Source organism: Mesorhizobium sp. M7A.F.Ca.US.006.01.1.1, assembly GCF_003997935.1.
Lineage (GTDB): Bacteria > Pseudomonadota > Alphaproteobacteria > Rhizobiales > Rhizobiaceae > Mesorhizobium.
This window is the reverse complement of sequence record NZ_RZQL01000026.1, coordinates 1-42,237: the sequence shown is the minus strand read 5'-3', so window position 1 is coordinate 42,237 and position 42,237 is coordinate 1. Positions and strand designations below refer to the sequence as shown.

The 42,237-nt window shown below is 57.2% G+C and carries 38 protein-coding genes and 1 pseudogene; 17 read left to right on the top strand and 22 right to left on the bottom strand.

The features are described from left to right. On the bottom strand, window positions 1–468 hold a 468-nt coding region (locus EN943_RS07520), incomplete at its 3' end, for a hypothetical protein (protein ID WP_164778115.1). Between the two features lie 8 nt (window positions 469–476). Then, a complete protein-coding gene (locus EN943_RS07515; protein ID WP_127412136.1) occupies window positions 477–2,762 on the bottom strand; it encodes an ATP-binding protein in 2,286 nt (761 codons plus the stop codon). A gap of 84 nt (window positions 2,763–2,846) precedes the next feature. Here EN943_RS07515 and EN943_RS07510 point away from each other — a divergent pair, with 84 nt between their 5' ends. From EN943_RS07510 to EN943_RS07500, 3 genes are all read left to right on the top strand, one after another. Continuing rightward, window positions 2,847–4,355 carry a hypothetical protein gene (locus EN943_RS07510; protein ID WP_127412135.1) on the top strand — a complete coding sequence of 503 codons (1,509 nt, stop codon included), beginning with the start codon at window positions 2,847–2,849 and terminating at the stop codon, window positions 4,353–4,355. A gap of 4 nt (window positions 4,356–4,359) precedes the next feature. Further along, window positions 4,360–4,791 (top strand): very short patch repair endonuclease, encoded by a 432-nt coding sequence (locus tag EN943_RS07505; RefSeq protein WP_127412134.1) that lies wholly within the window; start codon window positions 4,360–4,362, stop codon window positions 4,789–4,791. A gap of 436 nt (window positions 4,792–5,227) precedes the next feature. Beyond that, window positions 5,228–6,316: a hypothetical protein gene (locus EN943_RS07500; RefSeq protein ID WP_127412133.1), complete on the top strand. Its 1,089-nt coding sequence runs from the start codon at window positions 5,228–5,230 to the stop codon at window positions 6,314–6,316. 277 nt (window positions 6,317–6,593) lie between these two features. Here the strand turns inward: EN943_RS07500 and EN943_RS07495 are convergent, their stop codons facing one another. Next, complete coding sequence (locus EN943_RS07495) at window positions 6,594–8,036, bottom strand: hypothetical protein (RefSeq protein WP_127412132.1); 1,443 nt, start codon at window positions 8,034–8,036, stop codon at window positions 6,594–6,596. Between the two features lie 369 nt (window positions 8,037–8,405). Between EN943_RS07495 and EN943_RS07490 the strand changes: the two genes are divergently transcribed. Then, window positions 8,406–8,888 (top strand): hypothetical protein, encoded by a 483-nt coding sequence (locus EN943_RS07490; protein ID WP_127412131.1) that lies wholly within the window; start codon window positions 8,406–8,408, stop codon window positions 8,886–8,888. A 510-nt stretch (window positions 8,889–9,398) separates the two neighbouring features. Here EN943_RS07490 and EN943_RS07485 read toward each other — a convergent pair. The 3 genes from EN943_RS07485 to EN943_RS07475 form a co-directional block, all read right to left on the bottom strand. Continuing rightward, window positions 9,399–9,815, bottom strand: a complete 417-nt coding sequence (locus tag EN943_RS07485) for a hypothetical protein (RefSeq protein ID WP_127412130.1) — start codon at window positions 9,813–9,815, stop codon at window positions 9,399–9,401. 180 nt (window positions 9,816–9,995) lie between these two features. Next, complete coding sequence (locus EN943_RS07480; RefSeq protein WP_127412129.1) at window positions 9,996–10,418, bottom strand: superinfection immunity protein; 423 nt, start codon at window positions 10,416–10,418, stop codon at window positions 9,996–9,998. 50 nt (window positions 10,419–10,468) lie between these two features. Then, window positions 10,469–11,098 carry a DUF4339 domain-containing protein gene (locus EN943_RS07475; protein ID WP_127412128.1) on the bottom strand — a complete coding sequence of 210 codons (630 nt, stop codon included), beginning with the start codon at window positions 11,096–11,098 and terminating at the stop codon, window positions 10,469–10,471. 122 nt (window positions 11,099–11,220) lie between these two features. On the opposite strand from EN943_RS07475, the gene EN943_RS07470 reads away from it, so the two are divergent. Further along, window positions 11,221–11,451, top strand: a complete 231-nt coding sequence (locus tag EN943_RS07470; protein ID WP_127412137.1) for a helix-turn-helix transcriptional regulator — start codon at window positions 11,221–11,223, stop codon at window positions 11,449–11,451. Between the two features lie 92 nt (window positions 11,452–11,543). On the opposite strand, the gene EN943_RS07465 is transcribed toward EN943_RS07470, so the two are convergent. Then, window positions 11,544–11,801, bottom strand: coding sequence for a hypothetical protein (locus tag EN943_RS07465; protein WP_127412127.1), 258 nt, complete (start codon window positions 11,799–11,801; stop codon window positions 11,544–11,546). Between the two features lie 364 nt (window positions 11,802–12,165). On the opposite strand from EN943_RS07465, the gene EN943_RS07460 reads away from it, so the two are divergent. Continuing rightward, complete coding sequence (locus EN943_RS07460; protein ID WP_245475634.1) at window positions 12,166–12,618, top strand: MucR family transcriptional regulator; 453 nt, start codon at window positions 12,166–12,168, stop codon at window positions 12,616–12,618. Between the two features lie 66 nt (window positions 12,619–12,684). Here EN943_RS07460 and EN943_RS07455 read toward each other — a convergent pair whose 3' ends face one another. The 4 genes from EN943_RS07455 to EN943_RS07440 all read right to left on the bottom strand — a co-directional run bounded on the left by EN943_RS07455 (window position 12,685) and on the right by EN943_RS07440 (window position 16,570). Continuing rightward, the gene (locus EN943_RS07455) at window positions 12,685–13,203 is read right to left on the bottom strand and encodes a hypothetical protein (protein WP_127412125.1); all 519 of its coding nucleotides are present in this window, start codon (window positions 13,201–13,203) and stop codon (window positions 12,685–12,687) included. Between the two features lie 130 nt (window positions 13,204–13,333). Continuing rightward, window positions 13,334–14,773, bottom strand: coding sequence for a hypothetical protein (locus tag EN943_RS07450; RefSeq protein ID WP_127412124.1), 1,440 nt, complete (start codon window positions 14,771–14,773; stop codon window positions 13,334–13,336). Then, the gene (locus EN943_RS07445) at window positions 14,766–15,233 is read right to left on the bottom strand and encodes a DUF5681 domain-containing protein (RefSeq protein WP_127412123.1); all 468 of its coding nucleotides are present in this window, start codon (window positions 15,231–15,233) and stop codon (window positions 14,766–14,768) included. The genes EN943_RS07450 and EN943_RS07445 overlap by 8 nt, the downstream gene beginning before the upstream one ends. Next, entirely contained in the window at window positions 15,230–16,570 is a 1,341-nt protein-coding gene (locus tag EN943_RS07440) for a DNA methyltransferase (RefSeq protein WP_127412122.1), read from the bottom strand. The genes EN943_RS07445 and EN943_RS07440 overlap by 4 nt, the downstream gene beginning before the upstream one ends. Window positions 16,571–16,638: 68 nt before the next feature. Here EN943_RS07440 and EN943_RS07435 point away from each other — a divergent pair, with 68 nt between their 5' ends. The 3 genes and pseudogenes from EN943_RS07435 (at window position 16,639) to EN943_RS07420 (ending at window position 20,957) form a co-directional block, all read left to right on the top strand. Beyond that, window positions 16,639–16,818: a hypothetical protein gene (locus EN943_RS07435; protein WP_127412121.1), complete on the top strand. Its 180-nt coding sequence runs from the start codon at window positions 16,639–16,641 to the stop codon at window positions 16,816–16,818. Window positions 16,819–17,314: 496 nt separating this feature from the next. Beyond that, window positions 17,315–18,202: pseudogene (locus EN943_RS07430) on the top strand (IS630 family transposase). Between the two features lie 1,597 nt (window positions 18,203–19,799). Continuing rightward, entirely contained in the window at window positions 19,800–20,957 is a 1,158-nt protein-coding gene (locus tag EN943_RS07420; protein WP_127412120.1) for an alpha-hydroxy acid oxidase, read from the top strand. A gap of 233 nt (window positions 20,958–21,190) precedes the next feature. Here the strand turns inward: EN943_RS07420 and EN943_RS07415 are convergent, their stop codons facing one another. The 10 genes from EN943_RS07415 to EN943_RS07370 form a co-directional block, all read right to left on the bottom strand. Next, on the bottom strand, window positions 21,191–22,549 hold the full coding sequence (locus tag EN943_RS07415; protein WP_127412119.1) for an FAD-binding oxidoreductase: 1,359 nt from the start codon (window positions 22,547–22,549) through the stop codon (window positions 21,191–21,193). Continuing rightward, window positions 22,546–24,192: a 5-guanidino-2-oxopentanoate decarboxylase gene (locus EN943_RS07410; RefSeq protein ID WP_127412118.1), complete on the bottom strand. Its 1,647-nt coding sequence runs from the start codon at window positions 24,190–24,192 to the stop codon at window positions 22,546–22,548. The genes EN943_RS07415 and EN943_RS07410 overlap by 4 nt, the downstream gene beginning before the upstream one ends. A gap of 1 nt (window position 24,193) precedes the next feature. Beyond that, window positions 24,194–25,390, bottom strand: a complete 1,197-nt coding sequence (locus tag EN943_RS07405; protein WP_127412117.1) for a M20/M25/M40 family metallo-hydrolase — start codon at window positions 25,388–25,390, stop codon at window positions 24,194–24,196. A gap of 117 nt (window positions 25,391–25,507) precedes the next feature. Next, window positions 25,508–26,182 carry a GntR family transcriptional regulator gene (locus tag EN943_RS07400; RefSeq protein WP_127412116.1) on the bottom strand — a complete coding sequence of 225 codons (675 nt, stop codon included), beginning with the start codon at window positions 26,180–26,182 and terminating at the stop codon, window positions 25,508–25,510. 171 nt (window positions 26,183–26,353) lie between these two features. Continuing rightward, window positions 26,354–27,643, bottom strand: a complete 1,290-nt coding sequence (locus tag EN943_RS07395; protein ID WP_127412115.1) for an aspartate aminotransferase family protein — start codon at window positions 27,641–27,643, stop codon at window positions 26,354–26,356. A 21-nt stretch (window positions 27,644–27,664) separates the two neighbouring features. Next, complete coding sequence (locus tag EN943_RS07390; protein WP_127412114.1) at window positions 27,665–28,039, bottom strand: nuclear transport factor 2 family protein; 375 nt, start codon at window positions 28,037–28,039, stop codon at window positions 27,665–27,667. 35 nt (window positions 28,040–28,074) lie between these two features. After that, on the bottom strand, window positions 28,075–29,037 hold the full coding sequence (locus EN943_RS07385) for an agmatinase (protein ID WP_127412113.1): 963 nt from the start codon (window positions 29,035–29,037) through the stop codon (window positions 28,075–28,077). 57 nt (window positions 29,038–29,094) lie between these two features. Next, window positions 29,095–29,850 carry an ABC transporter ATP-binding protein gene (locus tag EN943_RS07380; RefSeq protein WP_127412112.1) on the bottom strand — a complete coding sequence of 252 codons (756 nt, stop codon included), beginning with the start codon at window positions 29,848–29,850 and terminating at the stop codon, window positions 29,095–29,097. 8 nt (window positions 29,851–29,858) lie between these two features. Next, entirely contained in the window at window positions 29,859–30,701 is an 843-nt protein-coding gene (locus EN943_RS07375; RefSeq protein ID WP_245475630.1) for an ABC transporter permease, read from the bottom strand. 37 nt (window positions 30,702–30,738) lie between these two features. Continuing rightward, window positions 30,739–31,830 (bottom strand): ABC transporter substrate-binding protein, encoded by a 1,092-nt coding sequence (locus EN943_RS07370; RefSeq protein WP_127412110.1) that lies wholly within the window; start codon window positions 31,828–31,830, stop codon window positions 30,739–30,741. 60 nt (window positions 31,831–31,890) lie between these two features. Here EN943_RS07370 and EN943_RS07365 point away from each other — a divergent pair, with 60 nt between their 5' ends. Then, window positions 31,891–32,823 carry a LysR family transcriptional regulator gene (locus tag EN943_RS07365; protein WP_127412109.1) on the top strand — a complete coding sequence of 311 codons (933 nt, stop codon included), beginning with the start codon at window positions 31,891–31,893 and terminating at the stop codon, window positions 32,821–32,823. Between the two features lie 6 nt (window positions 32,824–32,829). Here EN943_RS07365 and argE read toward each other — a convergent pair whose 3' ends face one another. Beyond that, on the bottom strand, window positions 32,830–33,987 hold the full coding sequence (argE, locus tag EN943_RS07360) for an acetylornithine deacetylase (RefSeq protein WP_164778114.1): 1,158 nt from the start codon (window positions 33,985–33,987) through the stop codon (window positions 32,830–32,832). Between the two features lie 476 nt (window positions 33,988–34,463). Here argE and EN943_RS07355 point away from each other — a divergent pair, with 476 nt between their 5' ends. From EN943_RS07355 to EN943_RS07325, 7 genes are all read left to right on the top strand, one after another. Beyond that, window positions 34,464–35,147 carry an ABC transporter permease subunit gene (locus tag EN943_RS07355; protein ID WP_127412107.1) on the top strand — a complete coding sequence of 228 codons (684 nt, stop codon included), beginning with the start codon at window positions 34,464–34,466 and terminating at the stop codon, window positions 35,145–35,147. Beyond that, complete coding sequence (locus tag EN943_RS07350) at window positions 35,144–35,830, top strand: ABC transporter permease subunit (protein WP_127412106.1); 687 nt, start codon at window positions 35,144–35,146, stop codon at window positions 35,828–35,830. The genes EN943_RS07355 and EN943_RS07350 overlap by 4 nt, the downstream gene beginning before the upstream one ends. Window positions 35,831–35,900: 70 nt before the next feature. Beyond that, the gene (locus EN943_RS07345; protein ID WP_127412105.1) at window positions 35,901–36,683 is read left to right on the top strand and encodes a transporter substrate-binding domain-containing protein; all 783 of its coding nucleotides are present in this window, start codon (window positions 35,901–35,903) and stop codon (window positions 36,681–36,683) included. A 17-nt stretch (window positions 36,684–36,700) separates the two neighbouring features. Then, complete coding sequence (locus EN943_RS07340) at window positions 36,701–37,459, top strand: amino acid ABC transporter ATP-binding protein (protein WP_031206014.1); 759 nt, start codon at window positions 36,701–36,703, stop codon at window positions 37,457–37,459. Between the two features lie 292 nt (window positions 37,460–37,751). Further along, window positions 37,752–39,227, top strand: a complete 1,476-nt coding sequence (locus EN943_RS07335) for an NAD-dependent succinate-semialdehyde dehydrogenase (RefSeq protein WP_127412104.1) — start codon at window positions 37,752–37,754, stop codon at window positions 39,225–39,227. Between the two features lie 374 nt (window positions 39,228–39,601). Next, window positions 39,602–41,116, top strand: coding sequence for an aldehyde dehydrogenase family protein (locus tag EN943_RS07330; RefSeq protein ID WP_127412103.1), 1,515 nt, complete (start codon window positions 39,602–39,604; stop codon window positions 41,114–41,116). 38 nt (window positions 41,117–41,154) lie between these two features. Next, window positions 41,155–42,237: pyridoxal phosphate-dependent aminotransferase (locus EN943_RS07325; RefSeq protein WP_164778113.1), on the top strand; the 1,083-nt coding region annotated here is incomplete at its 3' end.

Genomic DNA, 42,237 nt, shown 5'->3' with positions numbered 1-42,237 from the left:
GTCGCTCCCGAGTGCTGTGCGAGCCGCTTCATGCGCCTGCGCAAGCGCAGCGATCCGCTTGACGATCTTCGCCTTGTCGCCGTCCTTGGCGAACAACCACTCCACGTCGAGCACGGGCGCGAGATAGGCTTCGCGATCGATGAAACTTCCACCGAGAGGACGGGCCGGGCCCACTGCTGGAACTTCCCTTTGGAAGAGATCGGGTTGCGTGGTGAAAATCGCGACGCAAGGAAGTTGCCGTCCGGACTTCCTAGCTTCGGCACGCAACCAGCCGACGAGGCTGCTGCCGTCGAAAACGGTCGGCGTGGAACCTGGCTCTTCGCCGAAATTTTCGTCGACGAGAATGAGATTCCATGACTCCTCAAGGCGATCCAAGAAATCGTCGTCGTGATGCGTACTGACGGCGAGTTCGTGCGGTTGCGGGACGAATGTCCGCGCCTCGGTCGCCGTCATCTGGTCGTCGATCACCCAGACTCTCATCGGCGGGGCCCCCGTAGTTCGACGGCGGTGGCGAACCCATCGCTTGGCGGAACGAATTGGATCGCACCGCCATATTCGTCCATTAGACTGCGCGATACGGTCAGCCCCAAACCCATGCCTTGGCCGAGATTGGGATCGACCTCTGTCGTGGTCGATCGGAAGGGCTCGAACCAGCGCTCGCCCGACTTCAGATCGACGCGCGCGCCCGAGTTCTCGACGCGCACAATGATTTCGTCTTCGGTCGCACGCCCCGTTGCGCGGACGGTTCCTGGGCTGCCGGCGAATTTCACAGCATTGCTCACGAGATTGGAGAAAAGCGCAGCCGCCTCGGCCGGGAAAATCGGTGGAGATATCAAGGATGCAGGAATGTCGTTGACAATGGAGATGTCGCGACGCTCCGCTGATGCTCGATAAAAGGCTGACACCGGATCAAAGCGATCCCGCAGCTTCAGGCGGGATCTACGCTTTCGCCCCTCGACACCCGTCATCTCAGAAAGATAGATTCCGTTGCGACGCAAACGATCGCGGAGTTCCTTGGCATCGGCTGCCAGAGCACGCAGCTGTTTTTTCTCCGGTCCATTCGGCATCGAAGCCGCGATCCGTTCAAGACCCTCTGCCACAGTTTCCGCCGTGAGGCCCAACCCAAGAATCTCATGAACGAAAGCCGCCTGTTCTAAACCGACCGATGCCAGCACGCGGAACATCACGGCTTCGGACACGTCGCCGCTGCTGATTTGATCCGCCTCAGCGACTACTTGCTCTAGCGCATCGAGGCGCTCGGCGGCTGCCCGCGGATTTCCAGCCGCGGTTAGGGACTTCATCTCCCTGACGATCGACACTGCTTGCTGGTGCAATTCCCGCGCGTGGAACGCCACCGGCGCGACGCCTTCGTCCGCGCGCACAGCAACTGCGCGGCGATGCTTGGCGTCGATCTTGCGGTGCTGCACGATATCGGCGCTGGCTATCCGCCGTTGGCGTACTTGGACGCCGATCGCCCACCTCACGACATCGCTGACGAAGTTCCAACGCGGTCCCGGTAGAAAACCTTCGCGGTTCACCAGCATCTGTAGCTTCGCCGAGCCTTCTCGCGTCAGGAAGACGGCGCCGAAATAATGCTGGTTGCCCTTAATGACGAGCCCCTCGCCTTCGTCGCCCTCCGGGGGCTGCCAGTTCGAAAAGCGTCGGAGCCGAGTTTGTTCGCCGCGTCCCCTGCTGCGGTATTCCGTGTCGAGATCGAGCCAATCGTCGTTGGGATCACCATAGGGCGGAATTCGAAAGCCTTCTAGATAGACTCGCACGCCGGTGAAAGCCCGCGTCCAGGGGTCGCCCTCTTTCTCGAATATCCGAGCGGTGAATTGCACGGCATCTTCGGACTTCGGGATCGCCAGTTCGCCGCGCCAGCCTTCCGCTTTCGCGAATTTCGGATTGCGCATCGCAGATTTGGTCGGCTCGACGGCTATCTTGACGCTACCGCGGTGGGGATCGCAGTCGATTTCGACTACGAAATAGGCGGCCTCCGAGACTGCGGGAACGTCAGTTGCGCGCTCTTTGAAGTCGCCGGAGTATTCGATCCGAAAGCCCGGGTCCCGCGACGAAGTGTCCCGGATGACGGGCCGAGCAAAAAGGAGTTGAGACGGCACAACGTTCTTCGTCAATGGCTCGATCAATGCCTCGGCAGGAACCAGCGTCGCCACGTCTCTGAAGAACGCGTCGAAATCCCGAGCTGTCCACAAGCGTCTCGGACGCTGCAAACTGAGCCGCGTACCTGCCTTTCGCGCGCCACCCGTCTGCTTCACCTCGACAGCATCGGTGCCGTCGATGTCGTCCAGGGTCTCAAGCGCTTCAATCGAGTCCCAATCGATGTGCGCATCAACCCCTTCGTTCGATTTCAAACCCTCGTCAGGGTCGAACGGCGACCCGTCCCAGCGACGAGAGGTGACGTGCAAATCAGAAGCCAGCTTGTGCGCGGCTAACCTCCCGACGCCCTTTTCGCCGGTGTACCTGCGCAGGAAAAGTGGAGACCGATTGTCGCCTTCAGTCTTCGTACGTCCGGCTATGGTCAGGAAGCCCTTTTCAAACGCCTCGACGGTCATTCCCGTGCCGTCGTCCTCGACGATAATCGAGCCGTCGAGGTGATTGAGGCGTTCGCCGTGAACCCGAACGCGGCGTGCGTCGGCGTCGTAAGCGTTCTTCACAAGTTCGACCATGGCCGTGCTGTCGCGGCCTACGAGCAGTTCTCCCAATTCCCTGAACAGCTTCGTATCTACTGAGAATTTCGCCAAAACGCCCCCGATGCGGCCCACAAATCCGAGGGCTTACAAAAACGAAGTTATAGCAAATCGTCTCCGAGATGCTACTGGTCTCGCATGAAGCGAGCCGACGCAATCCAAACCATGCACGATCGTTGCGCCATCTACACCGCGTCAGAAACGGCTGCACGCTTGCTGGACGTCGTGGGCTGGACCGCAGATCAGGATCTCTCAACCTCGGTCTTCCTTGAGCCATGCGCCGGCGAGGGCGCAATACTCGTGGAGGCCGTCGAGCGTTTGATCGCGAGCTTCCGGAGGCATGGCCATCGGCTCGCGAAACGACGTCTTATGCCGCGAATCAATGCCTTCGAATTTTACGGTCCCGTTGCGGCGGAGGCCCGACGGGCCGTTCGCTTGGTATTGATGCGCGAAGGCATTCGTTGGGACACTAGCGGTATGCTTGCGGAGGTATGGGTTCGGCAGGCGGACTTCCTCCTCCAGCCGCCTGAAAACGCTACACATATAGCCGCTAATCCTCCTTATCTTCGGTGGAGCAAGCTCCCACTGCTCTTGGCGGTAGAATATCGCGCCAATCTCCGACCTATGTCGACGCGCGGAGACGTGGCCGTCGCGTTTCTCGACCGAATGCTCGTTTGGGCGGGCAACGAGGGCCAGATTTCCGCACTCGTTAGCGATCGGTGGATGTTTGCGCAGTATGGCGCGGCGTTCATCGCCGACCTCAAGGAAAGAGGTTGGAACCTTGAGGTGGTGGATGATCAGCCGGTCAGGCCGTTCGTTCGGCAAGTTGGAGTCTCGTCCGCGATCGTTCGTTTGGATCGGAACGCTCCCGAAGCCGAAGGCGAGCAAAGCCGGCGGGACGCCGCTCGGACCATCCATGGGCGCCTGTTAGCGCGTTATGGAGCCCTCGACGAGGCTGGATGCACCGTGAAAGTGGGGCCTGCGTTGGGGTGTGGAGATACCTTCCTGATATCAAATGTCGAGGCAGCTGCCATCGAGTCCGAACTCGTCCGACCATTCGTTTCTCGCGAGATGCTCGACGGTACGGTGATCGAACAATGCGACGCGAAGGTCGTGGTGCCGTACGACCGAGCCGGCCATCCTATCGAATTTGAGGATTGGCCGCGTTTCGCCCGATGGGCGGGCGGTCACAAAGAAAAGCTGAGGGCTCGCAGCCACGTCACTGACGAGAAGCGATGGTGGCGAACCATCGACGCGGTTGGGCCGCAGTGGGACGAGAGGCCGAAGCTGTTGTTGGCCGAAATGTGCAGAGACATTGCGGCCACGATAGACCGCACCGGCGGGATTCCTTCACACTCTGTCTACGCGATTTGGTCGACAGAATGGCCGATCGAAGCGCTGCAGCGGGTCCTCAATGGCGGACTGCTTCGGTTGACCGCCGAGGCGGAGGCTCCGCGTCTCAAGGGCAGTTGGTTCCGTTTCTACAAGCGCTTCATCGTCTGCACTCCGCTCCCGAAATGGCCTGCTCTTTCGATCGATGCGCGGACGGCGCTGATTGGCAGAGACGTTTCGCGCTTCGCAGCTGCCTATGCCGAGTTGTTCGAGCACGAGCCCACGTTGTCGCCAGGAGGGGACAGTGCCGACTAGCCGCATGGACGACGTTCCGGACGCGAGGCGGCGTCTCATGGCTAACGTTCGTTCGGCAGACACCAAGCCGGAAATGGTCGTGCGGAGAATCGCGCACGCGCTCGGCTATCGATATCGCCTGCACATCCGTTCTTTGCCCGGGTCGCCCGACTTGGTGTTTCCGGGGAAGAGGAAGGTCATCTTCGTCCACGGTTGTTTTTGGCATCGACACCACGGCTGCAGCCGCACGACTTTTCCGAAGACGCGAGAGGACTATTGGAATGCGAAATTCTCGGCGAACATCGCACGGGATGCGGCGCAGGCGACTGCGCTTCTTGGGCTCGGCTGGTCTGTTCTCACAATCTGGGAGTGCGAGATTCGCGACCTTTTGGCATTGCGGCAAAGGATCTCTAGCTTTCTTTCGAACGACGCGGCCAGCGCTCCGTTTCCAAACTAGTTTGACTGGGGTGCTTTGGTGTCGATTCGCGGGTTTGGTGAAGACCTCTCGCAGACCACGCGGCCCGGATCTGAGAAAAGCCCGATGCCGCCGAGAAAGAACGGCAGCTTGGCCATCGCGCCCCTACGAAAGCCGTCGGTCCACTCCCGGCGCAAACAGGACGTTCGGTACGCCGACTCTTGTGTCTGCTTCGAGGCGCATTTCAGACGTTCAGTCTGATTCAAGCTTCAGTGAAGGGCTGCTTCGCGCCGCTTTTGCGCCATTCGAGTTGGTCGGCGAGATCCCCGAAACCGGCCATTCGTTTTACGGTTGCTCTCTCGGTCGGGTTCTAGGTGAACTCGACCTTCTGGAAATTTAATAGTAAGCGCGATCAACCTGCTGGAGTATTCAACTGTATGAGCAGAGGTGTTTCGTGCCTGGAATCCGGAGAGCGGTCGTGGTGAAGAAGCAGGAACTAATGATTTTCTACGCTTGGCAGAGCGACTCGCCAGAAGCCACCAACAAAACCGCAATCCGAGCGGCGCTGAAGAAGGCTGCGGAAACGCTTTTGATCCGGCACGACCGCCTCAGCGTCATCATCGATGACGCAACCCGCGGACTGATCGGTAGTGGAAACGTGCCGGACAGTATCCGGCTTAAGATCGAAGCTTGCGACATCTTTGTTGGGGACGTGACCACAATTAATCCTTCCCTGGGCGAGGAGGACAAGGATCGGCGTTGTCCCAACCCCAATGTGGCGTTTGAGGCGGGAATTGCCGCATCACACGTTGGATGGAACCGAATGATCCTTTTAACTAATACCGCTTTTGGGCCGATGTCCGACCTCCCTTTCGATTTCGACAGGCAGCGGATCTCACAATTTGATTTGGCAGAGGCGCCAAACGCTAAGAAGCGCAAGGCGCTGGCCGATCTCATGACCGTGGCGCTGGAGGTTATCGTCAAGGGTAACCCGAAGCGACCCGAGGAAATGCGAGCCCTCAACCCCAAACAGGTTCATCGTAAGCGCGACGTCGCAAATATCATCTGGGCGATGTCGCAGGTGTCAATCGGCCGACTGGAAGCAATTATTGCCGATCTACCTGATCGGGTACGGCCTTACTCCCATTATGTAAATGAGAAGTTCCATGCAGTCGTGACGAGCGCCAGCTTTCATATCTACGACCGGAAGCTCGCCAAAGCCTTTCGGAAGCTTGATCAAGCATGGGACCGTGCGTTTAGCTTTGGCCAGCATTACTTCTCGGCGCCAAATGGAGTATACATCTTCGGCACGCCGCGCGGAGCGCTTCCTCACCCGGACGAACGGGTTGATTATGCGACGATCTCTTCGCTAGCCGTGAAGATGCGAAAGCAGCTCGAAACGCTGCTCGCTATCGTCCGCACTGACTATCTAGAGGTTGATCTCGAAGAAACCGATCGCATTGCGCGAGAGCGCTTCAACGCCGAGGTGGGGGAAGTTGAAGCCATTTTATCAGGTGACGGTGACAGCGGCGGTGATGGCATCAAAGCCGAGCCGGAGCCAAATTGAAATTGGGCTATCAGCGGCCACAAAAGGTTATTGCACGGATAAGGGCTTGACCAATGTCTCTGAACCTCCAGAAAGGTGGCGAGCTGCAGACATCCGTATGATGTAGGCCTCGTCGTTATGGTAGCGAGTTCGTGCCGCGTATCCCTCGGGAAGCGAGGGCAATTTCGCCAAGTGTAACGAAATCCCTTACCGATCTTCGGCGTTCGCGAACAGCAGCCCCTGGACTAGCCCGATTTAAGTCCAGATGGGTGAACAAGCCTTGGCCAGCCACACCCGCTTACCCAGGGTCGGACGCCGTCCATCCGCCGCGTTCAAGCGCCTGTCGAATCGGCCGAAACGCGCTTTCGTCGTAGTCAGCGTAGCGATCCTTGCGGTCACGCTTCCTTGGCAAGATGTTCGCCATGAAGACGGGTACGGGGGTTGCCGGCAGCTTCGCGTCCACCCTGTCAACGACGATCGAGTCTATTTCGGTATGCCCACTCTGCACCGCGTCGTAGACGCGGTGGACACCATCGACCAGCACCATGCGGCCGCTGGAGTCGCGCTCGACAATGGGCGGGAAGAACGCCCAAGGGGTCCCCACGATGCGCAGCGGCGCGTTCCTTCCCAAGCTCTTCATGATCCGGTTCGTCGACGCCACCCTTCGGAGCTTCAAGATCTCGACATCGTTGGTCAGGAAGTGCAAGTCGCCGATGTTGACCTGTTCGATCTCGATCTTAGCCGATTGATACTGCGCGACGCCGCTATTGAGCGCGGCTGCCACGTCCCTGATCGAGACGTCTCGAAGTTCGGGGGAGCTGGCGGTCCGCGCGCGGCTCTCATCCCACACCACATCAAAGGCTCGCACGAAGGTGCCGAGAACGGCGCCGTCATGCGGTGCTGAGAACAGCTGCGCGTGGCGCGCGGGTTGTGGCTCGATGACCACGAGCTGTTTGGCTGTTGCACCACTCATTGCCATCGTGGCTCTTAAGCCGAAATCCTCGGTCTGGGCGCAAACCTCGATCCCGATGGCCGCGAGGCGCTGGTAGAGAGAATCTTCGAGTGGTTTCTGTGCGATCATGCGAATGTCGACACCATTCAGCTTCGCCTCGAGCAGGCCCACGAACAGATCCCTAAGCCAGCTCGCGTCGCCGGCAAACATCCGCACCTCGCCCTTCGCCGAGGCTATTATCTCTAACGTGGTCGCAAGGATGCCTGCCCGCTGACGGCCGGCAACTTCGTCGTCGGTGTCAGTGACGATCGGATCGACCAGATAGGCATGTTGGCCTTGGAAGGTGACGTTCAGGTTGGCAATTTCCGTGCGGAGATCGGCAGGAAAGTGCTCGACGGTGACGCCGCTCTCGACAAGGAAGTTAACACCCCTGCCAATGATCTGCGGATTTGGATCAAGCGTACCGATATAGACCGTTCCGATGCCGCTTCGCGCGACCCGTACAGCGCAAGGAGTCTTGCTGAGCGATCGGCGTGAACAAGGCTCAAGTGTAACGAACAAGGTTTTGTCACTGAGGGAGATTCCGGCCTTGTCGGCGTTCTGCAGCAGGGTGAACTCGGCGTGCCCGCCGCTGCCGTCTTGGCCGCGATATGCGTACATGATCTCATTGCCTTGCTCGTCGGCCAGGACCGCACCAACCTTTGGGTGAAGACGATCGTCCTCCTTCTCAGAAAATTGAGCGACCTCGATCGCGCGCTTCATCAGCAACCTAGCGGCCTTCTGATCCATCTGTTCTTGCTCTCATTTTTCGCTTCAGGTCGGTGGAACGCGCTGATCCGGCGCCATCTTAGCCGACCGGATGATGTGAACAAGGGGCGTCTTCCAGTAGTCGTTTCGCGCGAGACCTAGCTAAAAAGAGGGTCTACAACGAACTCATGCGTTGTGTACCTTTTGAAGGAACGACGCTCTTTTTAATTTCGGGCCGGAAGCTGGCCGGCTGCTCCCGGCCCAATTCAGACTACTAGTCAAGGAACGAAGTCCGGTTCTGGTGCAATCACGCCCATAGTACTATCTTTGCTGGGATTACCCGCGGCGCCTTTAATCGGCTTGGCGCCGAGATGGGCGCGCGAGCCGCTGTCAAGGGGGTGGGGAATCAAAATGCAGTACAGCTTCGCGATGTTACCCACGCTCACTCCGATCGCTCTAGGTTCAGTCCTGGTGTTAACTCTAGCATCTCAAAGCGCTTTTTCGGCCAATGTCCTCGACAGGGCGGTGGAGGCTGCACAGCCATGCCGATCTCTGAAGCTGAAAACAGGAATCGGAACAGTCGGCGTCGACAAGTTTGCCGGGGCGAACATTGAGAAAGTTCAGATAATGGTCGGTGATGACATCGCATCTGCAAAAGCAGTCGTGACCATGGCGTGCCGGACCGCGGACAATGCGGTCTTCAAAGGGGACGCTTCTGCCACAGTCGATCTTGACGCCGAGATGAACCTTTCAACCTGCGAGATGAACCACCTGGAAGTTCAGATCGTAAAAACAGGGGGAACGTTCGCGAGCGTCCTAGACGCATTTAAAGATGAAATCTCGGAAGCACTAAAGAGGAAAATCACATCAGAACTTGGCAAGCTGTGCAAGTAGCCGATGGTCACAATAGCATCGACGATACTTAATGCCCGCCGCCGGCTTGCCGAGGCCGAAGCTACGCGGCGACGATGCTCAAGCTGCTAGCGATACCTCGACCATTGCCGCCAAAGACAAACTCAGCGAACCGCAGATAATGACGCCGGCCAAACCTGCCGAAGCAACATCCATAAGAATGAGAATGCAGCCGTCGCCTTGAGCAAACTGGTTTGGCTCATATCTTCTCTCCTGGGTTTAAGCTTATGGCTTGGTTCTTGTGCAATGGCCGTCGTCGTGACCGCCCGCGGCGGCTTGGATTTACCACGGCCGTTTGCAGCACGGGAGGAGGGTCTCCGACCCTGGTGGCCGGCCGGCGTCATTCGTGACTGGACGATGCCGTTGCGGATTCTTTCGAATTGCTCGGCGTCGAGGGCCCCGTCATCATGCAACTTCTTCAGCCGGTCAAACCGATTGAGTATGTCTTCGCTTGGTACCCGTGAGGCGGGCGGCGCAAGCGGTGTCGGGCATTTAGAACTCCGCTTCGACACGCGAAAAGAAGCTTCTCGGCGTAAGAAATCTGAAATACGCTTCTCCGGATAAATGCTGAGTTTCGCACGGGAAGCCTTTATTGGTGAGTAACAATGCGTGGTATTCTGCCATTCGGTTAGGGTGCCAAGGGCCGAGATTCTGCATCTCGTGACGTGCGGGGAAAGCTGCGCTGACGCCAAGGAGATAGGCGGTCTCATCGTCATATGGCTTGAAAACGAAACGATCCTGCCCGAAGCGCTGCCCTTGCTGTCGCAGATAGCCGAGTAAGTTCCCGCTGTCATTCCGCGTCGTACCGATTAACAGCAAACTCTCCTCATGAACGTTGTCGTCACCTTCGATGAATTGCGGTCGAGCCTTCAGATATCCAAATCGCCCATGCGTCTCTGCAGCTAGCACGCCGTTATTCGCCCGGTTTGATTGCGGGGTGGCATCTTTTCGGAATGCGGTGATAATTCCGATGTTGCTGTTTCGCGTGCGCTGTCACACGCGAAATAAGCTATTTGATTGGGTGGGTCGTAGCTCCATGTCCATCTGCCTTATTCGACCCTCGATCTGTGTGCACTTGGCGAGGTCACATCATTCGGCCCTGACAATCGTGTCACGCATTCGCTGGAATTGCTCGGCGTCGATGGCGCCGTCGTCTAGCAATTTCTTGAGGCGCTCCAGCCGACTGAGCTTTTCCTCCGATGACATCTGGGGCGAGGGCAGCGGGGTAGGTATCCCGTGTTCCAGACGTACTCGCATCACGTCGTTGGCTGCGAGGTTGAGACCGGATTCCCCGCCGTTTGTCCCCCGTGGGCTCGCAGCAATGTGGATGGCTTTGCAAGCCCAAATCAAGCAGCCGAACCAAATGATGCCTGTCGCGCCGAGAAAGGTGTTGAGGAGGAATATCACCCACCTGTTCGGGTGACGTCGCAGGAAGGCAATGATGGTCGGGATGAGGAAGATGACAGCCGCGATAAGCAGAATTATCAGAAAATTGGAATCCGAGTCCGACATGTCAGCGCTTTGATCAGGGAGGTTGAAACTTTGGAGAGCGAGTAATCGGCTCACACATCGAAGACGAAGGCGACCTCTCCGATGAGGCAAACGAGCGTACAAGCCAACCAAATCCACAGATATCGCCAGCCACCGTTGAGGATCGCGGCGCGTCGCCAAAAATACCCTAATGGCGTCAACAACACGAATGGCGCAATCCAGCGCCTTCGAGGGTTTAAGCCTTTCTGGAAGAGCTGCCTGGCGTCGAGGATGGCCACGAAAACTGTTGCGAGGGTCCACCAGAGCTGGGAGGCATTGTTGAAGTCTACGGCGTTCGGATCGAGTTTGGCCGCTTTTGCCGTGACATCGGCTAGCAGAATGGCAAGCGGCGAGTACGCCAGCATCACGGCATAAAACGAACCGATGCTTGGGGTGGTTCTAGGAAACGCTGGCGGCTGCAAACCGAATTCTACGCTGCCATTGGCGGTTTGTGCATCTCTCAGAGGAGGCAGCGGTGGCGGCACCGCGCGAACGCTGTCCTTGAATTTGGTTTGGCTGGCCGGTGTCCATTCTGCGCCAAGGTCCGCCGACCACACCCTTGCCTCCAGCGATAAGAACCGGTTTGCGAACATCGTCACGAGATCATCCTCCTTGATCGGACCGCGCTGCGTCCCGTTCTCTTCATAGTACCAGTCAGTCATGCGCCTGCGTCCTCCGCTGTGGCTCTGGAAATTGGGGAGACCCGCCGCTTCTTCGCGGCAGAAACGAGAGATGACGAGTATACTCCGTGGAGTATACGCTGCAACTGACTGTTGTACGTCCGATGGACATTCAGCAGCGTTTTGCACGCAATCTTCGCGCGGCTAGGGAAGTGAAAAAGCTTTCTCAGGAGGCTCTTGCGCATGCGGCAGGCCTCGATCGGACCTATATCAGCGCTCTTGAGCGCGGCCGCTATTACGCGAGCCTGAAAGCGATCGAGAAGATTGCAAAAGTCCTGGAACTCGATCCGGCCGACTTGCTGCGAAAAGACGACGAGGGCTCTCGGAAACAATGACAGCCACAGCCGGGCCTGTTCGAACCCACCGCTAAAGTCACGCTCGCCTTTAGGCTGCTCATGAGGTGATTGGTCGGGGCGGAGAATGGTGATCATCGTGCCGCCGCCTTGCTGGAGGCTGCAGCCATACATTCCCGCCATGCCTCAAAAATCTTCTCCAGGGACTCGGCGCTCAGATGGGCGAGTGGAGCAAGCGCAATGGGTTCGATATAATCGGCTGCAGTGCTCAGTGAGTGAAGTATCGCCACCACGCCTTCGAGCACTATGAGATCTGGCTCGATATCGAACAAATGTTGGCGAAGAGCGTCGAGTAATTTGCCGTCAGGGATTTGAGTTTTCTTATTTGGCACGGTCTACCTCGCGTTCGCGAAGTACCAATGCTTGCTTTAAAGAGAAAGTCCAGCCGCAATGTTATTAAGTAATTCTTGATCCGGAAATCGCTAGGAAGGAAGCTTCAAGCCTGCGTTCTTCAAACTCAAACCAGGAGTTCCAAATGGCGAATTGTGGTTAAAAGCCGACGCCTGAGAAAAGTGAAACTATCTACTTTCTGCATCAGGCTATGCCCGATTTCGGGTGATGCATACGGTTTATAAATGTTTGTCGGCAGCTCGTCTGTATTGACCGCGGCCATGTCGCGCTCTATTCCATCTTTGCATTGCGATATGCAGCGCAATTGTGGACCGCATGATATTTGAAAGCGAAGGAGCGCTAAAATTGACAGAGGATAATCAGATCAACCTGATCGAACTCACGGCCGATGTAGTCGCAGCCTTCGTTCAAAAAAACGCAGTGCCGGTTGCGGCGCTCCCTGATGTTATTGCGACCGTCCATACCGCATTGGCTCAGCTGAACAGTCCTGTTGCTGCGCCTGAGGAGGCGAAGAAGCCAGCGGTCAACCCGAAGCGGTCCGTATTCCCGGATTACATCATCAGCCTGGAGGATGGGAAAAGATACAAATCTTTGAAGCGCCATCTGCGCACGGCTCACGATCTGTCGCCGGAACAATATCGCCAGAAATGGGGATTGCCTAACGACTACCCGATGGTGGCGCCGAGCTACTCTGCGACGCGCTCTGCCCTGGCGAAATCGCTTGGCCTTGGCAAGAAGGCATTGCCGTTACCGACCCCCGCCAGGAAGCCTGGGGCGAAGCGGAAGGCGAAAGCCTGAAAGCTGAACGGCAGGTAGCCACTCGTCACGCCATGGACCTGATCCCTTGGGGCTCCATAGTAATTTCTAGTCGTCGTCGTCCGGCATGATGGAAGGCAGGGAGGGCCGGTAGTGGCTGTCTTTCCTCATTACGAAGTCGGCGTCGGGAATCTGAAACGCTGCTCTTACCAGCTCTATTCGCACTTTCGTTCTGACTCTCGGATCTGCGTAAGCGATAGAGCGAGTGTCTTTGATGGAATAAACCACTCGACCGCGGGGCCAATCCTCATATTCGGTTTGCAGCAGTAAAGTGCTGAGGTTTCTGCCACGCAGCCAAGCCGGCCCGCGCTGCTTCATCGCTTCCCAATAATCATAGTGCCCGCCCGGATGGGTGAGCACCTTGCCGTAATGTTCTGCATCGGCAAGTCTAATGGCGTCGGCTAAGATGGCATCGCGGCCGTTGCGATCCATGACGATCCAGAAAAAGCCTACTCTTCCCGCTGAACCGGTTTCGTCGTTGCCGAGAGTGCGATTTTGTCCTGTCATCAATGGTGGTTGTTCAATTGCAGTAGGTCTGACCTTGATCGGGGCCGCTACGACGGTCAACGCAAACAGCTTGCATTGTGACAGAAGTCAAGGCGCGCGGGACCGTGCCCGCGGGCGCAAAGCCCTCAGCTTCGAACACCGTCGGCCTTCTGCAAGAGCGATAGTAACGGCGGTCATCCAGTCGATGTCATCATGTTTTCGGTCGATAGCGTTCGAGCTTGCTGAGCCGAGGCGCGATTCGGCGAAACACTGGGTCAGGCACCCCCGCGATGTCGGAGTTGGCCAGCCACTGGAGATATTGCGTAAGGGCGTCGACCTGATCGTCGCTCGATCCATACGGAAAGGCAGTCAATTCGTCCAGGAAGGCATCGAGGCCAGCTGTACCTCCAACGATATGGACGTATTGCGCGGTGATCTTGCCCATGACGGCATCGAGGCGTTGAGTCTTCGACAGCGCTCCCGGGCTTACCTCCAATACGTTGGCTCCCATTGCTCTCAGTTCGGCGGCCAGGGCAATGCCGGTCGACGTCATCTCAATTAGATGTCGGGTTGGCTGATATCGTTCGTTTAGAGCGGAGGCCTGAGCCTTCAGTGAGGGATAATCTAAGCGGGCTCGACTGATATGTTTCAGGTAGCTCACGGCACCATGCTTCTGGAAAACAAGGCACACAGAATAGGAGGAACCGGGATTCGTGCTTGAAGCGCAGTCCCACGAAAAGATCGTCTCACCGCCACTTGGCAATGTTGCCGCCACTGGAAAGTACGCGGCTTTCAGAACGCCGGACTCGCGCGCAGTCGGGCGTTGTTGATACTGCGTGGCGTACACGTGCGGGGCCAGCGTGTCGATTTCTTTGGCAATGATGTCGCGTGGGTATCGGCTTGGTTGCAAGACCTCGCCTTTTTCCCGGTGAAACTGGATCTCGCCGGCGACGATGAACTCCCGTTCCTCTGCCCTGAACGGCAACTTTAGATGAGCGAAACCGCGTTCCAGCAAATAGCCTGGGAGATCACCGGTATGGACCCGGTGCCCGATTGAAACCACCGATTTCCAGGCAGGATTGTTTGCACGGGTGGAGAACACGGAATCGAACGCGTTGATGACCGCTTCTCGGGAAGCCTGGGATTCTGCCTCTTGAGCCGATAGAGCGTCATCGATCAAAAGAAGGTCAGCGCCGCGCCCCGTCATTCTGGTCTCGAAGCTGCCCGCCAACAGACCGCCGCCGGCTTTGGTGCGAAAGTCCATCGTGGCTTGCCTCTCGTCACTAATCTGCAATCCGGGGAAGATCTCCGCGTATGCCTTAGTCCGCATCATCGTTACGCATTTTGCGGCGAGGTCTCTCGAAAGGCCTTGAGAGTGGGTGACCAGCATGACTTCTCGGCTTGGAAATCTTCCCAGATACCAAGCCATCGTTGCAATCGCCGTAAAGGACTTGAGGTGTCGAGGTGGCAGGTTGATGACGAGGTTGCCATCTGTTCGCCGCAGCACGGTGTCCTCAATGCGTGCCGCCATGAGGTCGATATATGGAAACGGCTCATAGCCTGGGACTGCAAGTGTCAGCATCCGGTCATTAAACGGCCATAGATGGGTCCGGCACAGAGCAAGGAAGGCTTCTCGAGAGGCTTCAGTCATTGTTGTCCCTCTTATCTTCGGCCCCGGTAGGACCGGCGTGGGGGCCTGCTTGCTCGCCTCGGCTCTGGTCTGTGGCAACGCTTCCTAGCCTTCTGGCAACGAAGCGCTCCAAGATCGCAGCCTCCTCACTAGAAACGTCTGGTGACGGACCGAGCTTGGCATTGTCAGGGATGCGGAATTGGTCAGGCACGAGGCTTATCAAGAGTTGGATCATCCTGACGTCTTTATCCATGGCGCGGGAGACGATCGTCTTGGCTATCGCATCCCTTTTCGTGAGAATCTGCTCCTTTCCGTTCTCACGCACCGTGATGGGCCGGCCAAGCTCCGCAAGGATCGCCAGTCCAATGTTTTCGGTCCGTTTGCGTCGGCCTCTTGGATTGCCCGACTGTCCCGGCTTGAACCGGGACTTCTTCGGGGGTTTGCCGTACCCGACCTTATCGTCTTCGTCGTCCCTGCTCATTGTGGGGCCTCTAGCGACATAGCTGACGTCTCGGCTGCAGGATCAGCTTTGGCTTCGTCGAACGTTCGACCATCAGACGCCCGAACTGCCGATAAGCCGGTCTCGGCCTGCCAGCGGCGTATGGCCAAATCGACGAAACGCGGCTCGATTTCCACCCCATAGCAAACACGGTTTGACCGTTCGGCCGCGAGCAGCGTCGTCCCAGACCCCAAAAATGGGTCGAAGACTATGTCGCCAGGCTTGCTGGAATCACGCAACGCGTCCGAAACCATCGCGGATGGTTTGACGGTCGGATGTTCACTAAGCAGGTGGCGTTCAGGCCCCATGACATTGACGCCGCGGTATTGCCAAACGTTCGAGCGCGATCTGCCGTGCCTGCCCAATTCCACGTTGTTGCGATGCCGTTCTCCGAGGCGTTTGAAGATCGCAATCAACTCATGCTGTGAGCGGAGAAACGAGCCCATGCCCGGGTTGGTCTTGACCCAAACAGCGAGATTGACCAGCTCGAGGTTGAGGGCTTCTGCTGCTGTGATCAGGTCTGCGACGTGACGCCAATCCATACACACATAGGCTAATCCGCCGCTTGCCAGCCTGCCAAAGGTTGCTGTCAGAATTGCCTGCAGAAATCCACCGAACTGCTCCTTCGACATTTCTCCCGAAGCCATCGCAAACTCTTGATGGCTGGCCTTACCGAGACCAGACACAAAGCCTTCTATCGGGACGTTGTAAGGCGGGTCAGTGAAGCAGAGTGACGCCGCCAGCCCGTCGAATAGGCGTTGCAGCAGGTCCTCGTCTCGACAATCGCCGCATGCCAAGCGATGCGTCGAAGCGCCATTGGCAAGGACCCAAATGTCTCCGGGTTTCGAGATAGGATCATCGGCCAACAAACGCGCATCGAGCTGTTCGATGTCACCTGGGGCATTGCTATCCAACTCGAGCGTGTTTTCGATTTCGAGGATGTCGAAGCCTGTAAGGTCAAGTTCGTAGTCCGCCTCCATCAACGCTCTGAACTCGCGTCCTAATGCCTTCTTGTTCCAGGTCCCATCTTCTCCAAGGCGATTCAGCGAAAGCCTCAAGGCACGTCTGTCAATCTCGGAAAGATGAGAGACGTCAATTGCCGTCAAATGGGTGAGCGCGGCCTTTGAAGCCGCTTCCAGCCTTGCGTGCCCGTCAATTAAATAGCCGCCGGCTTCGACGATGACGGGGACGATCTGCCCGTACCGACTAATATGGTTCGCAAGTTTGCGGATTTTCCCACTGCTGTGATTGCGGACTGCATTCGGCGACACCTTCAAATCCGTTATTGGAGTGAGGTGCATTTCCAGATGGTTTTTCATCTCACGGCTCCCGAGCGAGAGTCGGTGTAATCCAAGGCCAAGTGGAGCCTGATGGCTAGCCTCTCCTGATGGGTAAATTCGCCTATGTCGGCGGTCAGTATCTCCTTGCTGCCCGCATAGCGGGCTTGGAGCAGCAGATCCGCGCCGTCGACGACGTGGATCTCGCCTTCGATTTCTTCGGTTGTAATGAAGCGAACTGGTCGACCGCAGTCTTGGATTTCTTCAAACGAAGTTCTTTTCCTCGATGACCGCCGAACACGAAAACGTGCCCTCGGCAAGATATCTTCGAGGGCCACTATTCGAATTGTTAGGGATGGGACCATGCTGAATTCTCCTTGCGATCGCACGGAGAACTCCATGCCAAACGCTATAGAGATTTTCCCGTCTGATGCTCACCTCAAAAACTATCAAAAAACATCAAAATGACTGTCAAATCTATCAATCATACGATAAAGCGCTGTTGCTGTTGCTAATATGCCACAATTTTAATGCGTGCTCCCAGCGAGGCCCAGCCTCGGCCGCATCCCACGCGGGCAACGTGATTGGTGGTAGAAAGCCAAGTCGCATAATATGCAGACTGGAATTGCCGCGGATCGTCCGTGTTTAACGCGGCAAAGTGGCAAAGCGAAAGGTGCTGCTCAATGGGCTCGAAGCCAATTTAGAGCACGTCCTGTGATCGATGAATGATTGTGATGCGACGACAGCGTTCGCGGGTGATTCAATATCAAATTCATGAGGTGGATGATGGGAAGAGCACTGAGCGAAGATCTTCGGTCCCGAGTTCTGAAGGCCTCGGAGGCCGGCATGTCGGCGCGGCAGGCTGCGGCGCGGTTCGGCGTCGGCAAATCGAGCGCGATCCGTTGGATCGCCAGGGCAAAGATCGGCGAGCGGACGCCGCGCCCGCAAGGCCGCCAACGCGCATCCAGCCTTGATGCTCACGAAGCCTTCATCGTTCGGCTGATCGATGATCGTAAGGACATCACGCTGAACGAGATGGTGGAGCGGCTTGGGAACGAGCGGTCGGTCCGGATCAGCCGCAGTGCCTGGGCGCGTGGCTTGGCGGCCACGGGTGGACGTTCAAAAAGTCCGCACACGCATTGGAGCAGGACCGCCCGACATCCTGAAGTGCCGTCGCCCTTGGTTCGACAGCCAGCTCGATCCGGCGAAGCTCGTCTTTATTGATGAGACCGGGCTGTCGACCAAGATGGCCCGTCTGCGGGGACGTGCGCCGCGCGGTGAGCGCTGCCGGGCCGGGGTGCCGCACGGCCATTGGAAGACCACCACCTTCACCGGCGCGCTACGGCTGACGGGCATGACCGCTCCGTTCGTCTAGGACGGCGCCATGAACGGTAACGTGTTCCTGGCCTATGTCGAGCAGGTTCTGGTTCCGGCCCTGCGGAGGGCGACGTTGTCATCATGGACAACCTGCCTGTCCGGCGTCCGCGAAGCGATCGAGACGACCGGCGCGAGGCTCATGTTCCTGCCGCCCTACAGCCCCGACTTCAGATCGACAACGCCTTCTCAAAACTCAAGGCTCTTATGCGTGCCAAAGCCGAGAGGACAATCACAGCCCTGTGGAACGCCGTCGGATCGCTCATCGACCTTTTCACCCCAGCGGAAAGCCGGAACTAATTCAAGGCCGCCGGATATGACTCGGAATAAACGGGACGTGCTCTAGCTGCCGGAACATGGCTGGGGCGCCAGGATCCTCATTCTGCATTGCAGTGTCCAAATTTATGAAGTAATAGCAGATACTTAGCTGAGTGCCTCCTTTGCAGTCAAGGATCATTTGGAGCGCCCATGTGGTCTCAGCTTGGCGCCAGTCTGCCGCTGGATCGGTCTTGTTTCTAGCCGGGAACTGCCGTGGGGCTCGGCTCACGGAACGGACCTCTCTGGCAAGCGTACCAGTCTTAGCTGTGCACGGTGGTGGCGTTGTTGAGGACGGCCATTCAGGTATCCGTGAGCCCGGACCATTCCGGCGCTTGTATTAACTAAAGCCCACCATCCTGGCGGGCTGGAGTAATCGCACGCTTTTGGTTGCGCTGCTGCCACCAATTGGTCGCGTCCAGAGTGGTTGTGTACGCAGATGCGAATTCCAGCGACATGTCATACCGGTGAGCGGCGATGGGGCTCGGCTAAAGAAATTATACGAAGTAGGGCTGCAACCCGTGGCCGACATTCGCTCATCGGTGCTCGGCGTGGTTTACGTCTCGATCGGAGCCCCCTCTTGGCCGAAACATACTATCGGATGACTAAAGGCGAACTGAAGCCCCCTTTGGCTTCTCTGACTGAATGAGCGGCGCAGGACCGACACTCCGTCTCTCGACCCGCCCGGATTGAGCGCCTCCTCTATTCCACAGTCGAGGCGCTCGTGCATCTGCCCAGGTTTGATGCTGTCAAACGGCGGTTTTACACAAATTACTTTATGGAATTTAAGGCGAGCGTAGACCACTTGAGACACATGGGTGTGCGTTTGAACAGACGATTCAGGCATTATCTTCGAGCTGCCCCCGTTAAGTTTGACATCCAAGCTTTTCTTTGTGGTCGACATCATTGGCATGAGTTCCACAGTTCTGAAGCGTTTCAGCGGGGCCGATCCCACGATGATGGTGATCTCAATCGCGGCCAAGATTCCACAACCGGGGGATCAGAAGGAAATATAAGCATGTCCGGTTCTCGGTGGTTTCCGAACAGTCTTTGGTATGTGGTCCTCGCGGGGTCTGTTTGTGCGGCGTTTGCATTGGTGTTGGTCCTCGTTTCATCAACGGAATCCGTCCCATCGCACATGACATATGTGAAATATGGCTGCATTCCCGACGATCCTGCCAAGCGCGAATGGGGTCAATATCTTGGCCTGTCGACCTGTAAATGATCAGCGTGACAATGCTGACTCAGCCCAGGCTTGATCTAGTGAAAAGAACTGGAAATCGGAGTCCGAGAGGGCTCCGCTTTCCAGTTCTCTCCGCCAGGCTGTCGATGAGGCGGCCTTGCCCTGAAGGACGTCACGCAATCGACAGAAAGTCGGGCGATGCGGGCACCGCATCTGTCGCGGGCACTGTCGATGCAGCCGTCACCTGGCGGCCGTGGTCGTCGAAGGCAACGGCGACTAAGTTTGGCAAAGTCCTGGCAGACCCAGTTGTATTTGCAATCCGCACTGAGTCGCCGTGTCGTCTCGACGCCTGATCTACAAAACTGGCCATTGTCGAGAAGCGGAAATTGGGGGTGAAGCGTGACGGATCAAGTCGGTTTCCTTAATTTTGCAGAGGCGCGAGAAATTGCAAAACGTCGCCTGCCGCGAGGGATCTTCGAATACATTGATCGGGGAGCCGAAGACGAGCGGGCGCTGGCTGGAAACAGAGCTGCTTTCGATCGGATCAAGATCAAACCGTATGCCTTACGAAGCGGATCAAACAGATCGACGACGATTTCGCTCTTCGGTCACGAATATTGCGCTCCACTGGTGGTCACGCCGACGGCTTTCGCAGGATTGGTCTACTTCAATGGTGAGGTGGAACTCGCCAAGGCTGCGGCGGAGTTTGGCATTCCGTTCACAGCTGCGACGGAGGCGATAACTTCGATTGCGGCCGTCGCTCGTGCAACCTCAGTGCCGATATGGTTTCAACTCTACCTGTGGGACAAAGAAGAAATCTCGTTCGAACTGATGGACAAAGCCTGGAGTTCAGGCGTTCGAACGATTGTCGTCACCGTGGATACTCCCGTTCTGCCGAACCGGGAGTTCAACGTTAGAAACGGTTTTGATGTTCCTCTCCGATTTGCGCTTCGCAATGTTTTTGATGTTGCCATGCATCCGCGCTGGGCTCTCGGCGTTTTTGGGCGCTATGTCGTGACGGAAGGGGTGCCCACTTTCGCAAACTATCCTGATCAATACCGGAAGAATCTACTCAGGAGAGACCGGGGAGACCCCTTGGATTTTATGCCAAATCTAAGTTGGGACCACATGGGCAGAATTCGCGACCGCTGGAAAGGGACCATGGTGATCAAAGGCCTCCTCCGGCAAGAGGACGCGCTCGAAGCCAAACGCGTCGGCGCCGACGGCATCGTCGTATCGAACCACGGCGGACGTAATCTGGACAGCGCGATTGCGCCAATCGACGTACTCCGCGGAATAGTCGACTGCGTTGGCCCGGCAATGACAGTGCTGGCCGACAGCTCGGTTCAGCGCGGCAGCGATGTCTTCAAGCTTCTGGCTAGTGGGGCGAAGGCGGTCCTGCTGGGACGTAGCATGCTGTATGGCACTGCCGCCGGCGGAAAGGCCGGAGCTATTGCAATGATGAGAATACTTAAGGAAGAACTCGCTCGGACAATGGACATGAGCGGCTGCCAAACGATCGCCGACGTCAATCAGGATATGATCGCCGCGAGCTGAACAGGAGGTAAATAGCAGAGCCATAAATACTCGTTGGGCGCGGTGACTCACGATCATCACTTCGTCACGACCTGTTACGGCATCCAGGCTGCTCGACATTCATTGCCTCATGACGGGGAATGCAGATAGAGAGCGACAGATCCAAAATATGAAGTCCGCACGTTGTGCCGGGGAAAATATCAGGCTGTAGCGCGCACCGTTGCTCCCCTTAACGAACTGATGCGTGTTGAGCATCAAAAGATTCTGGGTTCATACGATATATGAGGATTTAGAATTCCTGCAGGATCGAGTGCAACGCGGATGCGGTTCATCGCTGCGATTTCGACAGTGGACCGTGATCGCCAAAGATGCGCGGCCTTCTCTCGGCCGATCCCATGTTCTGCAGAAATCGAAGACGGTTCGTAGTACGCCAAGGCGTCGTATACGCATTCCTCGATAATGCGTGTCGCATCGGACGAGGACCCGTCGTGTCCTATCATGAAGTGAATATTGCCGTCCGCGAGATGCCCGAAATAGTAGGCGACGGCGTCTGATATTCGGGCTTTGAGGCGCGCCTCGACGTCTGCGATGTAAGCCGCATAGTTATGTGGTCGCATGCTGACGTCAAACGAAAGCACATGTTTATGGGCTCGCTCGATGACATCGGACCCATCACGGATGGACCAGAGACGGCTCTCCTGGACAGGTGTCGTCGCCAGCGCGCTATCGATAATGTCGTCGATTCCCTCCAAAGCTCCGACCAAACTGTCGACTGCTTGTTCGCCACTATCCATGCCCTCGACCTGGGCGAGAAGATAAACGGGATGGCCCGATGGAAGCGGAGGTGTTTCTTCCGACAGTGCGGTGCTCACTTTCTCGAAATAGCGGTTCCACATAATCTCCAAGGCCAGCAAAGAATGGCCGCAGCCTCTTTCTAACGCTTCCATCACCGTGAGCGCGCTGTTGAGGTGGTTGAGTGCCAACAGAACACTCGCCGTGCCGGCCGGGCGCGGGCCGAGCTTCAGCAAAGCCTTGGTCACGACCCCTAGCGTTCCTTCGGAGCCGATGAACATCTGTTTTAGATCGTAGCCGGCGTTGTTCTTGGGTAAGCCCCTTAGATCGGTAAGGATCGACCCGTCGGAAAGGACCACTTCAAGGCCGACAACATTGGATCGTGTCATGCCAAAGCGGATGACGGAATTCCCCCCCGCGTTCGTGGCGATGTTTCCACCGATGGTGCAACTGCCTCGAGCGCCAAGATCGACGCCATACCGCAGTTCGTGCTCCGCAGCGAAATCATGGACCGCCTCCAACTTCGTTCCCGCCCCCACCACAAGCAGGCGCGTGCTCGGGTCGAAGCTCTCGATCTTGTTTAGCCTCTCGGTGGAAATTCCGAAGTAGTGCGATGGCGTGTGGGTACCATGCACGAGTCCGGTGAGCCCCCCCAGCGTGACCACTGGAGCCTGGTGCTCATGAAAGAGCTTCAGGCACTCCGCCACTGCCTCGGTGGTCCCGGGTCTGACGACAAGCGCCGGGCCATCTTGAGGCCCGGCAATGACATTCGACCCGCCCACGACTTGCCGCAGGCTAGCCTCAAGGGTCTCGCTGTTCATGTCACGCCAGCGCCTGAAAACATTGCCGCGTCGTTGTCTATCTGGAGCAGTGTCGGTCTGTTTCTCTTGAAAGCTTCCTTGAGCTCACGGCTGAGTTGTTCGAGCGATTCAATTTGAACGGCATGGCATCCGAAGCCCATCGCAATCATCTGGAAGTCGGGCGTGTAGAGATCCACGCCCACCGTGGGGATGTCCGACGCAATCATTGCATCTCGGATTTCGCCATATGCTCGGTTGTTCCAGAGAATGATCGGAAGGCTGACTTCATTCTCAACTGCCGAGGTGAGTTCTTCGATCGTGTAGAGGAAGCTGCCGTCGCCGACGATCGCCACCACCTGACGATCCGGGCAGCCGATCTTCGCTCCGATGGCGGCGGGGAGGGCGCTTCCGAGCGTGCCGTAGCCGTTCGGGAACAGCCATGTGCCGGGCTCTTTCGATGGGAAGAAGTGATTACCTGTGTATGCAAGTTGAGTGGAATCGGCGCAGATGACGGCATTCGGATCAAGCGCTGCCGCTATGGCCCTCAGGATCGGCTTGTGCTTGTGGGACTCCGCGGACCAACCGGAGTCTTTTCCCACTGCCGACCTGATGTCGGCGACCCGTCGCTGAGCGATTTCTCTCTGATTAGCGTCGGCATCGCCGCACCCTTCGACTATCGCCTGGAGCGCGACCTTCGCATCGGAGAGCATTGCGATGCGCGGGAGATAGTTCATGGTCAACTGTCGCGGATCGATATCGATCCTGATCAACGCACCATTTATCCGGTAACTCTTGCAGGTGTAGAGCAGGTCCGTCTCACTGAGTTCCGTCCCCACTGCCAGCACGACGTCGGCATCCTCGATCGCGCGGTGCATCGGAGGGAAAGGAAGACTTGAGCCAAGGGAAAGGGGATGGGTTTCCGGCAGGATTCCCTTACCGGTATTCGTCGTCACCACGGGAATGCCAAGTTGCTCCGCGAGCGCCAGGACTTCTCGGTTCGCGCTGCGAGCTCCTCCGCCGACGATCATGATGGGGCGCTTGGCGCCCATTAGCATCGAGGAGACTCGGCTGATCACATCCGGGTGGGGCCCGGGTCTATACAGTTGGAGCGCTTGCTCGCCGGGCACCGCTACCTTCGAACTGAGGAGGTCTCTCGGAACTTCGATCAAGGCTGGCCGCGGACGCGACACCTCCATTGACGACATGGCCCGGTGGAAAACCTCCTCGATGTTTGAAGGCTCGAGCAAGGAATGGGTGAAAGCAGCAATCTGCTCCTGGACAGCGGACTGCGACTTGGTCTCGTGCAGGGCGCCGCGGCCAACACCGATTTCTCCGCGCAAGTTGTTCGTGGCGATCACGAACACCGGAATGGAGTCCGAATAGGCTTCGGCAATACCTGTAGCAGCGTTGAGCACACCGGGCCCGGTTATGAGCATGCACGCGGCCGGTCGGCCGGTCGCGAAGGCGTAGCCGTATGCCATGAACGCTCCGCCCTGCTCGTGCCGAGGCGTCACGTGCCTGATCCGCCGTTCGGGAAGGGATTTATAGAAGTCGACGGTGTGCACCCCAGGAATGGAGAAGATCGTGTCGATCCCATAGGATTCCATGAGACGAAGAATGGCATCGGCCACGGTCGTCTCGACGATTTCCCTTTTGTCACCCATATCAGGCCTCCCCGCTTTTGGTCAGAGCCATGACCGCCCTGGCAATCTTGCGCGTGGAATTGACGAGGTCGGCGGTCCCGACGTGCTCCTCAGGTGTGTGAGCCCACTTCTCATCGCCGGGGCCGAGACCGATCGTGGGGATGCCGGCCGCGTTCATGAACGTGCCGTTCACACCGAAACGCCAGGCCGAGATTGCCGGGGCGGCGTCGTCGACGTCGAGTGCGGCGACGATGGCAGCTTGGGCCACCAGGCTGGTTTGTGGGGTGAACATCAACGGGTAATGATTGGTGACTTCCGCGCTCCACTTGCCCCCCTCGGTTTCTCCGTATGCGGACTTTAGTATTTGACGGATTTCCGACAGGCAGCTCTCTTCATCCTCTCCCCTGATGTAGCGACGGTCGACCCTCATCTTCACGAGGTCCGGTACGACGGCGGTGCCATTGTCCGGGAAGGAATGCATGCCGGTCACGACTACCGTGGCAGGGCCAAGAAGCTCGTCTTCCGGCAGCGTAGAAGCGTATTGCTCCAAAGCACCGATGAACGCCGTCGAAAGATAGATCGCATTGACGCCGTTCGACGGCTCCGACGCATGGGAGGTTCGCCCATGGAAGCAGACCTCGAACTCCAGCTTGCCGCGGTGACCGAGATAGACTTGCCCCCTCGTTGATTCCACCGAGATTCCATAGTCCGCGCGAATTCCGCTTTCGATAACAGCCTTCACACCCTTGGGAGAGTCCGTCTCTTCCTCCACGTCGGCGACAACGATCACATCGCCGCCCGGCTTTAGCCCGCTGCGCCGCAGGGCACCCACCGCATAGATGGCCGAGATAACGTTACACTTCATGTCACACGATCCACGGCCGAAAATGGCCTGACCGCTTTCGCCCCAACGGGCGGCGTCCACAAGTTCACCGGAGAACGGATTCTGCATGGCGCCAACCGGGACGTGATCGATGTGGCCGTTGATCATCACGGATGGCCCGGTTCCATCACCGAATACCGTCCCGATAACATTTCCGTTCGCATCGATTTTTACGTCGTCAAAGGAAAGCTCGATCATCTTTTCGGCAACGAATTTCGCGACATTCGCCTCTTGGCCCGTGAGGCTCTCGATGCGTACCACCTCCTGGCAAGCCGCGATAAGCGCAGGAGCGTCGATCGCTTCGTCAATAGCCGCACCAACTGAATTTCTGAACATGATGAAGTACTCTTCTGTCTACTGTCGACATTTCTGACCTTTGTGAATGGCCTGATGTCGGGATTGATGGGAAATTTGGTGCCGAGTCTCGTGATGCTGCCGTCCGGCCGCGTTGAGCTATTTCGTGGAAGCAAAGGCATCCAGTGATGTCATTATGTGCTCAGCGAGCGCTGCGGCGGCCTTGTCTGGATCGCCGCTTTCGATCGCTTGCACGAGAGGCTCATGCTCCTGAGCAACGTCCATGAGATTCTTGTAACCTGCATTATCGATAGTTAGCGCGAGGCGAAGATGGTCGAACAGAAGCCCGGCGACCTTTTCGATGTACGGGTTCTTGGCCATCCGCCAGAGAGCTTCGTGGAATTCAAGTTCTGCGTCGACCAAGCCAGGCAAATCGCCATTCTTCGCAAAATTCGACATCGTTTTGATGAGCTTGCGCAGCTTCTTGACGTCTTCGACGGTATGTCGCTCGGCCACCGCCCTGATCGCTAATGCCTCGATGGCATTCCTCACGACATACAACTCGCGAATTTTCTCCTCACCCATCTGGATAACCGAGGTCCCGTAATGGGTGCGGCTCTCAAGAAGCCCGGCTTCGGTCAGGCGATTGACGGCTTCGCGGATCGGCGCGCGGCTGATGCCGAGAGATTTGGCGATGCTCGCTTCGACGATGCGCTCCCCCTGGGCGATCTGTCCGGAAAGAAGTTTGGCACGGAGGTCGAAGTAGACCTGGTCAGCAACCGAATTACGCTGGATCACCAAACCGTTGGTTTCATCTTGTTTCACGACACCCATGGCGGGCCTTTCTTCATGGTTGGCGCAACCTACCGAATTCGGTCCAAGATCAGCGCAGGCAACTTAGCGGAACTTGCGAAAAAAGAATACGAAACCGTGCAACGACACGGATCCGCTCCGTTTTCAAATGTGAAGAACGTCCCCGGCTTTTCGCCGGGGACGTTGGGCGGATTAGGCAGCAGGTTTCACAGATTTGCACGACAAAGAGGCGGCACGGTCAAGTGCATCAACGATGATATCGGCTTCCATTTCGGTAAGCACCAGCGGAGGAAAGAACTTCAGACCGGGTGGATCGATTTCCGCGACGCTGTGGCATAAGACGCCATCGGCGAGGATCTCTCTGTAGAGTTCACGCCCGACATCCCGGTTGGCAACTTGAACCGAGACGGCGAGCCCGAAGGATGTGACGCCCTTGAGAACATCGGAATGTTTCGAGCAGAGCGCTTGGAAGCCGTTGTGGAGGTACGCTCCGACTTTGCGGACGTTCTCCAACAAAGCTGGACTCGAGGCGACGTCGAGCACCTTCGCGGCGACAATACAGCTGATCTCGTTGCCGCCGAGGCTAGAGATGTACGCGAACCGATGCTGATTCATGCACTGCTCATAAATCTCCGCCCGCATCAACACCGCACTCGCTGGGTACAGGCCGCCCGACAAGCCCTTCCCGGTGATCATCATGTCCGGATCGATGTCATACTGCTCTGAAGCCCACAGTGTCCCCGATCGACCCAGACCCGCGCGTGTTTCATCCACGATGAACAGGACTCCGCGCTCTTTGCAAAGGCGGGAAGCCTGGGTGAAGAAGTCGTTGGAAGCCGCCTCGAAGGTCTCGTAGTCCATCGGCTCGATGATGAAGGCCGCGATCTCGGAGGTAAGAAGACGGTCGAGTTCCTCGATATCGCCGAACCGCTCGAGAAAGTTCGAATGCGAAGGAAGATTATAGTGGTCGATGATCCCTTCTTCGGGCGAGCCCGTGACAATCGCCGCGAATCCTGTGTGGCCGTGATATCCATGCCTGTAGGCAAGCATCTTCTGGCGCTTGGTAACGCGGAACGCGAACATGGTTGCCAGATCGACCGAAAGAGTGGAGCAAAGAGTAATCACGCTTCGATTCAGATGGGCCTTGGGCGCGAGCGTCGCCAGCTTGTCCTGGAGTTCCAAATATTTGGCATTTGGTACTGACCAAAGCCCGGTGTCGCGGCCGTCGTCGAGCGCCTGCCGCAGCGCAGCCAAAATCTCCGGATGGCGATGCCCCAACGCGTGCACGCCGCCGCCAGTGCCGCAGTCGATCAAACGCCGCTTGCCCTCGATGTCCCACATGTAAACGCCTTCGCGTTTGCCGATGACAAATTCAGCGCCTTTCGCCTTCTGCCGCTCAGCATTTGACCGCCAGGACCGCTCGATGAAGGCGTCGAAAATTTCGGCACTTGTGTGAAGTGCCTTCTGGTTTTCGGTTGTCATTTTACGATTCCGTTCTCGCAGTCACTGCGCATCCAAAGTGAAGTGCCAAACCTTCGAGACGATCTTCCATCCGGCGGCGGTTTTGACGCAGGTCAGTTCGTCCACGAAGTTCTTCGGAATGAAAATCTCCTTGACCCGAAGATGAGCTGTCGTGGGACTGGCGATCTCGATCGCAACGACCTCGTCTCGCCTCGGATCGTTGCGGGAAGCCGGTGAAACACGGCCCCGCACGATCGCTAGGTACTTGTCGACGCCAATGATTACGGGTTCCGCTTCGGTGAAGCAGTAGAGCATCGCTGCGGGATGAAACACCTCAGCGAAGAGGTCCGCCTTTCCGAAATACAGCGCGTCGAAGTACTTGTTTGCGAGCTCGCGCAACGCGGCTTGGCCTGACATTATGTCCTCCCTTGCGTTTGTTCTATTCGGGCCGATCAAGCCTGTTTCGTCGTGCGGTTCTGGTGAGCGACCGCCGCCAGGCACGTGAGCTCGAACATCAGGTTCGCGGCGTTGATGCAGGTTATCCCGGTCGGATCGAGCGATGGCACGACTTCACAGATGTCACCGCCGATCAAATCGATGCCATTGAGCGACCGCAGGATCATTTGGGCGTCCCGCATCATGATGCCGCCTGGCTCTGGGACACCCGTGCCGGGTGCGTCTTTCGGGTCCAGACCGTCGATATCGATCGAGAAGTAAGTCCGGCCGGCGCCGACTACGCGTTTGATCTCCTCGATCACCGCTGCGCGCCCCATCGTCTCGTACTCGTCCATCGTGATCATACGGATGCCGACCTGACCACCGTAGACAATGTCGTCGTCGCCGTAGCGGGTGCCTCGCAGACCGATCTGGACGATCCGCTTGGGGTCGAGAAGGCCTTCTTCGACTGCTCGACGGACGAAGGTGGCGTGGTTGTACTTCGTTCCCATGAATTCGTCGAAGGTATCGGAATGCGAGTCGATCTGGACCAAGCCGACCGGGCCGTTCTTCGCAATCGCCCTGAGAATTGGAAGCGGGACGGTGTGGTCTCCGCCCACTGAGATCGGAACGGCCCCGGCTTCATGGACGCTCTTGAAGAAATCCTCGATGCGCTCAACGCTCTTCTCGACGCTGAGGGGATGGGTCGGCGCGTCGCCAATGTCGGCAATGTTAGCAATGCGGTATGGCGCGACTCCGGTGGTCGGGTTTACCTGTCGGATCAGGCGCGAGGCTTCGCGAACGCCCGCCGGTCCCTGTCTCGCACCGGACCGGTACGTCGCACCGAGATCCAGTGGAACGCCGACCAGGGCGATGTCGATGGAGGGCGAAATCTCGGATCGGGCGGCACGCATGAACGTCGCGATCTCGGCGTATCGCGGGGTTACGGATGAATCAACGGGATTGAATTCGTTCGACATTTCATTCCTTTCTTGTCGGCCATTAGGGTCAAGCGGCCGCAAATTCAGATCAATGCGTCAATGCCTCAGGAGGTGGAGCATGTGTTTGCGGTAACGGGTGAATTCCTCGCTCGCGACGATGTCGGGGACGCGGGGCCTCGGCAGCTCAATTCTGAAGTCTTCGATGATCCTGCCGGGGCGCGCGCTCATGACCAGTACGCGGTCCGCAAGATAGACGGCTTCCTCGATATCATGGGTCACGAAGATCACGGTGGTCCGTTTGCGAGACCAAATATCGAGCAACAGTTCCTGCATCCGAGAACGTGTCTGGGCGTCGAGCGCCCCGAACGGCTCATCCATCAACAGAACGCTAGGCTCCATCGCCAGAGCGCGGGCGATCGCCACGCGTTGCTTCATGCCGCCCGATAGGACTTTCGGAAACTGCTCCGCATATTCCTTGAGACCCACAATCTCAATGAGTTCATTGGCGATTTGAAAGACCTTGGCCTTCGGCCAGCGATTCAGTTTCGGGCCGAACTCGATGTTCTGCCTCACCGTAAGCCATGGATAGAGTGAATAGTTCTGGAAGACCATTCCGCGATCCGGGCCTGGTTGGGCAACGGATCGTCCATCGACCTTGATTGACCCTGTCGAAGCTTCCACCAGCCCGCCCACGACGTTGAGCAAAGTTGATTTTCCGCATCCGGACGGTCCGAGAAGGCAGACGAACTCGCCTTGCTCGATTTCCAGATTGGTATTCGTCAGCGCTATCTGCGGAGCTTCGCGATGCCGGGTGAATTCCACGCTGACGTTGTCGACAAGAACACGTGTCATGGTGGTCCTCAATACATGTAGGGAAAAAGCTTGCGGTGCGCATAGCGGAATGTGAGGTCGGTTAAGACGCCCAGGATGCCGACGGCCACGATGCCGGCGATGACCTGATCAGTCAGAAGAAAGCGCTGGGATTGCAGGATGGCGATCCCCATTCCCTTGTCTGCTCCGACGAGTTCCGCGACGATGACATAGGTCCAGGCGATACCTGCGGTAATGCGGAGTGCGTCCACGATTGCTGGGATGCAGGCGGGCAGCAAAACCTTGAAAAACACCTGTCGCGAACTCGCTCCAAGCGAGTAGGCACTGTTCATAAGGTCACTTGAGACGCCTTCCGAAATGCTCGAGATGAACAGGGCGAGCGGGAAGAACGTACCCATGAAGACGATCGAGATTTTCTGGGATTCGTTGATCCCAAGCCAGATGATCATCAGTGGCACGAAGGCCGTTGCAGGCAAATAGCGCGCGGTGCTGAGCAAAGGCTCGAGAAGCGAACGGAAGAACGGGAAATTCCCGATGAGGATGCCGATCGGCACGGCCACTACCGCCGCGATAAAAAATCCGCCGAATACACGGTAAGAGCTCGCCCACACGTCGTCCAAATAGCTACCGCTCACGACCATGTTGGCCAGACGACTGGCGACTGCGATGGGGCTGGGAAGAAAGAAGGGTTGAATCCAACCGGCCTCGGTGACAAGCAACCACAGCAGAAAGAAGCCCAGTACGCCGACGACGGAAATCGTCATCCGTTCGCCAGCAGGCAGGTTTGCCCTGGGTCTCAAATATGTCCGCACCTTGGTGAGGAAGCCTGGGCGTCTCTCAGAGACGCCCGCCGTTTTGAGTTCGCTTTTCATTGGAAGCGCTTGGGAAGTCCGCATCGTCCCTGCAAGCTCACTTTGCCAGCTCGCCGGCGATGCCGACGACCTTTGCCGCGTCCGGCGTCGCGCGCAGCACGCCGATTTTCTGATAGAACTCGCCCGCCTGGGACACGAGTGCAAACGCCGCGCTGCGATCACCGGAGAAGAACGCCACGTTGTCCTCTTTGCTGAAGAAGCGAACGTCCTTCAGCGTGCCCTCGAGTGTCTCGGTGCTCATTTTCAGATTTCGAGCAATGATCTCATGCGCCTCTGCTGGGTTCTTCCCCATGAAAGCGATGCCTTCGAAGTAGGCGTCGACGAAAGCCTTCATCTCCGTCTTGTGCTGGTTGGCATAGTCTGACTTCGCGGCGAGCGCGTCGACGATCAGGCCGGGCATCGTGCTGGTGTCGGCCAGAATTTTGCCGAAGTCGGTGGCTGCGGCCTTTGAAAGCCACGGCTGCCACGTCACGGCGGCATCGACGCTGCCGGCAACGAAGGCTGCGCCGGCGTCACCGGACTTCATGTCGATGACATGGACGTCTTCTAGCTTCAATCCGGCCTTGTTGAGCGCCTGCGCGAGAAGGAACTGCGAGACCGAGCCCTTCTGAACACCGACTGATTTGCCCTTCAGGTCGGCGACGGTCGCTATCTCCTTCTTCGCGACAATTCCGTCGCCGCCGGCCGACTCGTCGAGTGCGGTCAGAACCTCTAGGTCAGCTCCATTGCCGGTGAACAGTGCGAAGTTGTCCATGGTCGAGGCGACGATATTGATCTGACCGCCCTGCATTGCGGCGATGGCGTCTGATGATGCCTCGATGATCTGCAGGTTTACATCCAGTCCTGCCTTTTCGAAGAAGCCCTTTTCCTTGGCGATGTAGAGCGCGCCGTAACCAATCCAGGTCGAGTGCGCGACCGAAATCTTTTCCGCCGCGTCAGCGACGTTCCAGGTTGAAGACATTGTGATTGCGATTGTACCCGCAAGAGCGAGCTTTTTAAGGAGTTTCATTGACGTTCCCCATTGTTTGGCGACTGTCATCTGTCGACAATGTTTCGTCTCACATAAATCTGACCTAGTCAATGCGAAATGGTCCTCTCGCGATAACTGTGATTTATGGGCTTGCACCACCTTATGAAGTCTGTGTGGGATTTATCCTGAAACGGCGGATGCACGGTCGAAAGGCGGAATATGCGTTTTGAAATCCCACCCCTGGACAAGGTCGACATCCGGCTTCTTCGGGTCTTTAAGGCGGTGACCGAGTGCAATGGTTTCGCGGCCGCCGAGGAAACGCTCGGCTTGGGCCGATCAACGATCTCAATCCACATATCCGACTTGGAGACGCGCTTCGGACTGAAGCTTTGCGTTCGCGGTCCTAGTGGGTTCTCTCTGACGCCACAGGGACAGGTCGTGTACGAGGCCACCCTCCGGCTCTTTAGCGAGATCAACAGTTTCAGAACGACGGTGGCCGGGTCCAAGGGGCAACTCATGGGCGAACTGACGATATGGCAGATGGAGAACATTGCCAGCGATCCGCTGAACCCCTTGGTAGGCGCGCTTCGGCGATTTCGCGAGCGCTCGAATGGTGTTGAAATAACCATGAATGTGGTGCCGTCCAACGAAGTCGAGCGGGGGGTCTATGACGGTCGTTGCGATCTTGGTCTTACTGGAAGCCGCAGCCCGTTGAATGGCTTGAAGTACGAGCAGGCCTACACCGAAAGGATCACGCTTTACTGTAGTTCGAAGCATCAGCTTTTCGGCCGCTCCGAAGGCACGCTGGCTGATGATGACTTGCGTCAGGTAGATTTCGTCAGACGAGGTTTTGTTACTCAGCAGCAGGAAATGGTCGAAACCAATTGGAACTCAACGGTTGTTTCGATGCATGTCGAATCGACCCTCCAATTCATATTGACGGGGCTCCATATCGGTTATCTTCCGGATCAGTTCGCTGCTGCATGGGTGGACCTAGGCATGCTGCGAAAAATCAATCCGGAACGATTTAGTGTGAATTGGCCGGTGTACATCGTGTCTCGGGAGAGCAACGCTCCCTCTATCCTCGTCTCGACGTTTCGTGATGATCTCCTTAGCGAGTCGAGAGACCTGGCAAGCCAGGAAACGAATTGAGCCACGTCAGAAGAGGGTTTGGACGATCTGCGCCAGCACTCTGCCTCCCGCCTTGAATTGCGTTTTGTCGATAAACTCGTCGACCTGATGGGCCTGGGATATGCTCCCCGGCCCAAAGACAACTGTTGGAAGCCCCGCCGCTTGGAAGAAGCCTGCCTCGGTCGCATATGACACGGCTTTCACATTCGACGACGAACTGAAGCGGCTTACGAGCTGTTCCGCAGCACTGGAGGCTTCTCTGACAAGTGGCGGAATATCGAAACGCTCGGTGATCTTGATCTCAGAGCCGGGGGCTGTCGCGCGCAGCCCAGGAAGCACTACATCCCGTGCAAGGTTTGAAATCCGTTCAAAGATAGTTGTAGCCTGCCCCGGCTCCAGTGTCCTGGCCTCCATCTGGAAGCTGCACCGAGCGGCAATAACATTTCCAGCGGTGCCTCCTTCGATGACTCCCACGGTGACAGTGGGATGCGGCACGTCGTATAGCCCGGAATTTGGCGAGAGCTGTTTCTCAAACTCCCTGGCAATCTGCTCCACCTCGCAAACCAGGCGAGCGGCCGCATGAATGGCGTTCGCGCCCAGGTGCGGCAGACTTGAGTGGGCCGCTTTGCCGAGAACTTCGACCGTCCAATCGAGCGCGCCCTTATGCGCACCGACGACCTGCAGTTCCGTGGGTTCGCCCACGATGACGGCGAGAGGCTTCGGGACGGACTTCTCGATATGGCAGACGATCGGTTTTACACCTTCGCAGGAAATCTCTTCATCATAAGAAAACGCAAGATGGAGCGGTTTCGTGAGCTCGGCGATGGGAATCGTCGCGGCAAGCGATAGGGCAAGGGCGAGGAAACCTTTCATGTCCACCGCCCCGCGCCCATAGAGGCGCCCATCCGCCTCTCGCAACGCGAATGGGTCGGACGTCCAGGACTGGTTCCCCGCGGGAACGACGTCCATATGGCCCGACAGGACAATGCCGCCCGGAACCATTGGTCCCAAAGTCACAAGTAGACTGGTCCTGGTGCCATCGGATGAGGGGAACCTTTGGATGGCTGCCCCCAAGGACTTAGCGAACGTTTCGACATAGTCCGCAATGTCGTGGTTGGATTGGCCTGATAGGGACTTAAATCCCACCAGCTTAGACAGGATTTCGATAGAGTCTGTGGTGAGCATATTTCGGTCGACCCCTGGTTCCACTGGCTGCGACGGCGACTTGACCCGAGGGTTAAAGTCGCCGTCGCCGTCCGCCGGCAAATGGGAGGATGCCGTTGGTCGCCATGTATGCCGAAAGCGAATACCTATCATTTAACCGAGCGAGTGAGGCCCTTCAAGCGAACCCCGAATTGGCCTAAACATTTGTGTCACTTCGACTTTTGAGGCTTCTGACGGGTCTACTTCGGTATATAGGCCCGCTGTTCCCTTGAGATTGTCTCCCACCTTTGGGGTCGTAATAGAAGCCATCCGTACTGCAGATGATTTCAAACCTTCAAACAACGGTTTGAAGCCTGTCTGAGCGCCAAGGATTGCGTGGTGCTATGACAAATTACCCCCCTAACGAAAATCCTTGGTATTACAGATTAAAAAAAGTTGTCGACAGTAGACAGTGATTTGCCATACCCACCTGGCAAGGCAGCAGATGAGGTTTCAGATTGAACTGGGCTGGGCAGATTGCTTCGGGAACGATTCTCACCGTCGGACTGGCGCTCGCGACGCTTCCGGTCGGGCTGTTGTTTGGATTGGTGCTGGCCTTGGCATCGAGGTCGGAAAAGCTTTGCCTGCGTGTCGTTGCGGCGGTCTACTCGACAGTGTTCCGCGGCTTGCCGGAGCTTCTCACGCTGATCGTGATCTACTACGGAGCACAGGAACTGCTCAATCAGTTCGCTGACGAAATCGGGATCGACGGATTTGGCGAGATCAGCCCGTTTGCAGCGGGCGTATTCTCTTTGGCTCTCGTTTTCGGAGCCTTCTCCGCGGAAGTCTTCCGGTCGGCTTTAAACTCCATTGCGAGCGGCCAGGCCGAGGCCGCTCAGGTGATCGGCCTCAATCGCTTTCAGACGTTCAAGGATGTCATCGCGCCGCAGATGCTGCGGGCTGCGATGCCAGGTCTGTCGAATACGTGGATCGTATTGTTGAAAGATACATCGTTGGTCTCGATCATCGCACTCAACGACCTAATGCGGACGACCAGCCTGGCGGTATCGAGCACGAAGCAACCCTTCGAGTTCTACGGGGCTGCCTGCATCATCTATCTCCTGTTGACCACGGTCTCCGAACGTACCGCGGGCGTTCTTGAGACACGGCTCTCTCGCGGATATGCCAGGAGCGTGTCTTGAATTTGTTCCTGCCCGACTTTATCCCTCAACTTCTGGCCGGTTTTGCCGTCACCCTAAAGATCGTGGCAATATCAGCCTTGCTGGGGTTCCTCGCCGCAATCCCGCTGACACTGGCGCTTCTCAGTGGTCGTACATTCATACGTTACATGGCAAGTTTTTACCTGCTCTTCTTCCGCGGTACGCCTCTGCTTGCGCAGCTTTTCCTGGTTTACTACGGAAGCGGTCAGTTCCGCGTAGCCCTGGAGGATGTCGGCCTCTGGTGGCTCTTCGCAGACCCATTCTTTTGCACGATCTTGACGTTTTCGCTGAACACCGCAGCCTATCAGGCCCAGATTTACCGCGGGGCCATAAACATGGTAGCGCGCGGACAAGTCGAGGCGGCACAGACCCTCGGTCTGTCCCGCCGCAACACGTTTCTCGACATTTTGATTCCACAAGCGATGGTCGTCGCAGTGAGACCGCTCGGCAACGAGCTTGTCCTTCTTGTCAAGGCGAGCGCGGTCGCTTCCATCGTCGCCGTCTATGATCTGATGGGCGCCGCCAGATTGGTCTATGCGAGGAGTTTCGAATTAAGCCCATATCTTTGGGCAGGGCTTATCTACATCTGCTGCGTCGAGGTGCTCAGGTTGAGCTGGAATGTCCTCGACCGTCGGTTTCGGCGGCATCTGCCGAGCAGCCATTGACAGAAGCCCGCGCATCAATAGATTGGCGACTGTCGACAATAAATCCGGTCGATACCCCTAGGAGGAACAAATGAATTGGAAGCGCCTTATGACGGCGGCCGTCTTTATGGCTGTCTGCTCGGTCAACTCGGCTTACGCACAGCAAGACCTGAAAATCGGAACGGAGGGGGCCTTTCCCCCCTTCAATTTTGTCGATGCGAATGGCCAGCCGCAAGGGTTCGAAGTCGATCTCGGTTATGCGATCTGCAAGGCGGCCAAGCTCAATTGCACATTTACCGCTATCGCGTTCGACGGCTTGATTCCGGCACTCAAGGCAAAGAAGATCGATGCGATTATCGCCTCGATGAACATCACCGACGAGCGGAAGAAAGTCATCTCGTTCGTTGGACCCTATTACGTCGATCCGCCGCGCTTCATCGGCAAATCTGGATCGCCTGCCGATATTACCCCCGCCGGACTCAAGGGTAGAACCATCGGTGTGGCGTCGGGAACGATCAGCGAGAGCTACGTTCGCGACGTCGCCGGGACGACAGCGAAAATCACGAGCTATCCCAGCCTGGACAATGCCCTTCTTGACTTGTCGGCCGACCGCGTCGAACTCGTCCTCGACAACGCAATCGCCCTCTCTGAGGGATTTTTGAAGAAGCCTGAAGGAAAGGGGTTTGAGTTTATCGGGCCTGCGCTGTCGGACACGAAGCACTTCGGCATCGGGCCAGGCATTGGAATTCGTCAGAACGATAAGGCTGCGGCATCCGCGCTTGCTGCAGGTCTGAAGGCAGTACAGGACTCCGGTGACTTCAAAACATTGAGCCAGAAGTATTTCGGCATGGATATCTCTCCGAAGAACCCATGAGTATTCGGAGCAAGGACATGGACTTTGGCCGACACACAAACACTCCGGCGATCGATGTCGCCGGAGTGTCCAAGCAATTTGGCCTACACCCGGTTTTGACAGCAATTAGCTTGCAGATGCCTGCCGGAAAGCGGTTCGTCGTCTGCGGTCCGTCGGGATCGGGCAAGTCGACCCTTGTACGCTGCATCGTCGGTCTTGAGCGACGATCCGCAGGCTCGATCAGGGTGGCGGGTCATGATCTCGACATGGACTGTGCGAACGCAAGGCAACTCGCCGGCGACGTCGGAATGGTTTTCCAGCAATTCAATCTTTTCCCGCATCTTACCGTCATGGAAAACCTTACCCTTGCCCCGCGGCGCGTGAAGAAGATGACTCGGGCTGCTGCGAAAGAGATTGCTATGTCGCAGCTGAGAAAGGTGCGCGTGGATCAACTGAAGGATAAGTATCCGTCCCAGTTGTCGGGAGGTCAGCAGCAACGCGTGGCAATCGCCCGCGCTTTGACGATGCAGCCCGCCGTCATGCTCTTCGACGAGCCGACTTCTGCGCTCGATCCGGAACTGGTCAACGAAGTGCTCGACGTCATGCTGGGTCTTGCCGACGAAGGGATGTCGATGATGATCGTCACGCACGAGATGCGGTTTGCGAGGCAGATCGCTGACCAGATCGTCTTTATGGACAAGGGGGAGATCGTCGAGGTTGCGCCGCCCGACTGCTTCTTCACCACGTCCCAAAATACCAGGGTGCGTTCTTTTGTAGAAGCCACGACAAGAGGATAGGTGTCAGTCGCTGTACCTTCATGGTTGGCATACGAAAGCAAATACAATGAAGCTTATGACTGATCTTGGTTCAGTTATCGCGTGGCGCCGTCAATTCAGGCCAAATCCAGATTTTCTCCACGATATTCCCGAGACGGCAGGTTAGTCGCGTCATCTGTGGGTTCTGTAGCGAATGTCGCCGCAGCGCTCGCCAGTCAGTCTACATGTCCTTGCTGCCCTCGGCCGATGGAGCGAGCGCGGCCAAAGCCAGGGCCGGTCCCCTTGTAAAACCACCGGCACGATGAGGAGCCAAATGATCAGGTCCGGCGTTGCATCCAAATTGAAAGACGGCACTCTGCTGGCCAACAAAGCGCTTGTGGGCGGGCGCTGGGTTGGAGCGAGCGAAGGATCCATCTTCCCCGTGACTGACCCCGCCACCGGCGAACACATCCTATCAATCCCAGATCTCGGCGAATTGGAACTCCAGGAAGCAATCGATGCTGCTCACAAAGCGCAGAAGAAATGGGCGAAGCTGACGGGAAAGGAACGCGGATCGTACCTTCGAAAGCTGTATGACCTCGTCGTTCAAAATGTCGAAGATCTTGCACTCATTTTGACAGCTGAAATGGGCAAGCCCCTGCAGGAAGCCCGGACGGAAATTCTCTATGGGGCGTCCTACATCGAGTGGTTCGCTGAGGAAGCAAAACGGATTTACGGCGATGTCATTCCCGGCCATCAGGCTGACAAGCGCATTTTTGTGCTGAAGAGTCCGGTTGGTGTGGTTGGTGCAATTACGCCCTGGAACTTCCCGAGCGCGATGCTCGCCCGGAAACTCGCGCCCGCCTTGGCGGTGGGATGTTCGATGGTCGCCAAGCCGGCCGCGCAGACACCATTGTCTGCGCTCGCCCTTGGGGTACTTGCGGAGAGGGCCGGTTTCCCCGAGGGCGTGCTGAACATCGTCACATCAACCAACTCAGCTATGGTTGGGTCGGTGTTCTGCGCAAACGACAAAGTTCGAAAGATCTCGTTTACAGGCTCGACGAATGTCGGGCGGATCCTCATGAGGCAGGGTGCAGATCAGATCAAGAAGCTCAGCCTTGAACTTGGTGGCAATGCGCCGTTCATCGTTTTCAACGACGCCGATATCGAGGCGGCCGTCGAAGGGTCGATCGTTGCCAAATTCCGCAATGCGGGCCAGACCTGCGTCTGCGCAAATCGCATCTATGTGCAGTCGGGAGTCTACCAGGAGTTCGCGTCGAAACTCGCAAGCCGGGTACGCGACCTGAAGGTCGGCAATGGCTTTGCCGAAGGGACCCAAGTCGGCCCTCTGATTGATGAAAACGCTGTCAAGAAGGTCAAAGAGCATTTGCAGGACGCGCTGTCGCACGGCGCGCAGATAGCGACAGGCGGGACAAGCGGTGAACAAGGCAAGCAGTTTTTCGCGCCGACCGTGCTGCTCGGTGTCACCTCCAAGATGAAGGTGGCGACGGAGGAAACCTTCGGTCCCCTTGCCCCTCTATTCTCGTTTGAGACGGAGGAGGAGGTCGTGGCAATGGCAAACAATACTGAGTTCGGTCTGGCAGGCTATTTCTATTCGCGGGATGTCGCCCGCATATTCCGCGTTGCCGAAGATCTTGAAACTGGGATGGTCGGTATCAACACAGGTCTTATCTCTACTGAGGTCGCTCCATTTGGCGGCGTTAAGCAATCGGGGATGGGGCGGGAGGGCTCGAAATATGGGGCCGACGACTACATCAACATCAAGTACATCTGCTTGAGCGTTTCGTAAGCGTTGATCGAGGGTTGGGAAGCATCGCGCAATGGGCGCAGCTTGCCAGATTATCTGTCTATCGGCACTCATGGCGGCAGTGGGCCGACGCCTAAGCTTCGACGTTTGCAATCATCAAACGTCGGTTTGGGCCACCGTGGTTTCGAATTTTCTCCGGTTATCTAAACAGGAACCAGCGAGCCTCGGTCGCCTAAGTAGCGAGGCGGCGAAAGCAGGGCCTCCGCCGAAGATCAGAACGGCACGAGGCGGGCTGAAGGGAGTGGCTTCCAGCCGAACTGCCAAACTTTGATGATTTCGACGCGCCGGGATCTTCAGGATCATCGTTACCGGCAGACGCCCTTCGTCACCCATGATGGGGCAGATAGAGCAGAAGTATGAACGAGGACATTAGCAGCTACTTCAAACGTTTCTCGGTCCCCGACGAGGTCATTTCCTTCGTCGGCCGTCCGATAGGCCACTTCATTGACGGAAGGGAAGTTGATTCAGCTGCGGAAGCCATCGACATCATCGAACCGTTCACCCGTCAAAGATTGACGGGTCTGGCAAGCGGAAGTGCGGAAATTGTCGATCGCGCAGTGCGGTCGTCCCGCAAGGCTCTCAACGGTCATTGGGGCAGAATGTCGCCGCTGGAAAGACAGCGGCTCGTTTTGCGGTTGGCCGATGCGATGGACGCCGATGCAGATTTCCTGGCCCATCTGGAAACCATCAACGTTGGGAAAGCGATTTCAGACGCGAGGTCGATCGATGTTTTCGGCTCGATCGCAAATTTTGAGTACTTTGCCGGCTGGACGAGCAAGCTGGATGGAAGGACTGCTACCGCAGTCTCCCTGCCGGGTGAGACGCTAACCTACACTATCAAGGAACCGGTCGGGGTAGTCGCGGCAATCATCCCGTGGAATTTCCCCTTGCAGATTCTCTCCTGGAAACTTGCGGCCGCGCTTGTTTGCGGATGCACGGTCGTATGCAAACCGTCGGAGCTCACGCCTCTCTCGGCAATGAGGGTCGCCCAGCTCGCGACCAAGGTTGGTTTTCCTGACGGCGTTATCAACGTCGTCAACGGGCTTGGCCATATTATCGGCCAGGCGTTGGCCGCCCACCCGGGTATCGACAAACTATCGTTCACCGGTTCAACAGCCGTGGGCACGGCGGTTGGGAAAACCGCGCTCGATACGATGAAACGGCTAACGCTTGAGCTGGGAGGCAAGTCGCCTGTTATCGTGACGAACAAAGCGAACCTGGATAACGCAGCGGGCGCTATTTTATCAGGGATTTTCATGAATTCCGGCCAGGTCTGCGACGCGGGATCGCGCGTCTATTGCCAGGCCGAAGTCCACGGTGAATTGATCGAGAAGTTGAAGGCTGGTGCAGAGAGTCTGACAATCGGTCCTGGTTTGGACCCAAATTCCAAGATCACGCCACTCATCTCGGCGGCGCATAGGGGCCGCGTCCTAGAGCATATCAAGAGTGCGTATCTCGAAGGCGCATCGCTAGTCACAGGTGAAGGGCCAGGCGGAACCGGCCGCGAGGACGACATTCTTCGTCCGACGATCTTCGAGGAATGCACCGAAGAAATGCGAATTTTCCGCGAAGAAATCTTTGGCGCCGTTCTCGGCGTCGCACGATTTAGAAGCCTTGATGAGGCGGTGGAAAGGGCTAACGCGAGCATTTATGGCCTAGCTGCCGCTGTCTACTCGGACAATGTCGACGAAACAGTGCAGCTGTCCCGGCGCCTCAAAGCCGGGAACATCTACATCAATGCACACGGGCTCCTGGATCCGACCATGCCATTCGGTGGCGTAGGAGCTTCGGGCTTTGGCAAGGACATGGGACCGGAACAACTCGACGGATTCCTGACAACAAAAAGCATCTACCTTCAACTCGGAAGTTGATGCGCAACCTTTCACAGCGCTCCAAGGAGGAGACAACGATGGAAACGTTTCGGCGCATTAGCACCGATCGGGAACTGCCACGGTTTTCGGAACACACTAGGGCCATCGCCAGTGAAGGAGCCGCGGGCTGGGCAATCGCGGACGCGGCGGCGGATGCCGTAGATCGAGGCGAAGATGTTGTCAGCCTCTGCCTTGGTGACACCTCGTTCGACACGCCGACGAGGATAGCTGAAGCTGCGATTCAAAACATTCGAGGCGGTCGGACGCACTACGCTCCGGTTCCGGGCACGCACGCCCTTCGTCGCAACATTGCTGCCGCGCAAAAGCGGTTCGATGGCCGAGATTGGCGTGCAGAACAAACCGTTGTATTCGGCGGAGCGCAAAATGCTCTTTTCGCCGCTTTGATGACCGTTGCCGGAGCTGGCGACGAGGTGCTCTGCCTCGAGCCCTGGTACGCCACATACGAAGCGGCAATACGCGCCGGCGGAGCAGAGGCCCGACCCGTCAAATTATCGCTGCAAAATGCACGACAAAAAATATCCGAGGATAGTCTCCGTGCGGCAGCAGGAGATCGAACGCGGGCGATCTTGCTGAACTCCCCAAACAATCCTGGCGGTTATGTGTTTGGCAGGGAAGATCTCGAAACCGTAGCGACATTTGCCGAACGGCACAATCTATGGATCATCAGCGACGAGGTCTACCGCAGCGCTGTCTTCGACGGTGAGTTCCTCTCAATAGCGTCTATTCCCGGCATGACGGAGCGGACGATAATTGTGAACAGCCTGTCCAAGTCTCATGCAATGACGGGCTGGAGGCTGGGTTGGACGCTCGGGCCGGTCTCGGCTTCGGTTCATTTAGAAAATCTTGCGCAATGCATGCTCTTCGGTTCGCCGACTTTTATTCAGGATGCCGCAGCGGTGGCTCTCGATGAGGCAGGTGACGAAGATATGCGTTTTTTCTCAAGCGAACTGAAGCGCAAGCGCGATCTGATGTGTGCCAGGCTCGCCGAGATTCCCCAGTTGAAATTCTCTAGGCCGGGTGGCGGGATGTTCTGTTTCGTCGACGTCAGTGCAACCGGTTTGCCCGGCACGGAGTTTGCCGAGCATCTCTACTCCACGGAA

What these genes read in the sequence shown, in the direction of transcription:
- EN943_RS07405 (WP_127412117.1), bottom strand. Translation starts at nt 25,390, where the DNA reads ATGTTCAGAAATTCAGTTGGTGCGGCTATTGACGAAGCGATCGACGCT.
- EN943_RS07340 (WP_031206014.1), top strand. Translation starts at nt 36,701, where the DNA reads ATGGACTTTGGCCGACACACAAACACTCCGGCGATCGATGTCGCCGGA.
- EN943_RS07440 (WP_127412122.1), bottom strand. Translation starts at nt 16,570, where the DNA reads ATGAAAAACCATCTGGAAATGCACCTCACTCCAATAACGGATTTGAAG.
- EN943_RS07375 (WP_245475630.1), bottom strand. Translation starts at nt 30,701, where the DNA reads ATGAAAAGCGAACTCAAAACGGCGGGCGTCTCTGAGAGACGCCCAGGC.
- EN943_RS07480 (WP_127412129.1), bottom strand. Translation starts at nt 10,418, where the DNA reads ATGTCGGACTCGGATTCCAATTTTCTGATAATTCTGCTTATCGCGGCT.
- EN943_RS07505 (WP_127412134.1), top strand. Translation starts at nt 4,360, where the DNA reads ATGGACGACGTTCCGGACGCGAGGCGGCGTCTCATGGCTAACGTTCGT.
- EN943_RS07415 (WP_127412119.1), bottom strand. Translation starts at nt 22,549, where the DNA reads ATGAACAGCGAGACCCTTGAGGCTAGCCTGCGGCAAGTCGTGGGCGGG.
- EN943_RS07475 (WP_127412128.1), bottom strand. Translation starts at nt 11,098, where the DNA reads ATGACTGACTGGTACTATGAAGAGAACGGGACGCAGCGCGGTCCGATC.
- argE (WP_164778114.1), bottom strand. Translation starts at nt 33,987, where the DNA reads ATGCTCACCACAGACTCTATCGAAATCCTGTCTAAGCTGGTGGGATTT.
- EN943_RS07400 (WP_127412116.1), bottom strand. Translation starts at nt 26,182, where the DNA reads ATGGGTGTCGTGAAACAAGATGAAACCAACGGTTTGGTGATCCAGCGT.
- EN943_RS07330 (WP_127412103.1), top strand. Translation starts at nt 39,602, where the DNA reads ATGAACGAGGACATTAGCAGCTACTTCAAACGTTTCTCGGTCCCCGAC.
- EN943_RS07495 (WP_127412132.1), bottom strand. Translation starts at nt 8,036, where the DNA reads ATGGATCAGAAGGCCGCTAGGTTGCTGATGAAGCGCGCGATCGAGGTC.
- EN943_RS07410 (WP_127412118.1), bottom strand. Translation starts at nt 24,192, where the DNA reads ATGGGTGACAAAAGGGAAATCGTCGAGACGACCGTGGCCGATGCCATT.
- EN943_RS07490 (WP_127412131.1), top strand. Translation starts at nt 8,406, where the DNA reads ATGCAGTACAGCTTCGCGATGTTACCCACGCTCACTCCGATCGCTCTA.
- EN943_RS07390 (WP_127412114.1), bottom strand. Translation starts at nt 28,039, where the DNA reads ATGTCAGGCCAAGCCGCGTTGCGCGAGCTCGCAAACAAGTACTTCGAC.
- EN943_RS07345 (WP_127412105.1), top strand. Translation starts at nt 35,901, where the DNA reads ATGAATTGGAAGCGCCTTATGACGGCGGCCGTCTTTATGGCTGTCTGC.
- EN943_RS07445 (WP_127412123.1), bottom strand. Translation starts at nt 15,233, where the DNA reads ATGAGCAGGGACGACGAAGACGATAAGGTCGGGTACGGCAAACCCCCG.
- EN943_RS07450 (WP_127412124.1), bottom strand. Translation starts at nt 14,773, where the DNA reads ATGACTGAAGCCTCTCGAGAAGCCTTCCTTGCTCTGTGCCGGACCCAT.
- EN943_RS07380 (WP_127412112.1), bottom strand. Translation starts at nt 29,850, where the DNA reads ATGACACGTGTTCTTGTCGACAACGTCAGCGTGGAATTCACCCGGCAT.
- EN943_RS07365 (WP_127412109.1), top strand. Translation starts at nt 31,891, where the DNA reads ATGCGTTTTGAAATCCCACCCCTGGACAAGGTCGACATCCGGCTTCTT.
- EN943_RS07510 (WP_127412135.1), top strand. Translation starts at nt 2,847, where the DNA reads ATGAAGCGAGCCGACGCAATCCAAACCATGCACGATCGTTGCGCCATC.
- EN943_RS07385 (WP_127412113.1), bottom strand. Translation starts at nt 29,037, where the DNA reads ATGTCGAACGAATTCAATCCCGTTGATTCATCCGTAACCCCGCGATAC.
- EN943_RS07395 (WP_127412115.1), bottom strand. Translation starts at nt 27,643, where the DNA reads ATGACAACCGAAAACCAGAAGGCACTTCACACAAGTGCCGAAATTTTC.
- EN943_RS07335 (WP_127412104.1), top strand. Translation starts at nt 37,752, where the DNA reads ATGATCAGGTCCGGCGTTGCATCCAAATTGAAAGACGGCACTCTGCTG.
- EN943_RS07470 (WP_127412137.1), top strand. Translation starts at nt 11,221, where the DNA reads ATGGACATTCAGCAGCGTTTTGCACGCAATCTTCGCGCGGCTAGGGAA.
- EN943_RS07435 (WP_127412121.1), top strand. Translation starts at nt 16,639, where the DNA reads ATGGGTAAATTCGCCTATGTCGGCGGTCAGTATCTCCTTGCTGCCCGC.